General features: G+C 35.2%; 47 protein-coding genes (2 of these 47 running past the window's edge). 22 read left to right on the forward strand and 25 right to left on the reverse strand.

What is annotated here, in order from left to right:
* Positions 1–335, reverse strand: the 5' portion of a protein-coding gene (locus IPI31_12485; GenBank protein ID MBK7568629.1) for a GNAT family N-acetyltransferase. The gene continues 148 nt to the left of window position 1, outside the view; only the first 335 of its 483 coding nucleotides appear in the window; its start codon is at positions 333–335; the stop codon falls past the left edge of the window.
* 566 nt (positions 336–901) lie between these two features.
* Here IPI31_12485 and IPI31_12490 point away from each other — a divergent pair.
* Positions 902–2398, forward strand: a complete 1497-nt coding sequence (locus IPI31_12490) for a T9SS type A sorting domain-containing protein (GenBank protein MBK7568630.1) — start codon at positions 902–904, stop codon at positions 2396–2398.
* Between the two features lie 161 nt (positions 2399–2559).
* Here IPI31_12490 and IPI31_12495 read toward each other — a convergent pair whose 3' ends face one another.
* Complete coding sequence (locus IPI31_12495) at positions 2560–3216, reverse strand: hypothetical protein (GenBank protein ID MBK7568631.1); 657 nt, start codon at positions 3214–3216, stop codon at positions 2560–2562.
* Positions 3217–3562: 346 nt separating this feature from the next.
* Here IPI31_12495 and IPI31_12500 point away from each other — a divergent pair, with 346 nt between their 5' ends.
* Entirely contained in the window at positions 3563–5332 is a 1770-nt protein-coding gene (locus IPI31_12500; protein MBK7568632.1) for an N-6 DNA methylase, read from the forward strand.
* Here the strand turns inward: IPI31_12500 and IPI31_12505 are convergent.
* Together IPI31_12505 and IPI31_12510 are read right to left on the reverse strand one after the other, a co-directional pair.
* A complete protein-coding gene (locus IPI31_12505) occupies positions 5319–6437 on the reverse strand; it encodes a nuclease (GenBank protein MBK7568633.1) in 1119 nt (372 codons plus the stop codon). The genes IPI31_12500 and IPI31_12505 overlap by 14 nt on opposite strands.
* Positions 6434–6661 (reverse strand): helix-turn-helix transcriptional regulator, encoded by a 228-nt coding sequence (locus IPI31_12510; protein ID MBK7568634.1) that lies wholly within the window; start codon positions 6659–6661, stop codon positions 6434–6436. The genes IPI31_12505 and IPI31_12510 overlap by 4 nt, the downstream gene beginning before the upstream one ends.
* A gap of 913 nt (positions 6662–7574) precedes the next feature.
* On the opposite strand from IPI31_12510, the gene IPI31_12515 reads away from it, so the two are divergent.
* Positions 7575–8084 carry a hypothetical protein gene (locus IPI31_12515; GenBank protein ID MBK7568635.1) on the forward strand — a complete coding sequence of 170 codons (510 nt, stop codon included), beginning with the start codon at positions 7575–7577 and terminating at the stop codon, positions 8082–8084.
* Between the two features lie 589 nt (positions 8085–8673).
* On the opposite strand, the gene IPI31_12520 is transcribed toward IPI31_12515, so the two are convergent.
* The 10 genes from IPI31_12520 to prfB form a co-directional block, all read right to left on the reverse strand.
* Positions 8674–10659, reverse strand: coding sequence for a hypothetical protein (locus IPI31_12520; GenBank protein ID MBK7568636.1), 1986 nt, complete (start codon positions 10657–10659; stop codon positions 8674–8676).
* Positions 10660–11410: 751 nt separating this feature from the next.
* Entirely contained in the window at positions 11411–13426 is a 2016-nt protein-coding gene (locus IPI31_12525) for an AIPR family protein (GenBank protein MBK7568637.1), read from the reverse strand.
* 182 nt (positions 13427–13608) lie between these two features.
* Positions 13609–14352 carry a hypothetical protein gene (locus IPI31_12530; protein MBK7568638.1) on the reverse strand — a complete coding sequence of 248 codons (744 nt, stop codon included), beginning with the start codon at positions 14350–14352 and terminating at the stop codon, positions 13609–13611.
* A gap of 589 nt (positions 14353–14941) precedes the next feature.
* Positions 14942–15334 carry a hypothetical protein gene (locus tag IPI31_12535; GenBank protein MBK7568639.1) on the reverse strand — a complete coding sequence of 131 codons (393 nt, stop codon included), beginning with the start codon at positions 15332–15334 and terminating at the stop codon, positions 14942–14944.
* Between the two features lie 267 nt (positions 15335–15601).
* Positions 15602–16750, reverse strand: a complete 1149-nt coding sequence (locus IPI31_12540) for a hypothetical protein (protein ID MBK7568640.1) — start codon at positions 16748–16750, stop codon at positions 15602–15604.
* A 129-nt stretch (positions 16751–16879) separates the two neighbouring features.
* Positions 16880–17986, reverse strand: coding sequence for a hypothetical protein (locus IPI31_12545; GenBank protein MBK7568641.1), 1107 nt, complete (start codon positions 17984–17986; stop codon positions 16880–16882).
* Positions 17987–18167: 181 nt separating this feature from the next.
* Positions 18168–18746 (reverse strand): HutD family protein, encoded by a 579-nt coding sequence (locus IPI31_12550; protein ID MBK7568642.1) that lies wholly within the window; start codon positions 18744–18746, stop codon positions 18168–18170.
* A gap of 507 nt (positions 18747–19253) precedes the next feature.
* Positions 19254–20054 carry a nucleotidyl transferase AbiEii/AbiGii toxin family protein gene (locus tag IPI31_12555; protein ID MBK7568643.1) on the reverse strand — a complete coding sequence of 267 codons (801 nt, stop codon included), beginning with the start codon at positions 20052–20054 and terminating at the stop codon, positions 19254–19256.
* Entirely contained in the window at positions 20051–20902 is an 852-nt protein-coding gene (locus IPI31_12560) for a transcriptional regulator (protein ID MBK7568644.1), read from the reverse strand. The genes IPI31_12555 and IPI31_12560 overlap by 4 nt, the downstream gene beginning before the upstream one ends.
* A 472-nt stretch (positions 20903–21374) precedes the next feature.
* A protein-coding gene (gene prfB, locus IPI31_12565) for a peptide chain release factor 2 (GenBank protein MBK7568645.1) occupies positions 21375–22452 on the reverse strand; the annotation gives its coding sequence in 2 pieces (ribosomal slippage) (positions 21375–22391 and positions 22393–22452; 1077 coding nt in all).
* Positions 22453–23100: 648 nt separating this feature from the next.
* Here prfB and IPI31_12570 point away from each other — a divergent pair.
* Positions 23101–24759, forward strand: coding sequence for a glycerol-3-phosphate dehydrogenase/oxidase (locus IPI31_12570; protein MBK7568646.1), 1659 nt, complete (start codon positions 23101–23103; stop codon positions 24757–24759).
* A gap of 430 nt (positions 24760–25189) precedes the next feature.
* Here the strand turns inward: IPI31_12570 and IPI31_12575 are convergent, their stop codons facing one another.
* The 6 genes from IPI31_12575 to chrA all read right to left on the reverse strand — a co-directional run bounded on the left by IPI31_12575 (position 25190) and on the right by chrA (position 33221).
* Positions 25190–26059, reverse strand: a complete 870-nt coding sequence (locus IPI31_12575; GenBank protein MBK7568647.1) for a lipid A biosynthesis acyltransferase — start codon at positions 26057–26059, stop codon at positions 25190–25192.
* Positions 26060–26179: 120 nt separating this feature from the next.
* The gene (locus IPI31_12580) at positions 26180–28117 is read right to left on the reverse strand and encodes a T9SS type A sorting domain-containing protein (GenBank protein MBK7568648.1); all 1938 of its coding nucleotides are present in this window, start codon (positions 28115–28117) and stop codon (positions 26180–26182) included.
* Positions 28118–28154: 37 nt separating this feature from the next.
* Complete coding sequence (locus tag IPI31_12585) at positions 28155–29054, reverse strand: hypothetical protein (protein ID MBK7568649.1); 900 nt, start codon at positions 29052–29054, stop codon at positions 28155–28157.
* A gap of 4 nt (positions 29055–29058) precedes the next feature.
* Positions 29059–29406 carry a hypothetical protein gene (locus tag IPI31_12590; protein MBK7568650.1) on the reverse strand — a complete coding sequence of 116 codons (348 nt, stop codon included), beginning with the start codon at positions 29404–29406 and terminating at the stop codon, positions 29059–29061.
* Positions 29403–31901: a penicillin acylase family protein gene (locus IPI31_12595; GenBank protein ID MBK7568651.1), complete on the reverse strand. Its 2499-nt coding sequence runs from the start codon at positions 31899–31901 to the stop codon at positions 29403–29405. Before IPI31_12595 ends, IPI31_12590 begins: the two co-directional genes overlap by 4 nt.
* A gap of 36 nt (positions 31902–31937) precedes the next feature.
* Positions 31938–33221 carry a chromate efflux transporter gene (gene chrA / locus IPI31_12600; protein ID MBK7568652.1) on the reverse strand — a complete coding sequence of 428 codons (1284 nt, stop codon included), beginning with the start codon at positions 33219–33221 and terminating at the stop codon, positions 31938–31940.
* Positions 33222–33374: 153 nt separating this feature from the next.
* Here chrA and IPI31_12605 point away from each other — a divergent pair, with 153 nt between their 5' ends.
* Positions 33375–34637 (forward strand): T9SS type A sorting domain-containing protein, encoded by a 1263-nt coding sequence (locus tag IPI31_12605; GenBank protein ID MBK7568653.1) that lies wholly within the window; start codon positions 33375–33377, stop codon positions 34635–34637.
* Between the two features lie 11 nt (positions 34638–34648).
* On the opposite strand, the gene IPI31_12610 is transcribed toward IPI31_12605, so the two are convergent.
* The 3 genes from IPI31_12610 to IPI31_12620 all read right to left on the reverse strand — a co-directional run bounded on the left by IPI31_12610 (position 34649) and on the right by IPI31_12620 (position 38228).
* A complete protein-coding gene (locus IPI31_12610) occupies positions 34649–35083 on the reverse strand; it encodes a DUF1801 domain-containing protein (protein MBK7568654.1) in 435 nt (144 codons plus the stop codon).
* A 101-nt stretch (positions 35084–35184) separates the two neighbouring features.
* A complete protein-coding gene (locus tag IPI31_12615) occupies positions 35185–35679 on the reverse strand; it encodes an SRPBCC domain-containing protein (protein MBK7568655.1) in 495 nt (164 codons plus the stop codon).
* 56 nt (positions 35680–35735) lie between these two features.
* Entirely contained in the window at positions 35736–38228 is a 2493-nt protein-coding gene (locus tag IPI31_12620) for a carbohydrate binding family 9 domain-containing protein (GenBank protein ID MBK7568656.1), read from the reverse strand.
* 903 nt (positions 38229–39131) lie between these two features.
* Between IPI31_12620 and IPI31_12625 the strand changes: the two genes are divergently transcribed.
* Positions 39132–40181, forward strand: coding sequence for a quinone-dependent dihydroorotate dehydrogenase (locus IPI31_12625; protein ID MBK7568657.1), 1050 nt, complete (start codon positions 39132–39134; stop codon positions 40179–40181).
* A 225-nt stretch (positions 40182–40406) separates the two neighbouring features.
* Here the strand turns inward: IPI31_12625 and IPI31_12630 are convergent, their stop codons facing one another.
* Positions 40407–40955 carry a cupin domain-containing protein gene (locus tag IPI31_12630; GenBank protein MBK7568658.1) on the reverse strand — a complete coding sequence of 183 codons (549 nt, stop codon included), beginning with the start codon at positions 40953–40955 and terminating at the stop codon, positions 40407–40409.
* 50 nt (positions 40956–41005) lie between these two features.
* On the opposite strand from IPI31_12630, the gene IPI31_12635 reads away from it, so the two are divergent.
* The 4 genes from IPI31_12635 to IPI31_12650 all read left to right on the forward strand — a co-directional run bounded on the left by IPI31_12635 (position 41006) and on the right by IPI31_12650 (position 44204).
* Positions 41006–41635, forward strand: coding sequence for a TetR family transcriptional regulator (locus IPI31_12635; protein ID MBK7568659.1), 630 nt, complete (start codon positions 41006–41008; stop codon positions 41633–41635).
* Positions 41636–41698: 63 nt separating this feature from the next.
* Positions 41699–42814, forward strand: coding sequence for a tRNA 2-thiouridine(34) synthase MnmA (mnmA, locus tag IPI31_12640; protein ID MBK7568660.1), 1116 nt, complete (start codon positions 41699–41701; stop codon positions 42812–42814).
* Between the two features lie 18 nt (positions 42815–42832).
* Complete coding sequence (locus IPI31_12645) at positions 42833–43618, forward strand: hypothetical protein (protein MBK7568661.1); 786 nt, start codon at positions 42833–42835, stop codon at positions 43616–43618.
* A gap of 280 nt (positions 43619–43898) precedes the next feature.
* A complete protein-coding gene (locus IPI31_12650) occupies positions 43899–44204 on the forward strand; it encodes a hypothetical protein (GenBank protein MBK7568662.1) in 306 nt (101 codons plus the stop codon).
* 17 nt (positions 44205–44221) lie between these two features.
* Here IPI31_12650 and IPI31_12655 read toward each other — a convergent pair whose 3' ends face one another.
* Complete coding sequence (locus IPI31_12655) at positions 44222–44815, reverse strand: 2OG-Fe(II) oxygenase (GenBank protein ID MBK7568663.1); 594 nt, start codon at positions 44813–44815, stop codon at positions 44222–44224.
* Positions 44816–44993: 178 nt separating this feature from the next.
* Between IPI31_12655 and IPI31_12660 the strand changes: the two genes are divergently transcribed.
* The 12 genes from IPI31_12660 to IPI31_12715 form a co-directional block, all read left to right on the forward strand.
* Positions 44994–46532: a hypothetical protein gene (locus IPI31_12660; protein ID MBK7568664.1), complete on the forward strand. Its 1539-nt coding sequence runs from the start codon at positions 44994–44996 to the stop codon at positions 46530–46532.
* Positions 46529–47296, forward strand: coding sequence for a glycosyltransferase (locus IPI31_12665; protein MBK7568665.1), 768 nt, complete (start codon positions 46529–46531; stop codon positions 47294–47296). The genes IPI31_12660 and IPI31_12665 overlap by 4 nt, the downstream gene beginning before the upstream one ends.
* Before the next feature lie 186 nt (positions 47297–47482).
* Positions 47483–48391 carry an ABC transporter ATP-binding protein gene (locus IPI31_12670; protein MBK7568666.1) on the forward strand — a complete coding sequence of 303 codons (909 nt, stop codon included), beginning with the start codon at positions 47483–47485 and terminating at the stop codon, positions 48389–48391.
* A gap of 1 nt (position 48392) precedes the next feature.
* Positions 48393–49175, forward strand: a complete 783-nt coding sequence (locus IPI31_12675) for an ABC transporter permease (protein ID MBK7568667.1) — start codon at positions 48393–48395, stop codon at positions 49173–49175.
* Positions 49176–49226: 51 nt separating this feature from the next.
* A complete protein-coding gene (locus tag IPI31_12680; GenBank protein ID MBK7568668.1) occupies positions 49227–50300 on the forward strand; it encodes a sensor histidine kinase in 1074 nt (357 codons plus the stop codon).
* On the forward strand, positions 50275–50955 hold the full coding sequence (locus IPI31_12685; GenBank protein ID MBK7568669.1) for a response regulator transcription factor: 681 nt from the start codon (positions 50275–50277) through the stop codon (positions 50953–50955). The genes IPI31_12680 and IPI31_12685 overlap by 26 nt, the downstream gene beginning before the upstream one ends.
* A 265-nt stretch (positions 50956–51220) precedes the next feature.
* Positions 51221–52825 (forward strand): S8 family peptidase, encoded by a 1605-nt coding sequence (locus IPI31_12690; protein MBK7568670.1) that lies wholly within the window; start codon positions 51221–51223, stop codon positions 52823–52825.
* Positions 52826–52855: 30 nt separating this feature from the next.
* A complete protein-coding gene (locus IPI31_12695; protein ID MBK7568671.1) occupies positions 52856–54535 on the forward strand; it encodes a S8 family serine peptidase in 1680 nt (559 codons plus the stop codon).
* Positions 54536–54619: 84 nt separating this feature from the next.
* The gene (locus IPI31_12700) at positions 54620–55081 is read left to right on the forward strand and encodes a nuclear transport factor 2 family protein (protein ID MBK7568672.1); all 462 of its coding nucleotides are present in this window, start codon (positions 54620–54622) and stop codon (positions 55079–55081) included.
* Positions 55082–55125: 44 nt separating this feature from the next.
* Positions 55126–55587 (forward strand): IS200/IS605 family transposase, encoded by a 462-nt coding sequence (tnpA, locus tag IPI31_12705; protein ID MBK7568673.1) that lies wholly within the window; start codon positions 55126–55128, stop codon positions 55585–55587.
* Between the two features lie 640 nt (positions 55588–56227).
* Positions 56228–57169 (forward strand): YafY family transcriptional regulator, encoded by a 942-nt coding sequence (locus IPI31_12710; protein MBK7568674.1) that lies wholly within the window; start codon positions 56228–56230, stop codon positions 57167–57169.
* 310 nt (positions 57170–57479) lie between these two features.
* A protein-coding gene (locus tag IPI31_12715; GenBank protein MBK7568675.1) for a DinB family protein crosses the window boundary here: on the forward strand, positions 57480–57671 show its 5' end (the start). The gene runs 300 nt beyond the window's last position; only the first 192 of its 492 coding nucleotides appear in the window; the start codon lies at positions 57480–57482; its stop codon lies beyond the right edge, outside the window.

Raw genomic sequence — 57671 nt, forward strand, 5'->3', positions numbered from 1 at the left:
AATTCAATGAGATGATCCAATAACATGCGCGCATAACCCTTTTTTTGATATAACGGCGCAACTGCTAATCCGAAAACCGATTGCCAGCTTCCGTTTTCATTGTGTAGTGTTGCATTTTTGAACATGATGTCTTGAACGGTATCGTAATCGGTGATCATGCCATTAATAAAACCTATTACTTTTCCATCTTCCTCGATTAACCAAAAGTGTTGCGGAAAAATATTCAGTCTGCGCTCCAAAGTCTCGAAACTTGCTGCTTGATTTGGGGGGAAGCAAGCTATTTCGATTGCATGAAGAGCTTCGAGGTCTTTTATTGTTGCACTACGGATGGTCATTTTCGTTTTTTGTAAATGTTTAAATATAATTTATTGTGAATTTAAATAGATATTTTGGTTTTTTTAAGGTTATTAATTGAAAAATTTAAAACGAAATAAACTTTGTGTTCCTAGTGTGTTCCCTTGTGTTCTTATTGGTTAATTTTTTTTTACCACAAGGCACACAAAGGAACCCACAAAGGGCACTATTTAAATTGCAAAATACTTTGTGTTCCTCGTGTGTTCCCTTGTGTTCTTAGTGGTTAATTTTTTTTTACCACAAGGCACACAAATGAACCCAAAAAGGGCACTATTTAAATTACAAAATACTTTGTGTTCCTCGTGTGTTCCCTTGTGTTCTTAGTGGTTAATTTTTTTTACCACAAGGCACTCAAATGAACCCACAAAGGGCACTATTTAAATTACAAAATACTTTGTGTTCCTCGTGTGTTCCCTTGTGCACTTAGTGGTTAATTTTTTTCACCACAATGGACACCCTATTGAGAATTTGGAGTGAACCTAAAGAGAAAAAGCCATCTATAGTTTGTTTAGCTAGAAAATTAAACTTAACTTTAATTAGATATTCTATGAAAACACCTTTACTCATACTTTTGTTTTATTTGGGATTTCATTCTGCGATATCTCAAACAACTTTTAATAAAACGTACGACTTTGATTCGCTTGAGAATATCATATATACTGCCATGCCGGCTGATGATGGTTATATTTTAATAGGGAATGGCCACGATCATGATCCATGGTGTTGGCGGATAGAACTTGCAAAAATAGATTGGGAGGGAAATATAATTTGGAGCAAAATGTATGGTGAACCCGGAGTGGATTTTGCACCCTGGTTTTGGGCAGATGAATTTCCGGATGGCTCCATAGGATTTGCGGGTTTACGTGCCTCCGGTGACAGCTCAGATATCTATATTTTCAAATTTGATCCGGATACAGGCGATTCACTTTTTTCGAAAATTGTTGATATAGAAGGTGAACAGCAAGGAGCATGTATACGGGGACTTGAAAATGGAGATATGATCATTTCCGCTTTCACATCAGATCCCATGCAGCGTATTTTTTTTATTAAAACAGATTCTTTAGGAAATGTCATCTGGGAAAATGACTATTCAGCCGGGGGCGCCTTAGACTGGTGTGGATATTTCGATATGAATAGTGCTAACCTTATAACTTATGTCAGCCTGTATGATCCCTGTGGGTATGGATTCAGAATGAATGAAATTGATACTTCGGGTGCCACGGTTTATACATCGGTGATAGGGGATGGCTGCGTTACGCTTTCAAAAAGATCGATCAACGAGGGATTTCTTGTTTGGGGAGTTTACTCATTAGATTATTATCAGTCTTATATTGCAAGGCTTGATATGAATCTTGATTCTATTTGGAATTATCGAACATCCATTCGTGATGATAGTATTGGATTTATCGAGGGTCAGGTAGATTTTTCCGGGTACGAAGAACTGGAAGATGGAAGTATAGTTGGAGCAGGATTTTATGAAACATACGACAATTATGGTTATCATGCTTTTATTTCGAAGACGAATGCTGAAGGAGAGGAACTCTGGATTCGACAATATGCAACGGATCAAAATCATACGGAGGGATGGACCTATAATTTACTTGCCGCTGATGATGGTGGCTTTTTACTCAGTGGTACAGGAGATGGCCCTCCACTTGACGAATTGGGACATCCAAACCAAAATTTTTGGGCACTCAAACTCGACAGCATGGGTTGCTTAATTCCCGGATGCGATTCACTCGATGTTGCGATCTTTGAATTGCCATCTGATGAGGCGGGTTTACTAATTTATCCTAACCCGGTTTCCTCCGAAGCAATTGTTCAAATCACATTCCCTAATCCACAGGAATTAAATCAACTCGAAATAAAATTGTTTGATATCAGTGGGCGTTGTGTTTTGTCGTATCCTGTTGACGATGTTGTAATTGATGGAGATAAGATGAGGTTTGGGTTTCAGAGAGGTAATTTGGTAGCGGGAATTTATTTGATGGAGATAAATAGTGGTGGAGAGTTGGTTGGTGGGGGGAAGGTGATTTTGAGATGAGAAAGTTTTTTCAGGTTCATTATTCGAAGTGATTTCCGAAGTCCCGCTTTTGTAATCCATATTTACTCATTTTGACGCAGGGGTAGTATAGCGATTCTACCTTTTGTAGTATTTTTGTTCAAATAGGGTTATTTGGAAGGCTCGAAATCATTTGCTATTGGCTAAAAAATTGTAGTTTTTGATATTATTCCATCAACAACATAAATATACTCCATGAAACCGATTTTATATTTACCATTTGGAGCATTTTTGCTATTTATGAATACTCTTAAGCCTGCCTCAATACTATAGAGGTTATTATAAAGTTGAACTTCAATTTCAATTTCTCCTCTTTTTATTATTATTTTAGAATTTGCATCCAATTCTTGTTTAGACTTTAATACAATTCCCGTTGTATCTTCAAAAGTTTTTTTTAAATGTGGTTCAAGATATTGCTGTGTCAGGAAGTTAATTACTTTATCTAATGAGTTGAGTTCCCCACCATATTTATTTTCGTTTATAAAGAAAGCATATTCGTCTTTACTGTCAACTCTTAATGCTAATATATTCTCATCAAAAAAACCATGCTTAAAAAGGTAGCTTCCGTCGTTTTTGTCAATAAGCAAAGAGTTGTTGCCAAGATACTCCCATTTAGCCTTTTCCACTTTCCCGTTATGGGAAATTAATAAATCATTATTTGTACGAAATATATAAACATTCTTATTTTCGCTAATATCATCTACCGCAACCCAATGTTGATTGGTCAATAATGCTAGATTATCTATTTTTTGAGAAAATAGTAGAAGTTTTGGAATTAAGTCCGAAATAAAAGTCTTCATTAGATGGTTCTTTTAAGATGTCTTGTATGGATATAGCAGACGGTTATTTATACAAATCTAATGATTAATTAAAGTATTGACAAAGTTCATCGGGTATTAACGGCTTACTTATAGGAAATACACACTGTTCCTAATTTTTTGTTTATCCATTGGATTGATTTTAACCGCTTAAAATTTTAACACGATTAATTTTAACTTTTGATAAGGGAAATTATACTGTTTCTGAACTACTTGTAAAGAAAATTGAAATCTAATAAAGGACAACAAATTATAAAAGTGCCAGATGCTTGTAAATGTTAATGGATTTGGATTGTCACATTGTTTATAACTTTATTGGTAAATTGCATTGCCGAATGCTAACAAATTTGATGATTATAAGTATCTTTGGTTTGAATTTTTTAATCAGATGATAACCAAGGAACAAATAAAAAGTACTGGAGCAACCTTTACGCCTAAAAGTCTTGCTGATTTCTTGGCTACCAGGATAACCAAATATATTTCTGCAAAAAATGTTAAGGCACTTGACCCCGCATGTGGAGAAGGTGAATTACTAATATCTATGGGAGAAAAACTTTCTGAAGCAGGAATTGAATTTACTTTAACCGGTTATGATGAGAGTGATCAATATCTGAGTATAGCAAAAGAGAGAATATTGCAATTCGAGTCAGGTAAAGGAAATCTTGTTCAGGGTAATTTTTTAAAAGCTATTGATTTAACAGTCGATCAAATATCTCTAAACTTCTTTTCTTCAGAAAAATCAAATATTAATAAGACTTTTGATGTTGTAATTGCAAACCCTCCTTATGTTAGAACGCAAATTTTGGGAACTGAACAAGCGCAGGAACTGGCAAAAAAATTTAATTTAAAAGGCAGAGTCGATTTGTATTATCCATTTTTAATAGCGATGACTGAAAGCCTAAAAGTAGGCGGTATTTTGGGTGTAATTACTTCTAATCGTTATCTTTCTACTAAGAGCGGTGAAAGTGTAAGAAAATTTCTTTCGGAAAATTTTGAAATAATTGAGTTGATTGATTTAGGCGACACCAAGCTGTTTGACGCAGCGGTTTTGCCCGCCATATTTATTGGTCGTAAACGAAAAGTGAAAAAAAGCTCACCTGCTAAATTCATTAAACTATATGAGGAATTAAATGGATATAATGGCATCCTATTAGAATCGGAAAGTATTTACGATGTTTTAGCATCGGAAAAGTCGGGTTATTTTGTAGTGGGTTCCAAAAAATATAAAAAAACTGAGGGACTTTTAAAATACACTATTTCTTCTGATGTTGCTTGGGAAATGTTATCGGAAAAAGAGGCAACTTGGGTGGCAAAAATTGATGCTTCCACAATAAATAAGGTAGGCGATTTTTTTAAAGTTAGGGTAGGTATAAAATCTACAGCCGATTCGGTTTTTATCAGTGATAAGTGGAATGAACTTGGTGAAGACAAGCCAGAAGAGGAACTTTTAAAGGAATTAATTTCTCAGGAAAATATTGAGCCTTGGGGAGCAAAAGATAATATAAATTTGAGAGTTCTTTATCCTCATTACGATAAAAATGGCACAAAACAAACAGTAGATATTGATAAATTTCCAAAAGCAAAAAAATATTTCCTCTCACACGAAGAAAGATTGCGATCAAGAAAATATTTAATTGAAGCCGGTAGACAATGGTTTGAATTATGGGTTCCACATAGACCTGATTTCTGGAGTCTTCCGAAATTGGTATTTCCGGATATAAGTTTAAGCCCAAGATTTTATTTTGATAAAGGGGGCAGAATTGTAAATGGTAATTGTTATTGGATTGTTGCCAAAGATAAAAAGGACATTGATAAATTATTGTTGATTCAAGGTGTTGCTAATTCAAAATTGATGACTAAGTATCACGATTTAGTTTTTAATAATAAATTATACTCAGGAAGAAGAAGGTATTTTACACAATACGTTGAAAAATATCCACTTCCAGATTTTAATTCCTCTGTCGCGAGGGAAATTATCTCACTAGTAAAGAAATTGAATGAGGCTCAAGATAAAATACTGATAGGTAAGCTAGAAAATAGTCTTGAAATAAAAGTTGCAGAAGCATTTGGTGTTGAACCAGTTTTTATTTTGGATTAAATAAACATTTTCCGTAATGTTTTTCAAAAAATGACATTGGTATTGCTCTTTGGCATTTATAACTTTCCGCACTTACGTATGAAAATATCTCTCCTAACTTCTCCCCTGGACAGAGAATAATTCCTTCAATTATTTCGGTTTGAGGATTTGTTAATGCTATTAAATAACGCACATCAAAGGTTGTTAAATTTAATGCGGTTATTATTATTTCTTCCTTCTCAGGAGAAAATTTGCCCAAATCTACTGTGGGGCTGTCTTGCACTTTTACTTCCAATAATTGATTTCTTATGTCTGGAAAAGCACCATATAGTAAATCAGTTTCCTTTCCCTGATATCCAAGTAAATCAAGAGTTTTCTTTTCTAAAGCCTGACCTCTATTTTTAGTAGCCGCAGCGTTCAACTTAAAACCAATTAATTTTTCTGCAACCATTTTTTTCAGTAAGGAAATAGAAAATAGATTTTTAATATCTGGTTCTTCAACCATTCCTGACTTAGGTGGTGTGTAATCGTGTCGAATATGATAGGAGAGTTTTTCAGAATCGGGAAAAGATAATATTTTGTCCTCACTATCAAAAATATCTTTTCGAACCTTCCTCGAGATCAAAAGTTGATGTTTTATAGTTGGTTGTCCGAATTTTCCAAAATTTTCTACTATATAATTTGGAGTAAGTATAATAACCGATGCAATTATGCTTTTTTCAGTATCAATTCGTACAAAAATAAATCTGACATCTGTGCATTTAAGACTTTCTCCCGATTCGTACTTAATAAGCAAAGTTTCAGCTGCAGGAATTCTATTCCAAACCTGTAGGTTATATGAGTTGCCACTTGTAACTATATAAGTGTCAATAAATTCTCTTGTTATTTTTGGAACTCCTTTTCCTTTTGGTGGTACTATTTCAAACTGGTCTATTTCAGCAGATTCCGGCAGATTATGTTTTTCTAATATCGCTGCAATTAGCTTTCGAATATTTGATCCGTCTGTTCGAGTTTTACCTGTTATTGCAAATGGTTTTCCAACAAGTTCTGATAAGTAACTGGTAAGAGTTGTGGGATCTGTAAGCAGAGTTACAGAACTTGGTGGTATTTTAAATTCTTTGTTCATAATAGGTCAGACGGTTTGACATTAAGGGCTTTTGCAATCTTTTTGAGGTTTAAGGTGGAGATATTCCGTTCACCTCTTTCAACGGATCCTATATAAGTTCTATCTAAATAACTAGCAAAGGCAAGCTTTTCTTGAGAGAGATTTGCTTCGGTCCGAAGTACTCGGATACGATCTCCAATTTGTTGCAAAAAAAGCTTTTCGTCTTGTGAATACGCTGTCCCCATATTGTTATTTGTGCACGAAGGTCTGTAAAAGATGCAAATAAGTCTACGGACTATAAGTATCATTGAAATTTGGTAGATAGTAGGAAATTGAGGCACCAAAGGAAGCCCCTGTTGTGAAAAAGTTTATAAGAGCTTACATATGCTTTAAATTGATAAATTGAAAAAGGAATTGCGGAAAAATCTTGAGAGGGGTGAGAGTAAGCTCTTAATTTTAGGCATGCTGAGCGTACAAACTGATAATCATAAGGCTATTTAGAAATATTTTTCTTAAAAATTTTGAAATTGTTGATAAAAAAAATTAACTTTGGAAACTGATCTGAAATGGTCGGGAGCGATCTTTGCCAATTATTATTTCAGGTAAGCCTATGCCAGTAGTCGATTAACATTTTAAATTAATAAATGCTTATTCTTAATCAACAAAGTTTGATTTCTTATTTTAATTTTAAACAAAATATGGGCGGTAAATGTAGCCTTCAATCTCAGATTAAGTTGATTTTTCGAACCTATTTCAATAACAAAAAGATAAAAAAAGCTGCTACATAAAATGCAAATGTGAAAACAATTGCTTCAATTGTGATAAGTGCTTTTATCTTCTATTTATTACTTTCAGTGATTATATAACTACCTACAGGTAATTCAATCGGATTTTGGTATATTAGATATTGGGATACAATCGAATTGTTAAGCTATATTTTAGGAGTAGTTGTTTTACATGAGGTGCCTTTGCCAGCAAGGTGGACATGATTAGGCGCTGAAAAAATACTAGTTAAGGAAACTCGAAATACGTTATTTTTTTATTTTATACATATGAATAACTCGGTGTAATAAAAAGAAAAGTTATTAGATTTGTAATTTTTAAAAATATTATTTTTAGAATAAAATTTGTAAATCTTTATTTCTCAAAATTTTACTTATGAAAAATTCTATACTATTTTTATTGATCATTTTTGGCCTAACATCCTGTAATACCACCAATGGCGTTCCTAATTCTAAAGTAGCTTCTAAAAAAAACGAATCAAGTTCTACCAATTTAAATAATGAAAATTATTTGAAAGATGGGCATGATGAATCTATAGAATTTACTAAAAATGGTAACTACAGGTTTGTAATTATGAGTGTTGGCACCCCTGGTGATAAATATATCAATTTTTGTATGGAGGATGGCGCTACTACAAAATTCTTTTGGGAAGATAAAAATGTCCATAATCAAGTTAAAACTACAGGTAGATGCATTCAAGGATTACAACAGAATTTAGTTGGAGATGAGTTTATTGTAGACGGAGTTTTACCGGGAGATCGATTTCAAGCATGGCCAACACAATCAGGTGTAGTTCTAAGAAATACTGGATTATGGGGAGGAAATTGCAGTTGGACTTCAACAGATGGACAATTTAGAATTGACGTTATTGTAACTCCAAAATAATTTTAGAGTTGGTTTAAGGTTTTATTTCTTTTAATATTTTTGATAACTCCATTATATTCATTATCACATTCTTCCAAAATCCTTCATTTGCAATAGTGTTGTTATTACTAACATGACTTTTCCTCACAATTAAGCCAACTCAAGGATTTGCAGCTCCAGTTGAACTGTTGTTTCTGGGGCTATACATGCAATAATTACAAAAATTCCTCAAGGTTCGGGAACCAAGTCTGACTAAAAATGCTCTGTCTTCGGGTTTGATAGTTATATGGCCTACACAACGCCATCTTTCTGTTACTTTACCACAGTTTTCAAGTTGCTCGGTAATTAGCTCAAGAGTAGACCATTCCCATTTATCAGAGACCCATGCAAAAAGAACAGTATTATTGAGAGAACCATTATTTGAGCAGTAATTGTATCTTGATTTACATCTATCCATTTACTATTTATTTAATCCTAGATTTCCGAATATGAAACTTGTCCGTTGAGGTTGTCAATAGCTTATTTTACCATTTGCCGTTTCTGCGAAGCGAGGTGATCTAGCCACTCAAACCGTTTGTTTTAGGATGTCATTCTGTCCCCAAGGTTTATCTTATTCTTGAACATCTGCTCTTATCTTTTCTTCTACTTTTTCAGCTATTTTGTTGACACGGTCACTATACCTACTTACAACTTTCTTGTCAAGATAAAGGAAGTCAGTCAGTAACCAAGCTACAATATTTAATGCTACACCAATGACATATTCTAGCCAAGGTCTGTCAGGATTTGGATCTTTATTGTTAATAATGGATACTGTTATAATAATTGTTATTAAAGGAAATAAGCCGAATATTACCAATCTGTTTCTTAAGAGTTCTTTATCGTATTCGTCTTGCAAGTCGCCCGTATATTGCAATCTGAGTTTCTGCAATGCCTTGTCCGATAGTTTAATATATTTTTCCTTTTCTTCTTTTTCAAAATGAGTTTCTGTTTTCGATTTTTCCAAATCAGATTGTAACCCGAGTTTTGCACGCTGAAATCTTCGATTAACTTGCAGTGATGTTTCCTCTTCTGAAACACCCGTAATTGTGTTATGATGAAATTCTTTTGCAATGTCAATTATTTCCTCTGAAGGTAGGTTGCCAATTTGGGTTTCTATATCAAGCATCCTTGATAAATCTTCCGGCTTAAAAACATCACGTTCTGGAATTAATGCAAGTTTGATAATACTTGCAAATAATGGAGCGCAATTTGTCGGGTCAATATCAGTTCCTCCATTATCGATAGCAAGCAAGTTAATTAACGTATTCAAGCCAATTGCTATTGGCATTTCATTAATGACGGGATTTTCCAAAGCAACTTCATTGATAGAAGTATCTCTTGAAAGAATAAAACACTTTTCTACTTTCCTTACAAACTCAGCACCTGATATTAAACCAGCATCGTGAAGTAACGCGTTTTTGCGTTTATTAAAGTGGTACTTCTTTTTATAAACTTTGTTGATTCTATCCTTGAGTTTCTCATTCTTTTGTCCCCCTGATATAGCTATGTCAATAGATTCACTGTCGTGAACTTTTATTTCCAAAAGTTCTGAAAAAATTGATGGAATGTCCATAAGTTGATTGAAAAACTCTTCGTAGTCTTCAACTTTCTCACACCCTCTATGTATAGCTGTTTGTAAAAATGGGTCACGAGTTGCCTCAGCTACTTCCCTAGAGAAATTTTCTACAACCTTTATTATGTCTTTCCGTTTATGGTCCATTGTCCTTGTAAACTCATCTCTTGTAATATAGAAATAGACCGGAGCAATATTTAGATTTATGAAAATATTCTCCATAGACTTAAATGATTCAGCAAATCTTCCTCTTTCTAAATCGAGATACATTAATATATTGGTGTCAAGGATACACTTAGAGTTTGTAAATTCCTCTATTGTGATAGGGTCGGCAGAAGTGTTTGCAATTATTAGTGATGATGAAAAACGGGATGTTCCATAATCCCAGAGTATTGAGGTTACATCACTGTCATTGCTTTGCAAGAACTTTATGTATTGTTTTTTTAACCACTCTTTGTCCTTTTCAAGAACATTTTTATTTGCCCCAGTAACTAAATCTAGAATAACTTTTATGCCTTGATGTTTGTTTTTTACCGCACCATTTGTAGAAAGGCATAAGTCAGAAACCCATTCTGAACTATATTCATTAAAGAATTCAATAGTAACTTCTTCAAACCACTGTGAAATGAAGTTGTGTGGGGTGGAGATAGGGTTGAAGTATTTTTCAATTATTCTTTTTTGCCTATTCTCAAATTCAGCAATTGCAATTTCAATTTTCTCTTTTTTAGCTTGTGATAGAATATAAGTGCCTGATTTCTCAGTAACTTTACTTTCGTTAAGTAATAACTCTATAGCTGTGTCAATCTTATCTGATTTGATTTTAGTTCCTAAGATTGAATAGAGTTCATTGACAACTAATTCTTTTGTTGGTGGGGTGGAAAATGAATATATGATTTTCAATAGTAGTTGAGATAATGCTCGCTTTGTCAATGATTTTGAAGCCGAGTCAACTCGTAGATATATTGTCTGTAAACCTTTTTTCATATTTTATTGTCGTTGAGGGTTGTATGTCTTAAGGTTTCCGCTAACTATTTTATTTGAAAGGTTTCCTCTCAAAAAGCATCTCAAATTATGATTATTGACATATATTAAGAAATTATATTTTTCTTTAGTCCTAATCTTTTTATGCCCTTTATCCTTGCACCCACCACTTTGTCCGGCTCACTGACAACCCCGCTTTGCAAATACCAATTTTCTTCCACTATATATTTTTCCTCAAATTATTTCCCCCGTTACATGGTTTCCAAAGATTATTTTTCGGAAAACTTTGCATCAGGAATTTCAGGAACTTTTCAAAATTTGATAAAACATACTTTTCCATGCCTCCGGAAATGGAGGTTTTATTGAAGAAAACCCATCTGATAATGCTTATTTGTGTGGCTCAGGTGTTGTTTTCTATCGCAGGAACGATATGTTCACTAATATATGAATAATTTGGAAATTTTCAAAATGGAGTTGTTGGGAAATGCGTCTTAATTTGGAAAAATGCAAATTTTACCTTTAAAAGTGACATCTATGTAAAAGGGTTTAACTATAGGAAAATATGATATGATAAATCTTTAAAAAGGAAAGAAACTGTGTGTCAAAGCTGCAATAAAACAAATCATCATAAATGTGTCAGCAACAAGATACTGGTAGGTCGATATTATATTATAGTCTTTCTTTAAGAATAATACTAGTTTCATTTTTTTATATTTATGCGTTGTTGTGACCATGAATCTTACCAACTGCTGTTTTAATCTTTGAGTTTCAACGTGTTTTTGTCAACTCGTTCAATGTCTATTTCAATTATATTACCATCAGTATCATAAATAATTCCATCCTTTTGTCTAAATCTTCTTTCAAGGTCTACCAATTTGTTTATGGCAAGATAAATTTTCTTCACTGGACATTGTAGTTTACTTGCAACTTCTTTATGGGTTCCAGGCTTCCAAGGTTGGCTAGGTAGTAACAAATTAACTTGTTCTATAAATTGGTCGGTAATATGGTACTCTGGTTTATTGTATGATTTTTGTGCATTCAGATTATTTGGAATGGTTCCTCTGCCTTTCGCAATTCTTTCGTAGCCTTTTATTTTGCCATCATCATTTAGTTCAAGACAAAGAGCTAAAAAACCCTTGCCTCCAATTTTAGCTTTACTATGATTAAATGGAACATACTTTTTAACCAAAGGCCAACACTTTTCAAATTCATCAAAACTCACTACAGCTGCATCAAGTTGTACTAAATCATTTACTGAAAAGTCAAAATCGCCTAAAATGTTACTAATAGTAAGAAAGCTAAGAAACTGTCTTCTGTTTTTTAGGAAGTGCTCGCCGCCATTTGAATTAGGTCTTTTTGTCTCTAAAAACTTGTCGCATTGTTTTAAAACCATAGCTATTTTATACCATATTTGCAAGTCCGTTTTTTGAGAGAACACCTTATTATACGAATCCTCATTGCGCATAAACTTCATTTTTAGGGATGTTCCTTGCTCTGGCAACTTTAATATTAAGCTTACATAGCCTGCCGCAACATAAAGTGGGGTAAGAATTCGATCCAAAGGAACTCCCTGGTTTTTATAATAGTTTGTTCTTCTTTCATAGTAAAAGTCGTGAAGTTTTAGTGCTTCCTCAACATCTCGTTGAATTTTATCTGTAGCATGTAATGCTGACAATTCAACTAGTGTCTGATTATTTGTTGCTCGAATGATTTCATCCCTACTGACGCTATTATTGGAAACTATTACTTTTACAAGAACTGAACGACTACTTTTGTCCAAACCACCACCATTAAAATATCGGTAAATAGACTCGGAAGTTTGTAAACCATTTACGATTTGGATGTCCTCAATTTGGATTGATTTACCTACCACGCTAGCACCAGTAGCTAATATTGTTACGCCGTTATTAAGCCACCAGAAATCCGGTGAATCGTCATTGAGTAGTGTATTCCTGATGTCCTCATTAACTCTATTAAGACCCATAAAGTCTCTGACATTTGAGTCGAAAAGATAACGTCTCAATTTGCCGTTGTCATTAATGAAATTGAAATAGTCTCTGAGCTTTGCTAGAACAATATAAGTTTGATCACTCGACAAATTATCAGTGAATGGTAATTCAAGAGAGAAATTTGGAGTTTTTCTGTGCAATTCTATCAGTTCTGTCGAACCAAAAAAACCGAAATTTGTCATGCAATTTCCAAATGACTCTTTTGCGACCTGTTCCAACTGGATAGCTCTTGCCTTAATTGATTCGCCGATTTCATCTGTGTTTCCTCTTGATGCATAGATAAAATTAAGTTTAAAAGAGCTTAATTTAGCAGATGTTTTTCTATAGGCTTGTTTAAAATTACTCCGCTGAAACAGCAATGCTTCTGAGTATTCACCTTTTAGAGCATCATTCTCTTGTGAAAAGTCAAACAATTCTGAAGCACTTGCCACGAGATTATCTAATGGCGCTTGTTTAAAGGTATCGTGATGTTTACAAGTAATAATCCATAATTCTAAAATTGAGCCTGATTTAGGCCAAACAAATTTTTCAGTGTCGGTTAAAAGGTGGCCATTAACGAAAATAAAAAAACCATCCATACCTCCATCATTTCTTCCGTCAATGCTTCCAAAGGAAATTTCGTCCTTAGATAAGTCATAATCTTTGAGCAATTGTTCAAAAACAAAAAACTCAAATACTTCATCTCTCTTGTCTGATGGAACATTCTGTTCAACTCGGTCGTCCACAATACCATCAATTAATATTTTGTCATTTTTTGCCATGTATGTTTGTTTTGGTTCGGGTCCTGTCGTTGAACGGTTAATGTAACGTAAAGCAGATTTGTTATAGCTGGGATGGTAACCGAAATTCTTTAATAAAAAATAAGAATTTTTAGGTTATCGAAAATTTTGCTGAGGAAGTCCTCGCCCTGCTGGAGCAAAAGTGTTTGTTGCCTGCTGGCATATCACACCTTGTATCTCACTACCGTCGCACTTCCTTTTGTCTTAATGTGAGTAATAGATTTGTTCAAATATAATTGCCTGATTTCTTCTTTTGCAATTTGTCCATTAAACCCATAACCAATTTTTATTTGACCAAATTTTTTGGTTTTTGGATTATAGCCTCTTGGTTTATCATACCATTCGTCAACTTGGAAAACTTCTACGATAAGCCCTTTGTATTCACTTAAAACAAATTTCAAATTGTTCAGTTTTCTTTTGTCGATTGTCCATATTTCTTTTGTCGCTGTATATACACTATCTTTTCCTAAACCTCGCTTATATTGTTTATTTATGTTAATGATGATGCAATCGCTTGAAATTTCGGTCAATGGTTGAGCATTGTACAAACGTATTATTTCGTCTGATGTCATCAGTCCCTTCTCAATAGACTTTTGTCCGCCCGAAATATTCGTCAAACCGGATGATAAATAATCTAAAACATCGATTAAGGCCGCCTCTATTTCAAATGCTTCAATGTCAGTTAAGCCGTGTCTAACAATAATGTGTTCAACAATTTTATTCTCACTATGAATTCTACGGATAATATCATATTTATCCGAAACAGATTCTAGTTCCAATGCACATCTCATGTGGTCAAATACTCTATCATTATTTCCTTTTCCAACATAGAAAGGTTTCTTGGTCGAAGGGTCTATTAAAAAATAAACGTAACTTTTTAATTGCTGTTTCGTCTTTTCGTCAAACATGTTTTAAATCTTGTTAGGTGTCCGCAAAACTTGGAGGCAAAAATAAATATGGGCAAACTCTTTTCAGGTTTGTAATTCATAACCACTCTATTCACATATACTCCATCCGCTTAATACACTTGCACATCTATGTCTAAACTGTATCCTACCCACACTTCGTCCCCCTCACTCACAACCACCCTTTGCAAATGCTAATTTTCCTTCTACAATTTTTTCCCTCAAATTATTCCCCCCGTTACATGGTTTCCAATTAAATTTTTTTAAGAAACTTTGTGTCAGGAATTTGAAGAACTTTTTAAAATTTGATAAAACATACTTTTCCAGTCCTCCTGAAATGGAGGTTTTATTGAAGAAAACCCATCTGATAATGCTTATTTGTGTGGCTCAGGTGTTGTTTTCTATCGCAGGAACGATATGTTTACTAATATAAGAATAATTTGGAAATTTTCAAAATGGAGGGGCGGAGAAATATGTCACAGAATAAAAAAATGTAAATTTTGCCTCAAAATGTGACATAGGTCAAAAGTTAGTAAGAGTTTGCAGGGTTGGCTAGGTTAGCAAGGGTTTTGTACGGAGGAAAAATTCTCGATTAGTCATTTACAATATCACTATCCACTATAGAAAACCAACATTCAATTTCCTTACTACTAAATCGTTTTTCATTATTATTTATCATTTCCCAATTTTCATATTTGGTGATATCTTTTATTAATGATCGGTTGGTATCGGTGGGTGTTAAACTTATATCATTAAATTCATTCAAAGCACCTGGATACATACTTCCCTCACCTAATCCACCAAATTTCAGAACCTCGGTTTTTTGGTTTGGAAATATTGTTATCGTTGTATCGGAATACCGGGTTTTATAATCAAGGATGAGTGTGTCGCCGGTGTTATTTTCTATGCTTGCATTTCCATAGTGGCCGGGATCGCAGGAGAGGAGGAGTGCGGAGAATAGGCATGGTAGGAGGAGGAATTTCATAACCGTTATTTTATTTGCGATAGATAACGAAATATAAATAGTTGAAATTGTTGAAGGGGTTGAAGGGGTTTAATACGGAGGAAAAATCTCATGGGCTTACACGTGTGACTGAGACTGTGACTGCGACTTGTTAAAAAGGTTAGCAGGGTTTGCAAAGTTTCTATGCGGAGGAATAAGCTCCGGTGTTAGAAACTGCGACTGAGACTGCGACTGCAACTTGTTGAAAAGGTTGAAATTGTTAAAGGTGTTGAAGTTTTTTTATACGGATTATTTCTTTTTATCAAACCCAACAATAGTCATAGATTTAGATAGTTCTGATAATTTAATCTCTTCCTCCGGAGTAAGTGTTGTCCATGTAAGACTCAAGTCAAGACTTTCAAGTTCCGGATAGTTGCGCACTACATCAATTATTTCGCTGATGGTGACATTTGTCAAATCAATAATTCTCAGCGTTTTAAGGGATTTAAATCCGTCTAATGGGAACATAAATTCATCTTCATCACCTAATAAAGTAATCATTAAGTTTTTTAGTTTTGGTAAAGCTGCAATTTTATTGATCTCGGTTGCCGAGTAGATTTGTTCTTTCATTTGAATATCGAGCTTTTTTAGATTTTTCAGACCTGAAAAATCGACTCCTAAAGAAATGAGATTAAAATTGTCACCCATTGACAATTCTTCTAAATTGATGAGATTGGAGATGCCGGTCAAGGTAGTATTTTCAATACCGGTAATATTGAGTTTTTTAAGCATTGGGAATGATTTACAAGCTTTTTCAAAATCCAGGTTTACTATAAAACTCAGATCAAGTTCCTCTAAAGCATGAAGTTGATAGAATTCATTTACTAATACCATTTCCATGTTTCCCCACAAACTCAATACGCGGAGTTTCTTAAGATTGATAATTTCTTTTGGAAACGTCAGGATTTTATTTCCTCCGGCCATATGGTCTCCTAAATAAAGAACTTCCAGGTTTTGGAGCTTATCTAAACCAGGTGGAATGATGTTAAATGTATTTCCTGCTAACCTTAGTTGTTTTAGCGTTTCCAGCTTATATAAATTTTTCGGAAATGCTTGCATTGATATTCCCGATAACGTAAGACTAATAAGATTATTAAGTTTTAAACACTCGTTTACAATTTTATCGTAGTCCAATTCTTCACATGAATAAAATTCAACACTTTGTAAATTGCTAAGATTTCCAAATCCGGTGGGAAATTCTGTTTGTCCTTGAAAAAGTAGGGAATAAATGGAATCCGGATTTACTTTTTCAATTAACTGAGACAGTGATTTATATTTAGAATATCCATGGATCTCATAGGGTTTAATATTTTCAATTTCCTGCAGTGTTGAATGAACTTGTGCGTGAGAGGCAATTGTTGCAAATAAGAATAGAATGGTAAGTAGTGGTTTCATCATTTTGGATATATCTTGTACAATATTAATTAACAATTTGGGAATTGATAAAGGTGGGCATTTTAAGCTTAAATGCCCAATCGAAGCCCGTCAGCAATGCTTTTGGTTATATCTCATTAGTAACAGTTATTTTTAATTCGTCCAAGGTTCTTTGTCTTTAGCATTCATAATTTTTTGTCCATCATAAAGACTTAATCCTTGCCAGGTTCCAAACCAAACTTGTTTTTTGTTGTCTTCGAAAATACTTTGAACTACATTGGAGGTTAAGCCATTGTCAGTTGTGAATTTCGTGAAATTAGATCCGTCGTAGCGGTAAACACCATAACCTTCTGCCGAAAACCAAATATTCCCCTGGCTGTCTTCACAAAAATTATAAGTTTCTTCACCATCAATAATTCCATTTTTAGTGAAATTGGTGTAGATTTTTCCATCAAATTTGCTTACACCTCCATAGAAAGTTCCAATCCAAATATTTCCTTGTTTGTCCTCCAGGATATCCGCAGTATTATTGTCGGTAAGTCCATTTTTAGTTGTTAAATGAATGAATTCGCCATTCTTGTATTTGAAAATTCCATTTCCATCGGTAACAAACCACATGGATCCATTTTTGTCTTCCAAAAATTTAAAAACCAATTTATCGGAAAGCATAGGTTTTGGATTTTCCACTTTAGTTTCAGGCAACAAAAAAGGGGTAAATGTTTTGCCATCAAAATGACTAACCCCGCCAGTAGAACCAACCCAAATGAGTCCGCTTTTGTCAATGGTAAGCCCCCAAATTTCACCATCTTGCAGACCATCTTTTTCTGAATATGTGGTAAACTTTTCACCATCGTATTTAAGTAGTCCATTAGAAGTGCCAAACCATACATTACCTGCTTTATCTTCAACAATTTCCCTAACCACAAATGTTGGGCGAATTCCTTCGATTGTAACTGTTTCGAGTGTTTTACCATCGTAACGTATGATTCCATTTCCGTTTGTTCCAAACCAATAGTTTCCTTTTTTGTCTTGATACATTGTCCGCACAAACTCCCTAACCATTCCATTTAAATTGGTGTGAATTTGCGGAAATGTGGTAATTTGATTTAAAGTTTGTTGTTGATTGCTTCCTTCATTTTCAATTTTATCATCAACCGATGTTTCTTTCACTTGTCCTGTGCAAGAGGTGATTTGAAAAGTAAGAACAAGTAAAATTAAATTTCCTGTTATGAATGATTTCATACTTTCAATCCTTGTCATATGGTTGAGTTTATAATTGTTAGTAACATTAAATATACGCAACTTCTACTATTTATTAATTTTTAACCGTGATTGCGAAAGGCCCCCAGCCCCATAGGGGAGTAAGTTTTTCGTTAATTGAAAATTTAATTTAAAATAAAAAACTCCGGTAATTAAAATGCGATTGAGTCTGCGAATTATATTAGGAAATTTTCAGTTTCTCGAAAGATACTTTAATCTCAATAAAACTGCAACTTTCATATGCCAGCAAATTGATTTGCGTTCCAGCAGGAATATGCAGCAGATCCCCCGTATTTACTATTTCATTATTCTCATAATTACCTTCTCCACTTGCCACATAAATAAAATAATAATCACCACTCGCTGTAAGACTTAATGTTTTTCCATGTTCAATATGATGCGCTGTGAGAGATCCCGTTGCGCCCTGTTTCAACATAAGATTAAAATCTGTAACTCTGCCTTTGCTGCGGGTTCTCCATTCGCCGGAAAAGGTGTCCTGGTCGAATGGTTTTAAATGTTTTGTATATCTGCCTTCATGGATCAACTCGAGTTCGCCTTGCAGTATCATGAGGTGACGGGTTATGCCGGCAAAATGGGTAAATACAGATTCGTCTGCTTCCACGGTTGCGGTGCTGATGCGGAATAAAAAATTGCGTGAGGCAAAACTTGCATCGGCCGGAAATATAAATATTTCGGTACTGGTACCGCTTGCCCAGGGGATTGGGGTTCTTTTGTTGGGGGAGTATTTTATTATAGTCATCAGGACTTCGATTATTTATGGGACACCTTCATTTTCTGGGGTGAATCAATCATTGCATTATTATTTTTAGACATACAAAGGTCATTATATTATTAATAAATCAAAATCCAACTCCGAGTGTTTAATTGCAGTTACCTTAGTTTTGCCACCTTTTGTTTGACCAAAAGGTGGCGCCAAAAGTCAAGGGCTACATCAGGCGGTTTAAATGTCCCTAATGCTGGCCACGCGGAGCGAAAAAGGCGCCACAACTACTCTTAAATTATTTTCTTCGAGCTGGAATTAAATCTAAATTCAAATTCATATTTTCCAAAATGGAGGCGCTGATTTTCGCTCAAATCTCACTACCATTGAAGATTTTATTATGATGTGGCGGCGCACAAGGGACATTAAAACCACCTGCTGAGGCCCACTGTCAGCTCCGTATATTTTTATACGGGATCAAAATTCTTTATTTTAATTTGAGTCGCCAATATGAATTAATTCAATTAATAAATTGAGGCTTGTTGTTTATTTCAAATTCTTTAAATGCCTTAGCACTTCTCTTTCCACTTGATCAAAGCTGGGCAGATCTTTTATTTGTTCCTTCAATGAACTTTGCCAACGTGCTTTATAGTGTGGTAATCGTTCTGCTAATTTCTTTGGAAAATCTTTGTAATTTAATCCTTTGTTTTTACACTTTGTTTCGAATTCATTTAAATAAAACCCAATATCCATTTTGTGGTGTTCAAATAAATACCAGATATCGTAAAAATCGCGTGCTTCCATTCTTTGCATCACTGACCGCAATTTTTCTACTAATACTTCTTCCAATGTATAACATAAAAGTTGATGTTCTACCATGTCGGAATAACCGATGAAAACATTTTTCATCATAGGTACAAAAACAAGCTTTTCGTTTCTCGAAATGTCAATTTTTACTCGTTTGTTATTTCCTTGCCCACCAAGAGGACCAATATAGCTTATATAAAAGTTAATGCCACCATCTTTGTGTACGTTTTTGTCAGTGATTTCAAGTGAAATATTTGTCTCTACTTTAATATATTCAAAGGTTTCCTTGAACCATTCAAAAATTTGTTCATTAGATATTTGATCATTTATCAGGGTAAAATCCAAATCCTCTGAAAATCTATAATCTTCAAAATAGATTTTTTTTAAAACAGTGCCTCCTTTAAATACGATAACTTTTGAAAGTTGTTCATGTTGTGCAATGCCAATTAATATCCATGAAAGTATATAATCTTTTTCGATCTGCTGGTCGCGAACGCCTGCCGCTCTTGCTTTTTGTTGTATTTCACCAGGCTTGATCATGTATAAATAGCAGATTTGATCGTTTCAGTTTCTAAATTTTGCTGAATGCTCCAGCGGCTGTTGTGTTTTCCAACTTTTGGCAGTTCGGTATCGAGCACTACATAAGAAGCAGTTTTTATTTTTTGTAAATCACAAATGATTTCTGAATTCTTGCCCGACTGCTTTAAGTATTTGGGGATATCAAGCATTTCCAACAAAAATCCTAAACGTTTTATTACTGCCTGCGAATCGAATCTTTTTGCATAATCAAAAAGGATGTCGTATTTTATTTTATCTTTTGAAGTATAAATTGCTCTTGCTACTTCCACTATACCACCTGCATATTCAGGTTTGAAAAGACAATCGATAAATGTTTTCTCTAAATCAGAACATAGTACTTTATGGTAACTATCAACCCATATTTTTTTTGCGCCGAAAAAATGTTTGTCGTTGTGATAAATAAATTGAAAGGAAACATTTTTAATTTTTAATTCTGATGGTCGGATCTGTTTTGAAACAACAATCTGCTCCTTTAAAGAAGGTTGCGTGATAAGATCATGAATCTGTAATGCGGAATAGTAACCAATATAATATTGTGAATCTCCGCGGATTAAGTTTCCCGTAATTAAATGCCAGTCGGGCATAAAATTTTCAGCATTTGCTTCGTATGGTATGATGCAATAAACTCCGGCTTTCAATCGCATGAGAAGTCCACGCTTTGTCATATCGCTTAGCAGCTCTCTCCGCGTGCTTTCCTTTGCATCAGGCATTGCGCTGGTTGCGTCACTATAATCAAAGCAAGTCTTATTCTGACTATTAAAATAGGATAGAAGTCCGTTTGATTGTTTTGATATAAATTTACCTTTCATAGTGTTATTGTCAGGACAAACCTGACTACAAAGATATGAAACATAATTGAATAATTTGCCTTTTTGCAGTAATAAATTATATTTTATAGTAAAAATGTCAGGGATAACCTGATAATATTGATATGAAACATCATAAAATAAGATTCTTTATTAATCAGTTAAAGCCAAATTAACGGGATTACTCGCGTAAGGGATTGCAGCGAAAAGCCCGCAGCCGAGGCACGAGGCGAGGACTTGTAGCGTAAAGCCCGACCCGCTTGATTATGTTTGAGGGGAAATTGCACTTTAAATGGAACTGAGAGATATTTTGCCTAATAATAGTACCATAGCGGGATACGCCCAAATGCTAACCAGTATTTACAGTATCCAACAATCTCTGGGGTTGAAAAATAAACTTCCACCCGAGCAGGATCTCAAATTGTCAATTGTCAATTGTCAATTGTCAATTTTTCCCCCCATTTTCAATTGCGGTTCAGTCCATAAGAAGATATGCCTTAATAAATTCGTCAAGCCCCCCATTCAACACCGCGTCCGCATTCCCCGATTCATATCCCGTCCTTGCATCTTTCACCAATTTATACGGATGTAAAACGTAATTCCGGATCTGGCTGCCCCATTCGATCTTTTTCTTGGTGCCTTCAATTTTATCTTTTACGGCCTGTTGTTTTTGGAGTTCGAGATCGTAAAGTTTAGAGCGGAGCATTTGCATTGCCATTTCGCGGTTGAGACCTTGAGTTCTGTTTACCTGACAAGCTACTACAATTCCAGTAGGTTTATGTGTGACACGCACAGCAGTTTCCACTTTATTTACGTTTTGTCCGCCGGCACCACCGCTTCTAAAAGTATCCCATTCGAGATCGCTGGGGGAAATATTTATTTCGATGGTATCGTCAATTAATGGGGACACAAAAACGGATGCAAAGGAGGTATGTCGTTTTGCATTGGAATCGAAAGGGGAGATGCGCACAAGGCGATGCACTCCATTTTCGCTTTTTAATAATCCGTATGCAAATTCGCCGTCAATTTGGAGGGATGCACTTTTAATTCCCGCCACATCACCGGACTGAAAATCGAGTTCAGTCACTTTAAATCCTTGTTTATTGCAATACATATTATACATGCGGTAAAGCATGCTCGCCCAATCGCAGCTTTCCGTTCCGCCTGCACCTGAATTTATGGTAAGGATTGCAGGGAGCTGATCTTCCTGTTCGGTGAGGGTGGATTTAAATTCGAGTTCGTCGAGTGTTTCTCTGGTTTTGGCGAGTTGTTCGTCCACTTCTTCTTCGGTGGTTTCGCCGGCTTGCCAGAACTCGAAAAGCACAGTAAGGTCATCCACCGCAAGTTGTGCGTCGTTATATGCTTTTATCCAGATGTTGTTGGTCTTGATTCTTTTTAAAATACCCTCTGCATTTTTAGGAATGTCCCAGAAACCGGGTTGATGGGTAATTTGTTCGTCCTCGCTAACCTGAATTATTTTATCATCTACGTTAAAGAAACCTCCTCAAAACAAGCAATTTGTCTCTTAAATCATTTAAATGTTCTAGTGTCATGGGGCGAAGATAAGGACTAAAAGGTAAAGGTTGAAATTGGCATTGTGGATGAAGGGGCCGGGAAGGCGGGGAGGGCGGGAAGGTTCGGGAAGTGGTTTGTTTTGTGTGAATGGAAGGGTTTCGCGCAGAGAGCGCAGAGGTGCAGGGGGCGCAGAGGGATTAAGTGTTTAAAAATGTTGAGGGTTTCGCGCAGAGGTCGCAGAGGTGGCATGTGTTTTATAATATTTATAAATAATTCAATTTTATTTAGTTGTAATAAATAGGTGAATATCCTTTCGGTTTTCTATAAAGTGCTCTGCACCTCTGCGAACCCTGCGTGAAACAAATACAATTTCGCGCAGAGGGAGCAGAGGTGCAGAGCACGCAGAGCTATAATGCGTTTAAATGCATTTTTAAATAATTCATTTTTTATAATTGTAAAAAATAGGAGTGAATTCATTCGGTTTTCTGTAAAGTGCACTTCCCCCCTGCGGCCTCTGCGTGAAATAAACACAATTTGCCGATAATGGGTAAAGCGTTTTTTTCTTCCCGTTTTTCTTCCCGCTCTCACCGTCTTACCGGCCTCGCCAGCCGCAACACAAACCATATGTTAGCAAATCAACTCTTAATAAAAAAATTAAATCCTCTTATTTGTAACATAATTCAACCATGCAAAATTTTTCCGCATTAAAAAGAAGTGAAAACCTGCTGAAGGCAAGTTTCGAGCATTTCGATGTGATAATAATCGGTGGTGGTATTACGGGGGCAGGAATTGCTTTGGATGCGGCGAGCAGGGGAATGAAAGTTTTATTGTTGGAGAAAAATGATTTTGCGGGAGGAACCTCTTCTAAATCCACCAAATTAATACATGGAGGATTGCGCTATTTAAAACAATTGGAATTTGGATTGGTGAGATCGGTGGGAAGAGAGAGAGCAATTATTCATAAGCTGGCAAAACATATTGTAAAACCTGTTGACATGCTGCTGCCAATTTATAAAAATGGTTCCTTGGGAAAATTTACAACTTCCATGGCGTTGTGGGTCTACGATTTTTTGGCTGGAGTGAATAAGGATGATAAATATAAAATGCTGGATCAAAGCGCAACCCTAAAAAAAGAACCCTTGTTAAACAGCAACGGATTATTAGGTTCCGCCTTATATAAAGAATACCAAACTGACGACGCACGACTGACCATAGAAGTATTAAAAACTGCAGCAAACTTCGGAGCACTTAGTGTAAATTATACACTATGTGAGAATTTTATTTACGATAAACAAAATAATAATTTAATTACGGGTGTTGAATTTCGGGATATACTTCAAAATAAAACTTATAAGTCAACTGCAACAAAAATAATAAATGCTGCCGGTCCTTGGGTGGATGAAATTCGGTTAAAGGATCCTGCGCCGGACAAAAAGAGTTTGCATTTAACTAAGGGAGTGCATATCGTAATTGATAAAAACAGATTACCTGTCCATCAGGCTATATATTTTGATGTGGTTGGAGATAACAGAATGATATTTGTTATTCCGAGAAATAATAGTATTTATATCGGAACAACGGATACTGATTATACTGGTGATAAAAATATTATTGAAGTTACAGCACAGGATGCAGCCTATTTATTGAAAGCAGTAAATAATGTATTTCCTGATGCAGGTTTACAAACTCAGGATATTATTTCTTCCTGGGCCGGTTTGCGACCATTGATTCATGAAGAAGGAAAATCACCCTCCGAACTTTCGCGCAAAGATGAAATATTTATTGCTGATTCGGGATTGATATCTATTGCGGGTGGTAAACTTACGGGTTATAGAAAGATGGCAGAGAAAGTGGTAAATAAGATCGTAAAGGATATTGAAAAAATTAATTCTACAAAATATGCTAAATGTAAAACAGCAACCATTCCGTTAAATGGTTCGCTTATAAATATGCCAATGGAAGAATATATTCAGCGCAGGGCAGGGGAGGCGGTGCAGATCAATCTTACAGTAAATGATATCACTTATTTGGTAAATACTTACGGTTCGGATACGGAAAAAATAATTGAACTAGCATATAAACATTATCAGCAATTACCCGACAAAGCAGATATATTAATTTATGCCGAAATATTGTATTCCATTCATGAAGAAATGACAAATAATATTTCCGATTTTGTTATACGAAGGACGGGACGGTTGTATTTTGATAAGGCTAATTTGGGAAATGAATATGAAAAGATGAATGATATTATTTCTGAAATATTAAATTCATCGGTTTCTGAAAAAAAAGATAATCTGTTATTTTTTGAAGAAGTATTTAGTAGAGCTTCGGAATTTAAATAGGTTAGGGATGAAGTCACATAAAGCATGAGCATCCTGCCTCCGAATCCACAGAGTTCGCCCCGAAGCAGAGCTCCTGCGTCGCTCGCTACGGGGCGTAACTCTGTGGGGACACAGTTGGGTTAAGAATTTCGCTGCAGAGTTACCGCCATGTAGCAGAGCTCATGCCTCGCTCGCTACATGGCTATGAAGGAACTCTGCAGCATTGGGACATATTAGCTTCGAATCCACAGAGTTCGCCATGAAGCAGAGCTCCTGCGTCGCTCGCTACATGGCGTAACTCTGTGGGGACACAAAAAAAACCAGCTTCGGTATTAGAGCTTCGAAATGTGATTAGGTAAGAAATTTCGCTGCAGAGTTACCGAAGGAACTCTGCAGCTGGGGAGTTTCCTTTAGTCTTCGCGACTTCGCGGCCTGGTCATCCGAAATAAAATTAATTTGGTTTTTTTAATTTCCATCTTCTATGCGACCATAAATAGGGTTCGGGATGGGCGATGATATCTTTTTCTAATTCATCCATGAACATGGCAGTAAGTTTTTGTGGTGGAAGTGAATTGGGATCGTCGGTCAATAATTTATAAGTGATCTGATATTTCCCTCTTTTTAACCAATGAATTGTTGCATAATAAACAACATAATTATATTGACGTGCAATTTTTTCCATGCCGGTTACAACGGCAGTATCCTGATTTAAAAATTTAACCCAATAATGTTCCTTTGGATTTGGCGATTGGTCTGCAATTAATACGAGCATCGTTTGTTCACTTGCGTGATCGGCAAGATGTTTTAACAATTGGCGCTTGGGAATTAAAACTATTTTTAATCGCGTTCTCGATTTTACAGCCAACCAATTAAAATATTTATTGGAAAGAGGTTTAAAGGCGGCCTTCATCGGCATTTCTGCATGAACTGCCATGGATCCACCTGCCCATTCCCAGTTTCCGTAATGTCCGGGAACTAACATGATATTTCTACCTTTCACAATGCTTTCGTGAACAAGGTCATAATTTTTGATGGAACACTTTTTTTTAAGATTTTCATGCGAGAGTGTAAGAGCCTTAATCGATTCAAATAGGGTATCTGTAAGAATCATGTAGAATTTTTTTGTGATCTGCCAAAGTTCTTCCTCCGATTTTTCGGGAAATGCCTTATGTAAATTTTGGCTTACAACCTCCCTTCTGTATCTCCAAACCCGAAAAACAAAAAAACAAAAAAAACTGCTGATACCCCTCAATACAAAAGAAGGCAAAATAGATAAAAAATATATCAGTGGTAATAATAAAAAGAAACCAATAGCTCGCATCGATGCAAAATTAAGACAAAATACCTAGCTGTTTTTACAAGGTGTAAATGTAATCTGCAATAATAGCCGAAACCATTGTAGGAGTAAATTGAAGTAAGGAAATTTATATATTTTAAAAGTTTACAGAATTACCAGTTTTCTTGTAAGGTCTTTGATAGAAATAAGATAAATTCCGGGATTAAATTCCGCAACATTAATGTGGGTATCCACTGATGAACAAATACCATTATACACCAATTTTCCTGTAATATCCTTTATTATAATTTCTTCTCCAACCAAGTTGGCCGGACAGTTTACAACAATAAATTCAGAAGCGGGATTCGGATGAATTGCAAAACTTGTGTTTAATGTATTGTCAATATCTGTAAATTCAATACTTATGGAATCTGTAATTCCCGGACTTAAATTATAATAACTTCCGCTCGGAGTTTCCTTTAAAGATGCAGCTCTCACCATATAATAATTTGTGCCGTTAATTGGATATTCATCTATAAAAGGAGAATAATTTATCATTTCACCAGTGATAAGCGTATATTTTCCGAATTCGGAATCACTTCTGTAAATATAATATCCTAAAACAGCCGGATCGGGAGAATTTGAATAATCTATTTCAATTGCATTTACTATTCCTGTTGCAATAGAACTATTTACATCGCCAACAGGTTTTATTGTGTGCATGCGCAAACTGGGATCACCCATTAATGCAATATGAACGGTATGCGGAAATATATTGGCGACATATAAGCTGGTATTATTTTGTGTTGTTCGAGTACTGTATCCTATATTTTCACCTAAAACCATTTGATGAAATTGCCAATGCGGTCTTCCCGCCCAACAATTTGTTAAAGTAATTCCTGAAGCAAGTGGAGCACGCAAAAAATCGTCCGTTGCATCCCAGTCTCCAAAATAACTGCCGAATAACATGGTGAAAATTGTATTTACGGTATCGAAAGCAAAATCAACAGTTGATCCAACGCCACCTGCGCCTTGAAACCATCCTCCTCCGCAACCATAACTCCATAAATAATTTTCAGAATACATGGTGGTAAAATAATCCATTTCAAAGGTATTATCTGCTCCAAACATGGGAGCAAAATTTCTCCATCCTGAACTTGCAAAAGCTTCTCCTCCAAAGGCTCCAAAATTATCATCAATCAATGCGCGTTCCTGCACTGCTATATTTCCATTTCTAAAATTATGATCGCTGTTGAGATAATTTTTTAATAATACTTCTTCAGTCTGTGGAAAAGAGGGTAAATTAGAAAGATCAACGCGACCAATTTGTAATTCCACTTTCGAAATTAAAGATATCTGGTCCAATTTTCCATCACCGGGAATATTCCAGTTTTCCGGTCGAGTTGCGATTACATTATTAATGGTAATATCAGTGTAAGCTCCATCAATATCTCCATAAATGGCATCTGCCGGCCAGGCGCCCTGATGATCGGGATGTCCGTCGGGATTAAAATTACCTGAATACAAAACGGGAACGCGACCAAATAAAAAAACACATTGCAATTCAGGATCGGCAATTGCTTCAGCAGTAATTAATGTTCTAACATGATCAGGTGTTTGATCTCTCGCAACATTAATTCTTTTTACTTTCCATCCATCACCGGAAATATCCTGCATCAATCGATAAAGTTCATTTTCCATACTCGATGTAATTGTAGTATCTACTACCAATAAACAACTTCCTCTGTAATGTGTTGCATGCACCTTAATACCTGCAAGTATATAACCGAATGAATTTATTCCACCGGTATTGGAACAATAAATTTTATATTCATACAACGAATCAATTATAACATCGTTATCCGTAAAACTTGTTGCAGCAGCATCTAAAGTTGCAATGGCAGATCCCCAGTTTGATTCTTCTTTAGCTTTTTTGTAGATCAAATATTCAATTGCCGTTGCTTTAACAGGCCATTGTAAGGTAATTGTTGCAGGCGATTCAGTATATGTAGCAGAAACTCTAACAGTATAATCAGCAGATACCTGCGAAAATACTAAACTTGAAATAAAAAAAAGAAGGAGGGAAGAGGCAATTTTTTTCATTTGTTAAAGGTATTGATTTTTTGGGAGGATAAATGTTTCAAAATCGTGTTCGTTTAATTTCTACTGCAAGCACATCAGCTGCTTCCGGATTTCTTCTGAACCACATCTCCGGTTCAATAATTTCCAATTCCATAATTGCAAGTTCGCCATTATTATCGCGAAGAATATCCACTCTCGCATATAAGGGAAGTTCAGGACATGCCAGCACAGCATTTTCAGCAAATGTTATTTCCTCTTTTGACGGATGATACTCATGCAGAGTTCCACCAAAATCATCCTGCACACGAAAATCACCTTGTTTGGTTTTTTTTAATACGGCATGCGTAAATTTTCCACCGATCACCATCATTGCAACTTCACCTTTTTCAATAATTTCATTTTGAAATGGTTGTAATAACATTGCCTCTTCCCCGATCAGTTTTTTAAAAATGGATTCGTGTTCCGAAACATTAAATTTATTTAATCGATAGGTATGTCTTGCCGTACCGGAAACAGCTGGTTTTACAATACAATTCTCGATGTTTAAGGATTGAAAAATTTCTGTAAGCGAGGTATTACTTCCCTTTTCTACAAAATGTGTTTCAACTGTATGTATTCCATTATTATTCAGATCAATAAAATAGTGTTTGTCCATATTCCATTTTACCAGTTCCAGCGAATTGATAAAAGTTGTTTGTTTCGAAGTAGTGTTCAGCCATTGTTGAAATTCGTCAAATCGTACAAAATAATCCCAGGTGGTTCTGAAAAATGCATATTGGGTTGAAGTCCAATCAAAATCGGGATCACTCCAGCTTTTGCGGGTTACCCGAAGACCCTGTTTCACCAATGCTGCCGTTAGTATCTTATCATCCAACAAAATATTTTTAATATAATCTGTTTCCACTAAAGGTTCAAAAAATCTGTCCTCTGTAAGTAAAACAATATCGTATTTAAACATGAATTTATTTTTTGCGAAGAAAAAATGCGGATAATGATGTGAGACCACCAATAATTCCCATTATTAATGACGAGACCACAAATAACCAATTATTGCTTTTCAAAGAAAATAAATTCGCTATTTTATCGCTCATCACCGAATCATTTGCCATATCCTTAAAAATATATAATATCATCCAGGTGATAAATACGATCAGTAATCCTGCGAAAAAACTGCGCCCTGCAGATAGATAGGGATGCAATAAAGCGATTATAAATGTTACCGGAGCAAATATCCACCAAAGCGGTATAAAGGTTTGTGCGATAAAACATGTTACAATACCAATCAAAACAGTAATTAAAAAATTCCTCATCCCTTAAATGTTAATGTGAATTTAGCGTTTTTCTTTGCCTCGGTTTCTTCCTGATAAAAATTTAAAATATTGTATTTTCCTGCCGCCCAGGTATCTACAAAATTATCAAAGTAGATAGAACCCGGATTGCCCGATTGTCCTCCGGGATACACGCCATAAGCCTTTATCGGATCAGATAATTCCACCACCATTCTCCAGCTCGGACCATGTGTTTCACTTGTTGCATTTACAATATTTTTATAACCTCCATTGTGAATATCGGTTCTGCTGAATGCAGGTATCTGGCTGATGTGCATGATGTCAGTTCCCTTGTGTAAATACCATATTAATTGAGAGCCATCTTCCTTATTTAAAGAATCAACCGTGGTTATCAAGACATCAAAACTATTTCTGACAATATCCTTAAGAGTTTCTTTATTCTCAGAAGTATTTATCACATCAAAATATTTATAATCTTCCGGGAACGTATTTATAGCATGTGCAGTATTATAAAAATTGGGTTTGACAAAAGCTATTTTTTCATCATACATTTCGTCCCACATTAAGTCGTAGAGGGTATCCCACCAAATTTGAAAATAGGTGGGAGCTAAGGAATCGGCATGATTGTAATAATTCCATTTAGTTAGTGTATTATATACACTAACATAAGATTCTATATGCCTTTCGCTTATTGCAAGGGGATCTATCACTTCACTTATTAATTTAGGTAACACCTCACTCGCCATCATATTAAAATTATTCTGCTGCAGATTTTGCATATCCTCCACAGTGATATTTTGCATTCTGCTCAACTCATTATTTATGACACGATTTCGATAAAATTCAAAATCAAAACTGGTGTAATAATAAGGATAAGTGGAATCGGTAGGATGTTGATTTGCAGAAGAACAAAAACCCCTTGCGGGATTTTTAATTGTCGGGTTTTCTTCATCGGGAATATAGTAATGGTAATCATCATAATTATTGCTACCGTTCATAATAAATCTTCCCTGACCGGGATATTTCATTGGGAATTTTCCTTGTTGGGTAATGGCAATATCACCATTATGAGCACCGAAAATAAAATTTTGTCCCGGACAATCAAAAAAACTTATTGCTTTCCGATAATCATCATAATTTTTTGCACGGTTTAATAAATAAAATGTTTTTACTTCTTCAGAGGGAAGATGTGCTGTCCATCGCATTGCAAGGTTTGCCCTTTGGGTAATTTCCGGATGTTTTTTATCGTCCATGAATTTTTCATCACCTTCGTAAACTACAGGGCCATAATGTGTGTATAATACGGTATCAATAATAGCTTCTCCACCCTTCACCATTATTGTTTCTATTCTTTTGCTGGTCTTTTTCCATGTCTTGTCGTATTTATATTCGTTTTTTGATCCATCCTTAAATTCGATGGTATACCAATCGCGAACATCCACCTGTGCATTTGTAACACCCCATGCAATACTATCATTAAAACCTATCACAATAGCGGGTGCTCCGGGTAAAGAAACACCATAACAATTTACAGAGGGCGAATGTAATTGCACTTCATACCACAAGGAGGGGAGATTTAATTGTAAATGTGGATCATTACATAATATCGGAAATCCGTTTTTTGTTTTGGAGGAATCAACTACCCAGTTATTGGAACCCACCTGATTTTTTTCATGCTGTTGTTCAAAAATATCGATAACCTTTTCGTAATAATTTTGAGAAAAAATAATATCCGGAGTATCACGTGGAATATAAATAAAATCATACTTCTTCTCTGAAGGAATTATCGGATCAATACCCAAGGGCCGATCAGGATATAATAAATTAAAATCCTCTTCGCCTAATAATTTTAATAAATTTGTTGTCTCCAGATCATCATCAAAACCGGTAAGTGTATTTGCCATGTACTTTAATAATAAAGCAGTTTTTAATAAAGTCCAGGGTTCGGGTTTGTAATTAATTAATTTGAATTCAATGGGATATTCCGAGTATTTTATTCTCAAATTATTATCCTTTTCTGAATACCCCAGAAATTCGTTCACTCCATCAGTATATGCTTGTATACAACTCAATAATAAAGGATCTTTTTTAAGTTCTTCCACGGCGATCTCTGCTGCATACACCATTCCTTTTCTGCGTTGTTCCAAATCGTAGGGAATAAATTTTTCACCAAATATTTCACTTAATCGTCCACCCGCAGCACGAGTTTGAATATCCATTTGCCACAATCTGTTTTGTGCCGTTATATATCCCTGTAAAAAATAGAGTGATCTATCATCCTCTGCATAAATATGCGGAACCAGTCTGTCGTCGAAATATACATTTCCTTTAATTTCTTTATTATGAATGATAATTTCTTTAGAACTAAGGTCCTTTTTTGTTTCCCCGTTGCTCATGAAACCATGAACGGGGTCTAATATCTTTCCAAGAGGAGGGAAGGATCCAAATCCATTATTCAGAAAATAAAGGAGTAAAACGGGAATAATAAGGGTAACAATACTTTTAAAATATCGCATAAAAGGTAATTGGGAATAAAATTAGGAATTTCGTTATTACAAAACGAAAAATTTTATCAACCCGAAAACAGCACTTATGCCTATCCACAACATCATATCCACCTTAAAACGATAAAGAGCCATAAACGAAATTGCTATCCAAAGGAGATTTATAAGGTTGAGATCACTGAAATTTATCTCATTAAAAGCATTATGATTTTTATTAAATATTACTGCTTCCGCAAAATAGATGGTAAGGTTTAACACCACACCTGTTACTGCTGCGGTCACAAAACTCAGTATTACTTTAACAGCATTATTCTGTTGCGTTTTTTCAATAAGCGGTGCACCTGCAAAAATGAAAAGAAAACAGGGAAGGAAGGTGTAATATGTTGTGGTTAATAAACCTATGGTTCCCGCTAAAAGAGAATTTCCAAATTGACCATAAGCTCCCATAAAACCCACAAAAGAGAGCACCATAATGAGTGGACCGGGGGTTGTTTCCCCTAAGGCAAGTCCGTCGATCATTTGAAGACTGTTCAGCCAATGAAAATTCTCTACCGCCTGTTGTGCAACATAGGGCAATACAGCATAAGCGCCTCCAAATGTTACAAAAGCAGCTTGTGTAAAAAATAAACTCAGATTTTTCCAAAATACGAAATCAACTGAAAATCCAAAAAAAAGAAGCATTGGTATACACCATAAAAGAAGAAAAATCCCAACCTGCCGGATAAGTTTTAATATATGAAATTCGGTGCCTGGAATTACAGTTGTTGTGGTTAAATAAAAACCTTTTTCCTCCTCTTCTTTTTCGCCATTATTATTTTTTTGTTCAAATAATTTCGGATTTAACCATCTTATTATAAATGCAAGAATTATGGCACTTAAAATGATAAAGGGAAACGGAATATTAAGAAAAAATATCGCAATAAAACTCATTAAAGCAACAACATAATGCAAAACAGTTTTAAGAGATCGTTTCGCAATTTTTATCATGGCAACCAATACAATAGCCACTACTGCGGGTTTTAAACCATCAAATAATGCATACACCCATGGAATATTTCCAAATTGAACATATACAATACTTAAACCCAGTAAAATAAAAATGGAAGGCAAAATAAACAAAAGCCCTGCAGTTAATCCGCCTTTTACGCCGTGTAATAACCATCCGGTATAGGTTGCAAGTTGTTGTGCCTCCGGACCGGGCAAAAGCATACAATAATTAAGAGCGTGTAAAAATTTCTTTTCGCTGATCCATTTTTTCTTTTCCACCAGATATTCATGCATAATTGCGATCTGACCTGCTGGTCCACCAAAACTAATCCAGCCTAATTTCATCCAGAATTGAAAAGCTTCGCGGTATGAGGGTTTAGAAACTTGCTGCACGGCGTAAAAATAGGAATTTGGTATAATAATGTCCTAGTATTTTAGTAGAATGATTTTGGATATATTACAGCCAATTATTATTTTTGTAAAATAAACATAAAAACCATGAAAAAACTCCTCGTTTCAACCTTATTCTGTTGTAATGTAATTTCTTCCTATACACAAACCTGGGAACAGGTTGGAGGTGAAATTAACGGTCATGTTATTTCACTTCAAACATATAATGATAAACTTATGGTAGGCGGAAGTTATACTTCCGTTGGAGGCAATACCAGTTATTTATTATCTGAATGGAATGGAAGTACTTATTCTGATTATAATACGGTTCTGATCGGAGGATCTGATATTTCCGATATGGCGGTTTACGAGGGTAAGTTACTTTGTGCCGGAGATCTTTATGTAAATGCATTTTACGGTCCCGGATTTGTTATGGAATGGAACGGAAGCAGTTTTGATGGCGATGAATATTATATCAATTCAAATATTTACAATATCAGTGTAAATGGTTCCACCTTTTATATTTCGGGGTATTTTACCGAATTTGAAGGAACACCTTTTAATCATGTTGCATTTTGGAATGGCAGTGAATATGAAGCAATAAGTGAAGGATTTGATGGTGCTCCGGGTAATTTTATCATATTTAACGATGAACTAGTGGTTGGCGGAGGTCCTGATGATCTGGGTGTTTCTAAATTCGACGGATTGTATTGGTCGCAATTAGGAGATAACGCTCCGGCAGGTGCCCTTTTGGCAGAATACAAGGGTGAGTTATATGGAGTAAATGGGCTTACAGAACCGGCGAGATATATTTCCAAATTTAATGGAACTTCGTGGGTTGACCTCAATGGAAGCCTTACCGGTGGAGGAAACGGAGCAAGAGCATTATTGGTAGTTGGAGAGTATTTATATGTGGGTGGCGATTTTACGGCTGCAGGTGGAGTTCCTTGCAAAAATGTTGCGCGCTGGGATGGCGAAAATTGGTCAGCAGTAGGGGATGGTACCTTTGGTAATTTCGTTTCTGATCTCGAATATTATAAAGGAAGTTTATACGCTTCTACCTTTGATGTAAGTGGTGAAAATCATTTATTAAAATACAACGGTTTAATTTCTTCGGTTAATGATGAAGTCTCTAATATTTCCATTGATATTTTCCCGAATCCAGTATCTAGTACCTTAAATGTTACCATAGATAATGGGTTTTCCAATTGTGATATAAGTATCAGAAATATTTATGGGCAGATCATTTATACTGCTAATGCTACCTCCGGAAATAACATCATTAATTTTGAAAATTATGCATCCGGATATTATCAGATATGTGTAAGAAGTGGTGACAATGAAGTTTATGAGTCTTTCATAAAAAAATAATACCAAGCTGTTTATTTTTTATGATCAGGATATTTTGTTAGGATATATTTGAAAGATGCCGCGATCAATTTCTTTAAAATATCAAGATCAACATCCGACAATTTTTTGATGTATAAACATGCCACACTCAATTTGTGTTTGCCAAGTAATTTAAAGAGTTCTTCCGAACCGGGAAAATGATTTGCAATATATAAGGTTGTGCTTTGTTTGCGCGGTGAAAACCCCATGAGACAAGCCTCGCCTTCGTGTCCGCTTTCGTATTTATATTTATAACTTCCAAATCCTACAATATTGGAACCATACATTTTTGGTTCCATTTTAGAAATTTCTTTCATCATAGCAAGTATCACTTTACAATCTGCTTTTTGCGATTCATTTTCAATGGAGGAAATGAATTTGGAAACACTTGCATCATTAATCTTTGTCTTTAATTCATATTTCGCCATATCTTAAAATGTCCAGGTTTAAATATCTTAGTTATCTAAATGCAACCTCGTAATTCCTATGTCCTATGTCGTATGTCCTACTTCCTACTTCCACTCCCTCATCACATATTCAACATATGTTTCAATTCCGGAGTTTTATTCCGAAGATCCAAGCCACCTTCATAAATGGATTTTAAATTCACCAGATAAAATGCCCATCCGGAAGCACAACCCAAACGAATTTTTTCTTTAGATCTATCATCGGTAGGGATATTTTTTTGGGTTAGTTCAACAATAGTATGATCACCTGAAATTGTAAGTCTGATCTCCACTTCACAATCTTCCGCAAAGGAAAAACGCAAGAGATCTTTATTATTTGCCTCAATGATCTTTCCATGTTCGGTAATAGGATATAAATGCCAATCCCAGGCATAAGTGTAACCTGTTTGTGTTTGTGAATTGGGGTCGATCATATTCTGATATTCATCAAAATAAACGGCATTGGATAAAAACCATCTTTCCAATTCGCCTGATTTTGCCCAGGCTGAATACATGGTGGTAATGTCGCATTTAACAGCGATTCTCTGTGTAAATCTTGTCCAGTCAAAGTTTTGCATATAAAACTTTTTAGGATACTAAAATAATAACTTTTTCGAAAATTAAAAAAAATCGATCAGCTTTCTTTTTTCTTCAGTGTCCGATAATCAAGATAATACACAAGTTTGAGTGATAAACCATTAGATTGTGGAGTTTCGAAAGTTTTTTTGCAATTCGCAAAATAATCATCCTCGCTGATGCCATCCGTTTGGAAGATATTATTTTTCCATATTATATTTAAAAAACTACCGGGAGCAAATTCCCATGCATACACAAAATCCACATTAAATATATTGAAATTAATATCGCTGTTTTCGTCATATTCAGTTGGCCCTAAATTGCCATCTTCCAAAAGGGTGTAATATTCCAGATATACCACCTTGCCCCAATAATCTCTGGCACGTGCTATAATATTCATTTTTGGTCCGAAAATATATTTGAATGATAATTGGTGATCTACAGTAGTAACATTTCTTCTGCCGAAAATAATATCATCCGCATAAAAATCTACAAAACCAAAATTGCTGTGATCCTTACTCAAACTAATGGAATGATTAAGCGAAAATTTATCGCTGAGATTCCACGCAATGTATTGTCCCCCACCTATATATGGATCATTTTTAATTGGTGATTCACCGCCACTAATTTCCCAACTTATAGAAAGATCTTTTCTATAATCTGACCCACCCCACATACTGATAAATGCATACGGAGCGTGATAATATTTTGCGCCATCCACACGTGGTTCGTAAAAATCGTACCACCACAAAGGTTTCGAATAAAAATTTAATCCGGCGTTCCAGAAATTTTTAAACTGTCCGTTAAATCCAAGATTAAAGTTCACTTCCTGATATGCCAAAGGTTCTGCCTGAAGATTATATCCAAATCCTCCCCATGCATTATAATTAAAAAATATTCCCTTTACAGGTTCCTGGTTGTTATAATTAAATCCAAAGAAATTATTGATGATATTATTTCCATATTGAATTCCCATATCTGTGTGATCGTAAGTTTTACTTACCATCGAATGGCTTGCATTAAAATTCCATTTTCCGGTGAATTGTGATACTCCAAAAATATAATTATATCCATTGGTATTTTCATTTTCCACTTCACCGCTAACATTGGTTACCGGTGTAAATACCTGACTGAAATTTCCAAATCCCCAGGCGTTCCAATTGTGTTTTTCATTGGTGATGTCGTATAAGAACTGTGAAACATTCGCATCGCGATATAAGCCGTCGCGCATGGTATTGGTATTGGTAAAACTCACTTTGGAATTATTTTTAAGTGATTGTTCAAATACCACCATATTATAATTTGTGAGGGGACTGGTTAAAATTTCTCTTTCCTCACCACTTATTGTGTCTTTTATTACTGCAACTTCCTGCGCAGCTACCGCATTAAAAATTCCTATACCTAAATTTTTATCTGTACGACCTGAAAATTTGGTTGCATTATATAAACTTGTTTCGTAGGGATTGGAAATTACCTCTTCATTATCGTTGAGCAAATAAGGAATATCATAATAAAATTGTGGAGTTCCACCAATGCGGCGGGAATAAAATAATTTATCTCCCAAAAAACTAAATGTCTGATTAAATATTTCTGTTCCCTCGGTAAAAAATGGACGACGTTCATCAAATTGTTGCTCAAAAGGAGAGAGGTTTAATATCACATTATCACTTTGCACTTCCCCAAAATTAGGAATGAGTGTTGCATCTAAAGTGAAACTTTCGTTGATACCATATTTAACATCCAACCCCCCATTTAAAATTTTTGCACTTTCATATTTTACGGGTTCATAACTTATGGGAGTCCATTGATTACCTGTATTTATATAAGGTGAAAATGACAATCGCAGGGGAGGAGTAATTTTTTCCAGACCCAAATAGCTTCCCCACTGATTTATTACACCATAAATTTTAGGATCAACGGGACTCCATAAAATATATTCTCCGGTTTTATTCACACTGCGGTTAAATTGTAATCCCCAATTTTGCACTTCTGTTGTAGGAAAACGAATTGCAGAATATGGAATTTTGATCTCACATATCCATCCATTTTCCGTAATGGAAACTTCACTTTCCCAAACTGCATCCCAACTCAGATCATTATTACTGTTTAATGAAATACGCTGGTCATTTTGAACGCCGGCTGCAGAAACAATGAACCGATACCCATTCAGATCATCATCATAAGTATCCAAACCAACTGTAAAATTATCTGCGTTGGATTGTCCATCGCGTTCGCTTAATTGTGTATTGATATTGGCAGGCACAGAATCATATAACATGGCGCCGATATAAATTGCGGTATTGTCGTAAACAACTTTCACTTCCGTTTTGCGGGTAGGCACTTTGCCATATTCCGGTAACCATGTAATATCGAGGGTTGCAACAGGTAAATTTTTCCAAACCCCATCATCCAGTTTCCCATCTATTTTGGGAGGATTTGTAATTTTTGTTGATTGTAAAGAAGGTCGTTGAATGGTATCCTGTGCAAAAATAGTTTCGCCGGTTACCAGAAAACTGACCAAAAAAAAGAGTGGAGAAAGTGAGTTGCGCATTTATTCCGTTTGAGTATGACACAAAGAAACATTATTCAAATGTTTAAATAAGTTAAGGGGGAAATTTATTCGGTTAATATGGGGTTAATATATGTTAAGGGTGGGGAGTCGTAGGCGCAGTCTCAGTCACAGTCGCGGTCGCAGTAACCAGTCAACAGTGGGCAGTGGGCAGTGGCAGTAACCAGTCAACAGTGGGCAGTGGGCAGTTTGAACCATTGAAAGATATTGCTTCGAATTGAATAAGGGAATAATAAATAACAATCAAGAAATAAAAAATTTAAATCGGAACCTAACCCTGAAACTTTTGCTAACGATGGAAACCAGTAACCAGTCAACAGTGGGCAGTGGGCAGTTTGAAGCATTGAAAGATATTGCTTCGAATTGGACGGGGAATAAAAAATAACGATCAAGAAATAAAAAATTTAAATCGGTACCTAACCCTGAAACTTTTGCTAACGATGGAAACCAGTAACCAGTCAACAGTGGACAGTGGGCAGTTTGAACCATTGAAAGATATTGCTTCGAATTGGACGGGGAATAAAAAATAACGATCAAGAAATAAAAAATTTATATCGGAACCTAACCCTGAAACTTTTGCTAACGATGGAAACCAGTAACCAGTCAACAGTGGGCAGTGGGCAGTGGGCAGTTTGAAGCATTGTAAGATATTCCTTCGAATTGAAAAGAGGAATAATAAATAACGATCAAGAAAGTAAAAATTTAAATCGGAACCTAACCCTGCAACTTTTGCTAACCATGTAAACTTTTGCAAACCCAGAACACGGAACCCAGAACTCAGAACTCAGAACCCAGAACTCAGAACTCAGAACTGAAACATGTAGTGATCGACGCAGGAGATCTACTACATGTCAGAACTCAGAACAACAGTTTATCTTTGCAACAATGTATAAAATGTTACTCAAACCGTTTTTTTTTCTCTTTTCACCTGAAACTGCACATGGTATGGCTTTGGGATTGTTTAGGATGGCACTGTGGATACCGGGATATGGATATTTTCATGATAGATATTATTTGAAAGGTGGGGAAGGAATGGAGAAAAAGGTGTTTGGTATTTCGTTTAAAAATCCTATAGGTCTGGCCGCGGGATTTGATAAAAATGGAGCATATATTCCATTGATGGCGCGACTTGGTTTTGGGCATATTGAAATTGGAACAGTTACGCCCTTGGCGCAACCGGGAAATGATAAACCGAGGTTGTTCAGATTAAAAAAGGATGAGGCGCTTATTAATCGCATGGGTTTTAATAACGATGGGGTAGAGATGATGGTGAAAAATCTGAAAAAAACTTCTACCGTAAATGCAAGAAATAAATACAAGGTAATTATAGGTGGAAATATCGGTAAAAATAAAACCACTCCAAATGAAAATGCATGGCAGGATTATGTGATATGTTTTGAAAAATTATTTGATCATGTGGATTATTTTGTGGTAAATGTTTCTTCTCCCAATACACCGGGATTGCGTGAATTGCAGGAGAAAGAACCGTTAAAGAATATTATAAATAAGTTGCAGGAAATAAATAATCGGAAGGGTTCACCAAAACCCATATTATTAAAAATTGCTCCGGATCTTACCACCGAACAATTAAAGGATATTGTGGAGATAGTTCGTGAAACAAAATTGTCGGGTGTAATTGCTACCAATACAACTATTGATAGAACTGAACTGCAAACACCGGCATCTGAAATAGAAAAAATCGGTGCTGGGGGATTGAGTGGTAAACCTCTGACAAAACGCTCCAACGAAGTGTTGTGGTTTTTGAGAAGGGAATTGGGAAATGATATTCCGCTGATTGGTGTTGGAGGAATTACGGATCACAACGATGTAACCGAAAAAATAAACCGGGGAGCAAATCTTGTGCAGATATATACTGGCTTGGTGTATGAGGGGCAGGGGATCGTAAGGGACGTTATTCGTAAAATGACCTTTTAAGAAATTTTCAATTTGTTAATTGTCAATTTGGTAAATTATTTGCTTCGATTTAATTGAATGATTTTTTCTACTAATATAAATCAAATGATATGTAAAGGAGTGAAATAAATTTTTACTACTACTGCCCAATTACCAAATTAAATCAAATGATATGTAAAGGAGTGAAATAAATTTTTACTAATAGTGCCCAATTACCAAATTGACAATTAACAAATTAACAAATGTTTAAGCAGCTTTCGGTGCATCAACAAATTTTTTGTGTTTGCCACTGAGTTTTCCAAAGAAAATGATGACAGGAAAAATTACCTTTTTTACAAATGAGGGAATTACTAAAACATCGAATTCGCTTTTGTATTTGGTAATTAAATATGCGGCATCAAAACCTCCGGGCTGGCCGTTACCTTCGTCCATTAAACGGTAAATATTTTCAAGGTAGTAAATGATGTTATTGGCAGGACTTATCCAGCCGGTGCATTTTAAAACAGTATCACCTGCGTTCCAGAAGCGGTGATAGATTCCGGCTTTAAATTCAATGGTAGTGCCAACCTCACCAAATTGTTCCTCCCCACCAAGTACCTGAAATCCAATTCTGCCTTCTTTAACGGTGAGAGATTCATCCTGTTTAAAATGTACGTGCATAACAGGTCCGCAGCCTGGTGCAACTTCATTTTCCACTAATAATTTCTCTTTGCCATTTTCATGGATAATGTTTAAAAAGGTGAGTTTTTCACCGTGTTTGTTTTGGATGCTGTGTGGAAGTTTGTATTGTTTCATAGTTGTTGTAATTTTGGACAATGTCCAAAGATAAGGAAATAATTAGGACAATGTCCAAAAAAAGTGAGAAAAAAAATCTGATACTGCATCATGCCCTCAAACTTTTTAATGAAAATGGTATTGAATATGTAGGAATGCGCGAAATAGCAGCTGATCTTGGTTTTCGGGTAGGAAATATCACATACTATTTTCCAACCAAAAATGATATCATTGAAGGATTAACCGCCGAATTGGTTGAATTGAACTCCAGAGTCATCGTACCTGTAACTGGCCTTACAATTACCGGATTTATGGATATGTATTCCAGGGTGTTTGAAAATCAATATGAATACCGGTGTTTATTTATAAATTTTATTCACCATCTGGAACAGAACAAAAAGTTTGAACAGGAGTATTTGTCGAGGCAGGAGAAAAGGTATGAGACCCTTCGTAATAATATGATGGAATTATCCGCAAATAACTATTTAAAATCGAAGGTAGATGCCGAAAAAATGGAACACATGGTATCAGGAATTGGATTTATTTCCAGATTTTGGTTGTCGGAGGCGCGGGTAAAGTTCAAAAAGGCTCCCAAAAAGGTTCTTTTCCAGCATTATTTGGCTTTATTGGCAAATTTTATAATGCCTTATTGCAACGATAAAGGCAAAAAAGAAATAAAGGAATTTATAACCAAGCTTTAAACAGGCTCAATCACAACTTATTCGAACTTTCCAGCCCTCAAAATTGTAACTTTGTGCACAGTTATGTCGAAAAACGGAAAGATATTAGTTGCCATGAGCGGTGGAATTGACAGCACCGTTACTGCCATACTCTTACATGAACAAGGGTATGAAGTGGTAGGTATCACCATGAAAACATGGGATTATGCAACAAGCGGGGGAAGTAAAAAGGAGACGGGTTGCTGCAGTTTGGATTCGATTAATGATGCAAGACAAATAGCAGTCGAAAAGCAATTCCATCATTTTATAGTAGATATACGCGAGGAATTCGGTGATTATGTTATTGATAATTTCGTGGATGAATATCTTGCGGGAAGAACTCCAAATCCTTGTGTGCTTTGCAATACACATATAAAATGGGAGGCATTATTAAAACGCGCCGATCAAATGGATTGCGAATTTATTGCCACCGGTCATTACGCACAGGTAAATAAAAATCCTGAAAATGGGCGTCATTTTATTTCTAAAGGTCTTGATGAAAATAAAGATCAGAGTTATGTTTTATGGGGATTAAATGAAGCTTGTATGGCTCGCACAAAATTTCCTGTGGGAAATATACGCAAATCGGAAATTCGAAACATGGCAAGGGAAATGGGTTATGTAGACCTTGCAAATAAAGCAGAGAGTTATGAAATTTGTTTTGTTCCGGATAATGACTATCGCGGATTTTTGAAAAGAAGAGTGGACGGTCTGGAAGAAAAAGTGGACGGCGGATTATTTGTGGATGCGGAAGGAAAGGTTTTAGGAAAACATAAGGGTTATCCTTTTTATACCATTGGTCAGAGAAAAGGTTTGGGAATTGCCTTAGGTGAACCCTATTTTGTCACTGAAATTGATCCAATAACAAATGTGGTGGTATTGGGAAAAGAAGATGCTTTATTCAGAAATGGAATGTTCGTTCATCATCTTAATTTGCAGAAATACGATACTTTGCCTTTGGGGTATGATGCAATAACCAAGATCCGTTATAAAAATGCGGGAACAGAAAGTGTTTTATTTCTGGAGGATAAAGATCTTATGCGAATTGAATTTGAACATAATGTGAGTGCAATTACGCCCGGACAAAGTGCAGTATTTTATGAAGGAAATGATGTAATTGGAGGAGGTCATATTTTGAGTTCATTCAGATCGGAAAATTAAATTTAAAAGAATTATTAAATGCACACCGAAACAACAAATAAAATAAAATGGCGTCTTCGTTCCTTGTTGTCGGGTTTATTTATTTGTTACTCTTTTGTATTTGTTTTTAATTCCTGCGAGCCGGATACTTCTATGGAGGAATTAAAAACGGCTGAAAATTATTTCCCTCTTGTTATTGGAAAATATATTGTTTACTCCGTTGATTCTATAAGATATCATGAAGTTGCTCCAACAGACACTTCCTATTATGAAGTAAAAGAAATTTTGGTGGATACTTTTTATGATAACGAATCCCGACTCAACTATAAAATTGAACGATATTCACGAACTTCCGATACGGCAGACTGGAATTTAGTAAACGTCTGGAGTGTATTATACACCGATAATCAATTGCAAAAAATTGAAAATAATCTGCGTTTTATTAAATTGGTCGCTCCATTAAGAAATGATATCAGTTGGGAAGGAAATATTTATTTAGGAGGCTTGGACGACATACCGGTGGATGAGGATTGCAACAATCTTTCCTATTTGGAAGACTGGAATTACAGCTATAAAAATGTAGATCAACCCTATACCGTAAATGGAAATGAATTTCTAAAAACCATCACAGTAATTCAAGAAGGCGATTCCAATTTGATCTGGTTCGATTATGCAGAGGAAGTATATGCTGAATTCGTAGGATTGGTGCAAAAAGATTTTTATCATTATTACACACAGGATCTTTCCTGTCCCGAATGCCCCTGGGTGGAAAGGGTGCAATGCGGTTATAGTGTGAAAATGAAGGTTTTGGAGTGGGGAGGGTGAAAAAAATTGACAATTGACAATTGACAATTGACAATTGACAATTGAAACAGCCGGCTTACCCTAATATTCAGGCTTTCGATTTCTAGGTCGAAAAAAATTGACAATTGATAATTGACAATTGAAACAGCCAAAAATTAATTGAGAATTGATAATGAACAGCCACGTTTACGATAAATTGAAGATTTTATTTCCTATTTCCTACTTCCTACTTCCTATTTCCTACTTCCTATTTCCTATGTCCTAATTATGGAATTATCACACCACCTGCATCTATAAAACCATGCTCCCATTTATCTTCTTTGTATCAATTGTAATTCAGATCGCGTTGAATAAACTGGTCGATGAAAAGAGAATAATTAATGGAAGAGTTTTTGTTTTGATAGGCGTTTTACTTTTGTATTTGTTTGTGCTTCCGGCTATTTTAACCAGAACATTGCCTGAACCTGAGCCTGAGGGTGTGAGATGTGGGATGCCGGTTGTTGCGTTATTGGTCGGTCTTTGGATCATAGGACCTTTGATCGCAATTATAACCCATGTGATCTATTATTTTGTGAACGGAAAACAAAAGATATATCCTGACGATTAAAGGTATTTTAAGCTCTTTTAATTCGTTTTTAGCCAACCGGTAATACTTAATCTTTGTTCATGGGTTGGAAGAACTTCGTGTTCAATTTCGCTGCTTTTAAAAAACACACACTTACCACTAATGGGAGAAATCATTTGTTGTTTTTCATTTTGATGTAAACATAATTCACCGCCATCTTGTATTTCCCAATCCGAATTTAGATACATGATCATAGAAAAGGCCCTGTTTTTATTGTTTTGAAATTGGTCGAGATGTTTTTTATAAAAACTATTTTTTTCATACAATGCATAATGAAATTCATATCCTGTAATGCCTGTGTAACAACTGCTGTTTAAAAATTCTATGAATTTATCCATCAGATCAAAAAAACTATTTTCAGAGACATTATCATGTTTCCGGTCGAGCCAGTAGATCAGATCACTTCGAACAGCGGTATTATGTGTAACCAATGTATTATTACCCATGCCGGCAGCAACAAAATCGTTTTCCGTAAAATGTAACAATAAGTTCTCTTTTAAAAGACGGGCAAGTGGCAGGCTTAAAAAATCATCTGCAATGCCAACATTAGTGTCAATATAACTTTGAACAAGCGTATCGAAAGAATTCTGCAAGGTATTGGTTTTAGTCTATAATGGCATAAAACCAATACGGGACACAAAGTTAGCGCTATATTGAATCAATTTTGCATTGAAGTTGCAGAAACGTATAACTAGTTGGAATTATATATTTCGACTCCTGATAATTAATTTTACTCTGTTTCAAGGTATACATGAAAAAAAGTTGTCTCCAATGATAAAATTCCTCCATAAATATGTAGCCTATATTCTGTTTATTTCTGCTTGCGTAATTGGATTATTCAACTTCAAATCCTACGGTATTTCATGGGATGAGGAGGCGCAGCAGTTGATAGGCGAAAAGAATTATAGTTATATTTTTTATGGCGACAGATCATTTCATAAATTTCAGGACAGAGATTATGGAGTTGCTTTTGAATTGCCGATCATATTTATTGAAAAAGCCCTGGGTTTAACCGATTATCGCGATATTTACTTATGCAGGCATGTTTGTATTCATTTATTTTATATAGTTGGTGCCTTATTTTGTTTTCTCCTGATCGATCTGTTGTATGCTAATAAATTGTTGGCCACCATTGGATTTTTGATGCTGATGGTAAATCCTATTTTATATGCACATTCCTTTTTTAATTCGAAAGATATTCCATTTTTATCCATGTTTTTTATTTGTTTTTATATATGCGTTAAGGCATTCAGAAAACAAAAGATTTTGAATTTCCTATTTCTGGGAATTGCGACTGCTCTGCTGATAAATATGAGGTTAATGGGTATACTGTTTTTTTCGGTTGTCCTTTTCTTTTTGGTATTGGACTATTTTTTACCGGTTGCAAATAAGATCAGTGGAAAATCCAGATTAGTTATAATATTAACTTTTATAGCTACTACAGCTTTATTTTTATATGGAACCTGGCCATTTTTATGGGAAAGACCATTTTTCAATTTTGTACTTGCGTTTCAGAATATGTCGAATTTCAGATGGGATGGACTGGTTCTATTTAAGGGTGAATATATGAGAACAACGGCTTTGAGTCCGTGGTATATTCCAACCTGGTTTTGTATTACAAATCCCGTGTTATATCTGGTTTTGGGTTTTGGTGGAGCAGTTCTGGTCATTTTTAATTTTATTCGACGTCCTTTGAATTTTTTAATAAATATTGATCTGCGGAATAACCTGATCTATGGAATTTGTTTTTCTGCTCCGGTTTTTGTTGTTGTTTTTCTCCATTCGGTATTGTATGATTCCTGGAGACAATTATTTTTTATTTATCCCGGTTTTGTAATGCTTGCCATATACTTTATACATAAAATTTCTAACACTAAATTCAGTAATAAATTTTTCAGAGTGCTGTTTATATATTGTTCTTATATTGCTTATGTAATGGTTGTAATAAATCCACACCAACAAGTGTATTTTAATATCTTTGTGAATAAAAAATCACCCGAAAAACTGCGATCCCAATTTGAACTTGATTATTGGGGTGCTTCGTATAAACAATCGCTGTTTTACATACTTAAGAATGACCCTTCTCCTGAGATAAAAATTTCAGTGGAAAATTATGCCGGGTGGCAGAATTATAAGATCTTGCCGGAGCATGACAGAAATCGCATTAAATTTGTTAATATAGAGGAAGCAGATTATTTTGTGACGAATTATCGCGATCATCCCTATATTTATGAGGAATTGCAGGACAAAAGCTGGTTTAAAGTAAGGGTTTATAATAATACGATCAATGAAGTATTTAAATTGAAATGAAAACGCAGATAAAAACATGTTTTATTGTACCCTGCTATAATGAGGAAATTCGTTTGCCTGTTGACGATTTTGAAACATTTTTAAATGTTCATCCCGACACTTTGATTTGTTTTGTAGATGATGGGTCTACAGATAATACAAAAAATGTCTTATTGCAAATATGCGAGCATTACCCTGACAATAGCATTTATCTTGAAATAAAAAAAAATGTCGGCAAAGCGGAAGCTGTTCGACAAGGGGTATTATTATGTAATAGTAAATATGAGCATGAATTTGTAGCATATCTGGATGCTGACCTTTCTACAACACCAGAGGAATGTTTGGAAATGCGAAATTTATTTCTGCAAAAAATTCAGTTTTGTTTTGCTTCAAGAATTTTGCGCATTGGCTCTGTAATAAAGAGAAAACGATATCGTTTCTTGATAGGAAGAGTAATTGCAACTTTTATTTCTACCATTTTGCATTTAAAGGTATATGATACTCAATGCGGTTGTAAAATGTTTACAAAGAAATTATCAGAAGAGGTTTTTCGGGAAAAATTTTATTCCAGATGGCTTTTTGATGTAGAGATCTTTTTCAGGATAATTGAATTGTTCGGCAGAGAACATGTGCAGGATATAATGCTGGAAGTGCCACTCCGTCATTGGGAGGATAAAGGCAATTCCAAAATATCACCCTGGTATTTTTTTGTACTTTGGAAGGATTTGTTTTATATCCGCCAGTATTATAAAAAACGGCAAAACTCCGGTCAATTTAAAAAGTGAGCAATTTTTCATTGCGTTTAATTTTCTCTTACCTGTATCGTGAATGGTAATTTTCACGAATGCAAATTCTATTTCAAAGGATAATATTGCCAATTCACAGACAAACTGATTGAATATACCTAATTCTTTCATTTCTGATGTTTTGATAGAATAGTTTTACATCCAGAAACATTAAATCACCTTAATATGTATAGTATTCAAACAAACGACCTTAGTTATCATTATTCACCAAACGAACAGATCTTAAACAATATTTGTCTGCAAATACCTACCGGTTCCATTTATGGTTTTTTGGGACCTAACGGAGCAGGCAAAACCACCACGCTTCGTTTATTGTTGGGTTTACTGTCAAATCAACATGGAGATATTGAAATATTTAATAAACCATTCTCCACCAATCGAATTGAAATATTAAAGAATATTGGAACACTCATCGAAAGTCCTTCCATTTATGCTCACCTTACAGCTTCTGAAAATTTGCGAGTATGGCAAAAATTATATCAATGCCCTTTAATTAGAATACAGAAAGTACTCGAACTGGTTGGGCTTTCAGATGTTGGCAATAAAAGGGCAGGTAAATTTTCCTTGGGAATGAAACAACGTTTGGCAATTGCGGTTGCTTTGCTGCATGAACCAAAATTATTGATACTGGATGAACCCACTAATGGTTTAGATCCGAATGGAATTTTGGAAATGAGACTATTACTCCAAAAATTAAATTCTGAACTTGGTATTACAATTTTGATTTCAAGTCATATTTTATCGGAGATTGAAAAATTGGTTACACATATCGGAATTATTCACAAAGGTGAACTCCTAATGCAGGGAACATTGCAAGAGTTAATGAACAAACAACAATTATCGAATTTTATTGTGCTGGATACCAGTTCCAATGAAAAAGCATTTTCTATCCTTTCACTAAATATTGCAGACTTGCAAATTAACAATAACAAGATCATCTTACCATTTCTAGAAAAAAGCAAGATAGCTGAAATAAATCAATTATTGGTAAAACAAAAAATTGATGTTTACGAAATTTCTCCTGAAAAAAATGATCTCGAAAATATATTTATGCAATTAATAAACAAAAATTAAAATGAAAAATTTTATATTTAATAGCCTGAGTAGTGAATTACTCAAAATAAAAAATACGGCAGCTTTGTGGCTGGTGGTTGGTGGTTCTCTTTTTATACCCCTGATTATGATCATCATTCAAATAAGTTATCCGGAAAAAACAGCTGCAAAAAACCTCTCGGAAACCTTTTGGATGTCATTTTACAACGAATCATGGCAATCTATGGCCATGTTCTTGTTGCCCATGGGAATAATTTTGGTAACCAGTATGTTAACCCAGCTGGAATTTAAGAACAATACCTGGAAACAGTTATTTAGTAGTCCGCAACCACTCTATTTTATTTTTGTCGCAAAAATGAAAGTGATATTCCTGCTAATGCTACTGTTTTTATTACTTTTTAATATTGGCATCTATGTTTCGGTATTGATACCGGCTTTAATATTTGGAAAAATTCCTTTTCCAACCGACTCAATTCCTGTTTTAACCTTTTTAAAATCAAGTGCTTTATATTTTATAGATTGTTTACCGATAATAGCCTTGCAGTATCTGATAAGCCTTCGGTTTAAAAATTTTCTTGTTCCCGTAGGGGTTGGGTTTGCGCTCATAATAGCTTCTATGTTTGCACTTTCCTGGAAGTTTGGTTACACTTTCCCCTATATCTACAGTTCCTTAAACTATTTTCAATCTTCAGGTACTGAAAGAACTGCTTCTGAAATAAGTTTTCATTGGTTTGCAATCGGTTATTTTGTCCTGATTACCTTTGTAAATTATTTAATATTTAGTAATAGAACCGAAAAGGGATAAAATTTTAGCTTATCAATTTATAATTCATCAAAACCTGTTAATAATTTAATAATGAGAAAAATAGCAGTTATTCTTTTGCACTTCGGTTATTGGGCGATGTATATATTTCTCTTATTTATTTTCTTCGTTCTCAATGCGGCATCACAGGAGAATTTTAGTGCAGATAAAATTCAATTTTTTATCGATTGGACCGAGTTGGTCTCTGCATTTGCCATTGTTCCCGGAATATTTGGATTTTATGCAGGATATTACCTCTTATTTAGAAAATATTTGGTTAAAAGAAAAATAGGTTTACTTTTTCTTAGCGGATTTCTGGTTTCAATTATTGGAGGCATAGCTGGCGCAATGCTGTTAAATGTATTAAAGGGTTCAGATATTATGTTTGCAGATGGATGGAATTCTGCGATCCCGGAATTAATTACAATGTGTTTTATAGCTGCGATTAATTGTATAGTAGGGTTGATATTGCAGGGATTCATTACGGCTTATTCCGATATTAAATGGAAAGAGGATCTGAATAAAAAAAATTATGAAATGGAACTGGCCATGATTAAGTCACAGATAAATCCTCATTTTTTATTTAATACCCTTAACAATATTGATGCATTGATACTTAAAGACCAGGAAACTGCATCATTGTACCTGAATAAGCTTTCAGATATTTTGCGTTTCATGTTATATGAAACAAAAAGCGAAAGAATTCCATTAGCTGAAGAGCTGCTTTTTATAGAAAAATATATTGAACTTCAAAAAATAAGAACTGCAAATCCAAATGCAATAAAATTGATCGTGGAAGGGGAGGTGGGCGACAATACCATACCTCCACTGCTGTTTATACCAATTATTGAAAATGCTTTTACGCACACTTTATTAAGCAGAGATGGTAATAGTATATATATTTATTTTATGATCGATGGAAACAATATTCAGTTCGTTTGTAAAAATTATTTTGATAAAACCCTTCCAAAGTCAAAAGAAGTTGGTGGGTTAGGAATGGAGTTAATTAGCAAACGGCTTAAATTGTTGTATCCTGAAAAACATTTGCTAGAAATCAAAAATGAAAGCGATATTTACATGGTAAAATTAAGTATTTACGAAAATGAAAATTCAGTGCATCATAATTGAGGATGAGCCATTGGCAATGGAGAAGTTAAAGGGATTTGTAATGAAACATCCCGATTTGATATTAAAATCTACTTTTAATAATGGAGCAGATGCTTTGGTTTTTCTGCAAACAAATAATGTGGATCTTTTGTTTTTGGATATTAATTTGGGGGAAATGTCCGGTATTAGGATATTGGAGACTGCAAATATTTCCGCCAATGTAATTTTAACAACTGCATATTCGGAATTTGCCTTAAAGGGATATGAACTTAATGTGACCGATTACCTCTTAAAACCTTTCACCTTTGAACGATTTATGCAGGCAGTAAATAAGGTTGTTAATCCGCTTCCAAAACGCGAACTTGTTGATCAGGCTTTTATCTTTATTAAAACGGAATACCGACTTGAAAAAGTGATGTATAACGATATACTTTATATAGAAGGAATGGGTGATTATCGAAGAATTTTTACGGTCAACAAAAATATTATGACACTTCAAACCTTTAAGGAGTTGGAAGAGGAGCTTCCCAAAACTATTATTTGCAGAGTGCATAAATCGTATATGGTGGGATTACAAAAAATTGATTCTGTTCAAAAGGATGAAATTCACATAGGGAACAAAATTATCCCCGTCTCCGAAACCTATAAGAAGGAATTTTATGATTTGATCAGGTAACACAACATAACATAAAGGGTTTAAAAGTGTTGTATCAGGGGCTATCTGACAATTCTGAGACAAATTGAGTCAATTAATTTGTATCTTTGATTTGGTTCACCGTTTAGCCAATTAGTTTATGATTAAAAAAATTTGCCTCCTCTCAATACTTGTATGTAGTTTTTCCCTTATAAATGCTCAAGGGCTGAATATTAGATCTACACGTGAATTGAATACTTATTATATTGATGGGATTAAACACATATTTCCGGCATCAAAACCCCAAGTGAAATACTGGATTTATTTCAGTGATAAGGATAATTCCTCTTATACAAAATCAGAACCGGGCAAATTCCTTACTCAAAAAGCAATAGACAGAAGAACGAAATTTAATATTTCGATAAATGAAACTGACTTTCCTGTAAGTGAACAGTATGTTAAAGAATTAAATAATCTCGGAATTTCCATTGAAGTAAAATCAAGATGGTTAAATGCAGTCAGTGCCTATTTAAGTGAGGAACAAATAGCAACTATATCTCAACTAACATTTATATCACAGATCAGTAAGGTTAATAAATATAGTAATGTCGACATCAATACAATTCCATTAAATAATACTGCATTTTATAAAAGTGCCGCTACAACAGATATTTCGGGTATTTATGGGAGATCAAAAAATCAAATCGACCAAATAAACCTGGATACTATTCTCCAACTTGGATTTACGGGAGGAGATATGGTAATGGCAGTAATAGATGCTGGATTTTTCGGAATGGATACCGCAACTTTATTTCAAAGCATGTGGGATAAAGGTCAGATTTTAGGTTTTCATAATTTCCCCGACGACAATGATCAGGTATTTAATATTTATTCCGGTTATCACGGAAGTTGGGTATCAAGTGTAATTGCCGGAGATATTGATAGTGTTTTTTCCGGATCTGCACCTGATGTGAAATTATATTTATTCAGAACGGAAATTGCCGATAGCGAATATGTGGTGGAAGAAGATCATTGGTTAGAAGCAGCCGAATTAGCAGATTATATCGGGGTTGATCTGATCAATTCTTCACTTGGATATACCACATTTGACGATAGTCTTACAAATCATACATATGCTGATCTGGATGGAAATACTTCAGTGGTTACAATGGCAGCAGATATGGCTGCATCAAAAGGTATTTTAGTTTGCAACAGCGCTGGAAATGAAGGCGCTAGTACGTGGCATTATGTGTCTATGCCTGCAGATGGCGATAGTGTTTTTTCCATAGGAGCTGTGGATACGTTGGGAATTCACGCTGGGTTCAGTGGTTATGGCCCGACCAGTGATGGAAGATTGAAACCAAATGTTGTGGCACTTGGAGTACTTTCTGCAGTTATGGATCCCGGTGGGAATATTTATAATCTAGGTGGCACTTCTTTTGCATCGCCACTTATTGCCGGTGCTTGTGCAAGTTTATGGGGTGCATTTCCTTACAGAACAAATATGGAAATAATGGATGCCGTGCAACAGAGTGCGCATCTTCATTTAACACCGAATGATTCCATGGGTTACGGAATTCCGAATTTTGGTCTGGCTTTTGAAATTTTGAAGGCAATGGAACCGGAGGATACTGTAATTATTGAAGATACAACACTTGTTACTATTGAGGTGGTGCCAAATCCAGCAAGTAGTTTCTTTTCTGTATTTATAGAAAGTCACTTAAATGAAAATGCACAAATTCAGATTATTAATTTGCAGGGAGAAATGATGTATTCGAAAAATATTTTCCTTGAAAAAGATTTTAATGATTCATTTACCATCCCGATAACCGAACAATATGCATCAGGAATTTACATACTTTCTATTTTAACTAAAAGTGCTAAACAAAGTTTGCGGATTTTTGTTAACTAAATTATAATATCGATAAATTATATTTGATCAATGAAACGATTATTGTTACCGGTTTTTTTCTGTGCGATGGTTATAAGCAATGTATTTTCGCAAGTACATGCTGTTAAAGATTTTGTTGATACTCCAGTTTCGTTTTCAGATACTAAATATTGGGTTTATTTTACGGATAAAAATAATTCGAAGTTTACCTTAGAAAAACCCAATGAATATCTATCCCAAAAGTCAATTGAAAGACGTGCGAAAATGGATATACCGCTTCGGGTCATAGACCTTCCTGTCAGTGCTTCTTATATTTCCTTACTCCAGAAAGCAGGAGTAGAAATTATAGTTGAAAGCAGATGGCTGAATGCTGTAAGTATAAGAATTAAATCTGATTACCAACTTGGTTTAATTTCGATGTTACCCTTTGTAAAGAAAATAGAATATGTAAAAAAATACCAAAGTGTGGATGAAACATTGCCATTGGATAATAACTCATTTTACCGATATTCTGAACTTGCAACAAATGATTATGGTGGAGCATATAATCAAAATCATATGATAGATATTGATTTTCTGCATTCTTTAGGATACTCCGGACAAGGAATTACCATTGCAGTTTTAGATGGTGGATTTTATGGTGTGGATATTGGAGAAGGATTTAAAAGTTTTTGGGATAAGGATCAAATTATTGAAACAAGAAATTTTGCCGACGATAATGACAGTGTTTTTCACAGCACAACACATGGAAGCAATGTATTGAGTATTATGGGTGGAGATATGCCCGGTGAATATATCGGCAGTGCACCTGATGCAAAATTTTATTTGTTCAGAACAGAAGTAACATCCAGTGAAACAGTTGTGGAGGAAGATTATTGGGTGGAAGGAGCAGAGTATGCAGATTTTGTTGGAGCTGATATTATTAATTCATCTTTGGGTTATACCACCTTTGACGATTCACTTCAGGATCATACTTATGAAGATCTGGATGGCAATACAGCAGTTGCAACAATTGCTGCTGACATTGCGGCTAGTGTTGGAATATTAGTTTGTAATAGCGCTGGAAATGAAGCAACCAGTAGTTGGCATTTTATTGGTGTTCCAGCTGATGGCGATAGTGTTTTTACGATAGGTGCAGTTGATGCTAATGAAAATTATGCAACTTTTAGTTCAGTGGGACCAACAGCTGATGGAAGAATAAAACCCAATGTATCGGGCCAAGGAGCCGGAACTGCATATATAGATCAGACTGGAAAGGTTTTGAATGGCAGTGGAACATCTTATTCCTCCCCATTAATTGCAGGAGCTTGTGCAAGTTTATGGAGCGCATTTCCCGAATTAACCAATATGGAAATTATAGACATTGTGCAACAAAGTTCATCACAATATACAGACCCCGATTATTTATTGGGATATGGTATTCCGAGTTTTGCAAAAGCATATATCCAATTAAAGGAATTAAATATCAGTGAAACAAATTTGCTGACTATAATTCCAAATCCTGCAGAATCTTCGGCTACTATAATAATTAATGGTTTAGAAACATCAGATGGAGTTATAAATGTATATGATATTGCAGGGCATATCATTTACACCACAGAGATAAAACTATCTACGGGCGAACTTTCTGCAACTACCCTCATTAATCTCGATCATTTAGCTTCAGGACTCTATTTTGTTCAATTAATTGGGGATGTTTATAGCGAAACAAAAACCTTAATGGTTAAATAATTTTTTTACATTCTCCTACAGATCTTTCGGGTTTTTCTGATCTTTTTACTTACATTTCGAATTTAACCTCATAAATTTTTGTGTATGAACGCAAATGAACAATGTATTAATTCATTCTATACTGCATTTCAAAATAAGGATTTTAAAACCATGCAACAATGTTATGCAGATAATGCTGTTTTTACCGACGAGGTATTTATTGATCTTGATGCCAAAAAAGTGAGAGCAATGTGGGAAATGCTTATAAAAGGAGGGAAGGACCTGCAATTAGAATTCAGCGATGTTAAAGCCGATGAAAAAGAGGGTTCCGCTAATTGGGTTGCAACCTATACCTTTTCTAAAACAGGTAAAAAAGTTATCAATAAGATTCACGCTAAATTTATTTTTGAAAATGGAAAAATAATAAATCATCGAGATACTTTTAGTTTCCCTTTATGGTCGAAACAAGCCTTAGGCTTTACCGGTTTATTATTGGGAAGAACAAAATATCTAAGAAATAAAGTGCAACAATTGGCAAATAAAAACCTAATTAAATTTATGGGATAGAATATTTTTTATTTATAATTACTTAACAGTTTAAACCCTTAAAAATGGCAAGTACCTATCATCAGGTCTATTTACAGACCGTATTTGCGGTAAAGTACCGCGAAGCAGTAATTCATAACACCTGGAAATCTTCACTTTGTGGCGTTATTGGAAATTTAATTAATGAAACAGGTTGTAAAACCTTGATTGTAAATGGTGTGGAAGATCACATTCATTGCTTTTTAGGATTAAAACCACCCGTTTCGATTTCCGAACTAATGAAAACAGTAAAAGGAAAATCCTCGAAGTACATCAACGACAAAAATCTGACCGCAAAACGTTTTGAATGGCAGGAAGGCTATGGCGTTTTTTCTTATAGCCTTTCACACATTGATCGGGTTTTTAAATACATAAAAAACCAGGAAGAACATCATAAAAAACAAACATTCAAAACCGAATATAAAAGAATGCTGGATAGATATCAGGTTCCATATGATGAGCGTTGTTTGTTTGAGGATTTGATTTAATTTGAGTGATCGAAGTCCCTATTTACAAGATGTATCGATCCTTCGGATCTAGATGGCGAGGGTCACGGCCTCCGTATGTTTCGGAGGGACTGAAGTCCCTCCTTACAAGATGTTTCGATCCTTCGGATCTAGATGGTGAAGGGATTTAAGTTTTTCGAGTATAGTTTAGTGGATAGTACTAATCACAGTCCCGAAGGGACGACCTATCTTGTAACCACGGACTTTAGTCCGTGAGTATAAAGTATGATCGATCCTTCCTATCTAGACTGTGACGTGGCCTTGTTTGCCCTATGTTTCGGAGGGACTAAAGTCCCTCCTTACAAGATGGATCGATCCTTCGGATCTAGATTACGGAGGTTGCTTTTGGGTTACATTTAGAATCTGTTTTATGAATATTGTTTTAAGTCCACTGTGAACCCCAGTCCCGAAGGGACGACCCATCTTGTAAGCACGGACTTTAGTCCGTGAGTATAAATATGTATCCAACCTTCCTATCTAAACGGTGGAGGAGCTTGGTTCGCACACCCCAGTCCCGAAGGGACGACCCATCTTGTAACCACTGACTTTAGTCCGTGAGGTAAACGCGATCCCAACATAAGCATTTTGTAATTTCGCAAAAAAAGACACCCAATAAAATTTAATGAACCGCATAGAACGTCTTTCCGCAATTTTAATACAGTTACAATCAAAACGCATAGTAAGGGGACAGGAAATTGCAAAACGTTTTGGAATCAGTTTAAGAACGGTTTATAGGGATATCAGCTCTCTGGATGAGGCTGGAGTACCCATTAGAAGCGAAGCTGGAGTTGGATATTCTTTAATGGAAGGATATAAGTTACCTCCTGTTATGTTTACCTTAGAAGAAGCGATCGCTTTTTTAACGGCAGAAAAATTGGTCGAAAAATTTACGGATAGCAGTACGGAAAATAATTACAAATCTGCTATGTATAAAATAAGATCAGTGTTGGGTGATGCTGAAAAACGATTTTTGGAAAATATCGATGACCATATTCAGGTTTTGAAAAATCCTTATTTGCCGGAAAAAAGTAAAGGTGAAGATCAATTGCAAATTTTTCTCTCCTCCATTGCAGAAAAAACAGTTCTGAATATAGTTTACTTCGCCGCTCACGATCAAAAAACATCAGAGCGAAATATAGAACCTATCGGCATTTTTCATATGGCAAATCATTGGCATGTAGTTGCCTGGTGTCAGCTGAGAAACGATTATCGCGATTTTCGTGTCGATAGAATTTCGAAGGTGGAAACAACTAGAAAATTATACAGCAAACAACATCCAACCCTAAAAAAATATTTACAAAAAAAATCAAAGGAAAAGGAATTGTTTAAAGTTGTAATGCTCGTAAATAAGGAAATTTTATTTCACTTCGGTGAACAAAAATATTATAATGGATTTATTGCCGAACGTGAAATTGACAATAAAATTGAAATGACCTTTCTCTCCTCCTCACTCGAAGGATTTGCACGCTGGTTCATCATGTTCGGAGATAATGCCGACATTGTAGAACCAACCGCATTAAAATTAATTGTTAAAAAACTTGCTACGTTTATTTCGAGGAAGTAGGAAATAGGAAGTAGGAAATAGGAAGTAGGAAGTAGGAAATAGGAAGTAGGAAATAGGACATATAAGAGACTTAGGACATAAATTCTGGCGAAATTTTCCTATTTCTTATTTCCAAAATCTCAAGGTCCCAAATCCTGCGTCCTGTGTCCTTTCCCTTGTCCTTTGTCAAATCCTATGTCCTATGTCATATGTCCTATGTCATATGTCCTATGTCATATGTCCTATGTCCCTTATCGCGCGCTTCGCGCCCTACTGACATACTGCTGTCATTCCTCTATATTTCCTTTGCATTTAAATAAAAACTAAACTTATGTCGATAATTAAAATGTTATTAAAAGAAATGGAGCAGGAAGCTCAATCAACCCGTAAAATGTTATCTAGAATTCCGGATGACAAATACGATTGGCAACCACATCCAAAAAGTATGACAATCAGAACTCTCGCAACCCACATTGCCGAACTTCCCGATTGGATATTATTTACTTTAAATTCCCATGAACTC

Source organism: Bacteroidota bacterium (genome assembly GCA_016706865.1).
Classification (GTDB): domain Bacteria; phylum Bacteroidota; class Bacteroidia; order Chitinophagales; family BACL12; genus UBA7236.

Bases quoted from the DNA above. Each gene is read 5' to 3' on its own strand.
- IPI31_12490 (MBK7568630.1), top strand. From the start codon at position 902: ATGAAAACACCTTTACTCATACTTTTGTTTTATTTGGGATTTCATTCT.
- IPI31_12495 (MBK7568631.1), bottom strand. From the start codon at position 3,216: ATGAAGACTTTTATTTCGGACTTAATTCCAAAACTTCTACTATTTTCT.
- IPI31_12505 (MBK7568633.1), bottom strand. From the start codon at position 6,437: ATGAACAAAGAATTTAAAATACCACCAAGTTCTGTAACTCTGCTTACA.
- IPI31_12510 (MBK7568634.1), bottom strand. From the start codon at position 6,661: ATGGGGACAGCGTATTCACAAGACGAAAAGCTTTTTTTGCAACAAATT.
- IPI31_12515 (MBK7568635.1), top strand. From the start codon at position 7,575: ATGAAAAATTCTATACTATTTTTATTGATCATTTTTGGCCTAACATCC.
- IPI31_12520 (MBK7568636.1), bottom strand. From the start codon at position 10,659: ATGAAAAAAGGTTTACAGACAATATATCTACGAGTTGACTCGGCTTCA.
- IPI31_12525 (MBK7568637.1), bottom strand. From the start codon at position 13,426: ATGGCAAAAAATGACAAAATATTAATTGATGGTATTGTGGACGACCGA.
- IPI31_12530 (MBK7568638.1), bottom strand. From the start codon at position 14,352: ATGTTTGACGAAAAGACGAAACAGCAATTAAAAAGTTACGTTTATTTT.
- IPI31_12535 (MBK7568639.1), bottom strand. From the start codon at position 15,334: ATGAAATTCCTCCTCCTACCATGCCTATTCTCCGCACTCCTCCTCTCC.
- IPI31_12540 (MBK7568640.1), bottom strand. From the start codon at position 16,750: ATGATGAAACCACTACTTACCATTCTATTCTTATTTGCAACAATTGCC.
- IPI31_12545 (MBK7568641.1), bottom strand. From the start codon at position 17,986: ATGACAAGGATTGAAAGTATGAAATCATTCATAACAGGAAATTTAATT.
- IPI31_12550 (MBK7568642.1), bottom strand. From the start codon at position 18,746: ATGACTATAATAAAATACTCCCCCAACAAAAGAACCCCAATCCCCTGG.
- IPI31_12555 (MBK7568643.1), bottom strand. From the start codon at position 20,054: ATGATCAAGCCTGGTGAAATACAACAAAAAGCAAGAGCGGCAGGCGTT.
- IPI31_12560 (MBK7568644.1), bottom strand. From the start codon at position 20,902: ATGAAAGGTAAATTTATATCAAAACAATCAAACGGACTTCTATCCTAT.
- IPI31_12570 (MBK7568646.1), top strand. From the start codon at position 23,101: ATGCAAAATTTTTCCGCATTAAAAAGAAGTGAAAACCTGCTGAAGGCA.
- IPI31_12575 (MBK7568647.1), bottom strand. From the start codon at position 26,059: ATGCGAGCTATTGGTTTCTTTTTATTATTACCACTGATATATTTTTTA.
- IPI31_12580 (MBK7568648.1), bottom strand. From the start codon at position 28,117: ATGAAAAAAATTGCCTCTTCCCTCCTTCTTTTTTTTATTTCAAGTTTA.
- IPI31_12585 (MBK7568649.1), bottom strand. From the start codon at position 29,054: ATGTTTAAATACGATATTGTTTTACTTACAGAGGACAGATTTTTTGAA.
- IPI31_12590 (MBK7568650.1), bottom strand. From the start codon at position 29,406: ATGAGGAATTTTTTAATTACTGTTTTGATTGGTATTGTAACATGTTTT.
- IPI31_12595 (MBK7568651.1), bottom strand. From the start codon at position 31,901: ATGCGATATTTTAAAAGTATTGTTACCCTTATTATTCCCGTTTTACTC.
- chrA (MBK7568652.1), bottom strand. From the start codon at position 33,221: ATGAAATTAGGCTGGATTAGTTTTGGTGGACCAGCAGGTCAGATCGCA.
- IPI31_12605 (MBK7568653.1), top strand. From the start codon at position 33,375: ATGAAAAAACTCCTCGTTTCAACCTTATTCTGTTGTAATGTAATTTCT.
- IPI31_12610 (MBK7568654.1), bottom strand. From the start codon at position 35,083: ATGGCGAAATATGAATTAAAGACAAAGATTAATGATGCAAGTGTTTCC.
- IPI31_12615 (MBK7568655.1), bottom strand. From the start codon at position 35,679: ATGCAAAACTTTGACTGGACAAGATTTACACAGAGAATCGCTGTTAAA.
- IPI31_12620 (MBK7568656.1), bottom strand. From the start codon at position 38,228: ATGCGCAACTCACTTTCTCCACTCTTTTTTTTGGTCAGTTTTCTGGTA.
- IPI31_12625 (MBK7568657.1), top strand. From the start codon at position 39,132: ATGTATAAAATGTTACTCAAACCGTTTTTTTTTCTCTTTTCACCTGAA.
- IPI31_12630 (MBK7568658.1), bottom strand. From the start codon at position 40,955: ATGAAACAATACAAACTTCCACACAGCATCCAAAACAAACACGGTGAA.
- IPI31_12635 (MBK7568659.1), top strand. From the start codon at position 41,006: ATGTCCAAAAAAAGTGAGAAAAAAAATCTGATACTGCATCATGCCCTC.
- mnmA (MBK7568660.1), top strand. From the start codon at position 41,699: ATGTCGAAAAACGGAAAGATATTAGTTGCCATGAGCGGTGGAATTGAC.
- IPI31_12645 (MBK7568661.1), top strand. From the start codon at position 42,833: ATGCACACCGAAACAACAAATAAAATAAAATGGCGTCTTCGTTCCTTG.
- IPI31_12650 (MBK7568662.1), top strand. From the start codon at position 43,899: ATGCTCCCATTTATCTTCTTTGTATCAATTGTAATTCAGATCGCGTTG.
- IPI31_12660 (MBK7568664.1), top strand. From the start codon at position 44,994: ATGATAAAATTCCTCCATAAATATGTAGCCTATATTCTGTTTATTTCT.
- IPI31_12665 (MBK7568665.1), top strand. From the start codon at position 46,529: ATGAAAACGCAGATAAAAACATGTTTTATTGTACCCTGCTATAATGAG.
- IPI31_12670 (MBK7568666.1), top strand. From the start codon at position 47,483: ATGTATAGTATTCAAACAAACGACCTTAGTTATCATTATTCACCAAAC.
- IPI31_12675 (MBK7568667.1), top strand. From the start codon at position 48,393: ATGAAAAATTTTATATTTAATAGCCTGAGTAGTGAATTACTCAAAATA.
- IPI31_12680 (MBK7568668.1), top strand. From the start codon at position 49,227: ATGAGAAAAATAGCAGTTATTCTTTTGCACTTCGGTTATTGGGCGATG.
- IPI31_12685 (MBK7568669.1), top strand. From the start codon at position 50,275: ATGAAAATTCAGTGCATCATAATTGAGGATGAGCCATTGGCAATGGAG.
- IPI31_12695 (MBK7568671.1), top strand. From the start codon at position 52,856: ATGAAACGATTATTGTTACCGGTTTTTTTCTGTGCGATGGTTATAAGC.
- IPI31_12700 (MBK7568672.1), top strand. From the start codon at position 54,620: ATGAACGCAAATGAACAATGTATTAATTCATTCTATACTGCATTTCAA.
- tnpA (MBK7568673.1), top strand. From the start codon at position 55,126: ATGGCAAGTACCTATCATCAGGTCTATTTACAGACCGTATTTGCGGTA.
- IPI31_12710 (MBK7568674.1), top strand. From the start codon at position 56,228: ATGAACCGCATAGAACGTCTTTCCGCAATTTTAATACAGTTACAATCA.